Here is a 53,195-nt window from a genome sequence, read left to right as displayed (position 1 = left end):
GGGGGGGGGGCGGCCCGGGGGGGGGGGGGGGGGTCCGCCGCCGTCGGCGGGCCCCCCCCCGCTCCCACAGGGGACCTCCTCATAACAATAAATAATTCGTAGGTTCCCATGGACATTACCCGCCGCGACTTCCTCAACGGCGTCGCCATCACTATTGCCGCCGGCATGACCCCGCTGCAAATCCTCCAGGCCGCGCCCGACGGCCGCTACTACCCGCCCGCCCTCACCGGCCTGCGCGGCAGCCATGTCGGCTCGTTCGAAGTGGCGCACCAGATGGGCTGGGAAAAGAAGGTCTTCGACACCGACAAACTGCCGATCACCGAGAACTATGACCTGGTGGTGGTCGGGGGCGGCCTGAGTGGTCTGTCGGCGGCGTGGTTCTACCGCGAGAAGCACCCCAAGGCGAAGATCCTGATCCTGGAAAACCACGACGACTTCGGCGGCCATGCCAAGCGCAATGAATTCCAGGCCGGTGGCCGCATGATCATCGGCTACGGCGGCAGCGAGGCGTTCCAGTCGCCCAACCACCTCTACAGCAAGCAAGTGAATGGCCTGCTGAAAAAACTCGGGGTGAACATCAAGCGCTTCGAGACCGCCTTCGACCGCCAGTTCTACCCGGGCCTGGGGTTGTCGCGCGGGGTGTTCTTCGACAAGGAGAACTTTGGCGAAGACAAACTGGTGACCGGCGACCCGACGCCGATGGTCGCCGACGACATCGCGCCCGACCAATTGCATGCGCGCTCCATCAGCGACTTCATCAATGACTTCCCGCTGCCACCCGCCGACCGTCAGGCGTTGATCGAGCTGCACACGGCGCCCAAGGATTACCTGCCGGGCAAGACGGCCGAGCAAAAGGCCGACTACCTGGCGGTCACCAGTTACCGCGATTTCCTGCTGAAGAACGTCGGATTATCGGAAGGCGCGGTGAAGTACTTCCAGAGCCGCACCAATGACTTCATGGCCTTGAGCATCGATGCCGTGGCATCGTCCGACGCCTATAACGTGGGATTCCCAGGTTTCGGCGGCATGAACCTGGCACCAATCAGCGAAGAAGCCGCTGCCGAAATGGAAGAGCCCTACATCTACCACTTCCCGGATGGCAACGCGTCACTCGCACGCCTGCTGGTGCGCAGCCTGGTCCCCGGCGTGGCACCCGGGCACACCATGGACGATATCGTGCTGGCAGCGTTTGACTACGCCAAGCTCGATCAACCCAAGGCGCCAGTACGGGTGCGCTTGAACAGCACGGCGGTCAGCGTGCGCAACGTGGGCGACAGCGTGCATATCGGCTACAGCCGTGGCGGACAACTCACACAGGTGCGTGGCAAACGCTGCATCCTGGCCTGCTACAACATGATGATCCCGTACCTGCTCAAGGACCTGCCGGCCCCCCAGGCCCACGCCTTGAGCCAGAACGTGAAATTCCCGCTGGTGTACACCAAGGTGGTGATCCGCAACTGGCAATCGTTCCAGAAACTTGGGGTGCATGAGATTTACGCGGCCACCCAACCGTACAGCCGCATCAAACTGGACTACCCGGTGAGCATGGGCGGCTACGACCACCCGCGCGACCCGACGCAGCCGATTGGCTTGCACATGGTCTACGTGCCCACCAGCCCCAACAGCGGCATGAACGCCCGCGACCAGGCGCGCGCCGGGCGTGGCAAGTTGTATGCGCAGACCTTCGAGCAATTGGAAACGCAATTGCGTGACCAACTGCAACGCATGCTCGGCCCGGGTGGGTTCAACCACAAGACCGATATCCTCGGGATCACGGTGAATCGCTGGTCCCATGGCTATGCATACTTTTCCAACAGCTTGTTCGACAACGCCGGCGAGAGCGAAGCGCTGATGAACCTGGCGCGCAAGCCACTGGGGCACGTGAGCATCGCCAACTCGGATGCGGCGTGGAGTGCGTACGCCCATGCGGCGATTGATGAGGCGTACCGGGCGGTCGGCGAGGTGAGTTGAACGCCAAGTGTGGCGAAGGCTTCCTGTGGTAAGCGGGGCGTGGCCCGCGTTGGGCTGCGCAGCAGCCCCTTCGAGGCAGCGGTGCTCTTTGAGACACACCGAATGTCGGGTATTGGGGCTGCTTTGCAGCCCAACGCGGGGCAAGCCCGCTCGCCACAGGGGGACTGTCTGCTCCTGAGAAATACCTTGTTTCATATGCAACGCCATCACGCCGCTATCAATCATTTTTCCTACGTCATCGAACCGCTTAAGCTATCCGGCGTCTGTTTATTGTCCGTTGCGTTTGGCCGAAGGCATGTCCGAACCGTACTTTCTGATCCAGCACGTGCCAGGAACGGCGCGGGATTTGCTCACGACAGGTTGTCTCTATGCACCGCAGGAATTTGCTCAAAGCGTCCATGGCCATTGCGGCTTACACCGGTTTGTCGGCCAGCGGCCTGCTCGCCGCGCAGGCCTGGGCCGGAAACCGCGCCGCCGATGGCAAGGCCGTGGCGTTTGATTTTGAAACGCTCAAGGCCCAGGCCAAGCAGCTCGCCGGGACCGCGTATAAAGACACCAAACAGGTACTCCCGCCCACCCTGGCGACCATGACCCCGCAGAATTTCAACGCCATCGGGTACGACGGCAACCATTCGCTGTGGAAGGAATTGAACGGCCAACTGGACGTGCAGTTCTTCCACGTCGGCATGGGGTTCAAGACGCCGGTGCGCATGCACAGCGTCGACCCCAAGACCCGTGAAGCCCGCGAAGTGCATTTCCGCCCTTCACTGTTCAACTATGAAAAAACCACCGTCGACACCAAACAGTTGACCGGCGACCTGGGTTTCTCCGGCTTCAAGCTGTTCAAGGCACCGGAACTGGATCGCCATGACGTGCTGTCGTTTCTCGGCGCCAGCTACTTCCGCGCGGTGGATTCCACCGGCCAGTACGGACTTTCCGCACGGGGCCTGGCGATTGATACCTACGCGAAGAAGCGCGAAGAGTTCCCTGACTTCACGCAGTTCTGGTTCGAGACCCCGGACAAGAACGCCACCCGCTTTGTGGTCTACGCCCTGCTCGACTCGCCGAGCGCCACCGGCGCCTATCGCTTCGATATCGACTGCCAGGCCAACCAGGTGGTGATGGCGATCGACGCCAACATCAATGCGCGCACCGCCATCGAACAACTGGGCATCGCGCCGATGACCAGCATGTTCAGTTGCGGCACCCACGAACGCCGCATGTGCGACACCATCCACCCGCAAATCCACGACTCGGATCGCCTGGCGATGTGGCGTGGCAATGGCGAGTGGATTTGCCGCCCGCTGAACAACCCGGCCAAGCTGCAGTTCAACGCATTCGCCGACACCGACCCGAAAGGCTTCGGCCTGGTGCAGACCGACCATGAGTTCGCCAGCTATCAGGACACTGTGGACTGGTACAGCAAGCGCCCAAGCCTGTGGGTAGAACCGACTACCGCCTGGGGCGAAGGCTCGATCGACCTGCTGGAGATCCCCACCACCGGCGAGACCCTGGACAACATCGTGGCCTTCTGGACACCGAAAAAACCGGTGGCGCCTGGCGATTCGCTCAACTATGGCTACAAGCTCTACTGGAGCGCGTTGCCACCGGTGAGCACGCCGCTGGCACAGGTCGACGCGACCCGTTCGGGCATGGGCGGCTTCACTGAAGGTTGGGCACCGGGCGAGCATTACCCAGAGGTGTGGGCGCGTCGGTTTGCCGTGGACTTCAAGGGCGGCGGCCTCGATCGCCTGCCGGCCGGCACCGGGATCGAGCCGGTGGTGACCTGCTCCCACGGCGAAGTGAAAGACTTCAGCGTGCTGGTGCTCGACAACATCAAGGGCTATCGGATCCTGTTCGACTGGTACCCGACCAGCGACAGCGTCGAGCCGGTGGAACTGCGCCTGTTCATCCGCACCCAGGACCGCACCTTGAGTGAAACCTGGCTGTATCAGTACTTCCCGCCGGCACCCGAGGCGCGTAAATACACGTGATGCCACCTGTGGGAGCGAGGTTGCTCGCTCCCACAGGACTCAAATGCCCGCCTCAGAACCGCGACACACTCTTCATTGCCCCAATCAGATACCGCATCGCCACCTGGTCACTCTCGTTCAGGGCGCGATACTGCGCGAGTAATTCAGCCTCGTCCGAACTCAACCTGCAGCCACGCATGAACACCCTGCGGGCCAGAAAAGACACCACTGCACCCGCAACACCATAGGACTTGGCCATGGACTGTTTCTCCTGATATCGATCAAATACTCCTGGCGCCCATCACCTGCATCCCCTTAAGCACAAGGCCTGCGCGGACAAACGGACTGACTCCCTGGGCCAGAAATCAGACTTACCCTAAGCGTAGAAACAATCTGGTCACGTGTGGGATTTTTTTAGAGCATTCACTTAAAAAATCTCTTGAGTAACAATCACCTACGGACTTTTCCCACAGAATCATGCAAAAAAACCCACCGGTTCAGGGTGGGTTTCGAGTGCGGCGCGAGGCGGATCAATCCCTCAAGTCAGACTCATGAATCGGCTGGTCTCGGTGGGTTGCCCGTTGATACTGCGCCGGCCAGGTCGCCTTGCGCCCGCCGAGGTCATCATCGGCATGCAGCGGCCAGTACGGGTCTCGCAGCAGTTCACGGGCCAGGAAGATAATATCGGCCTGGCAGGTGCGCAGGATGTGCTCAGCCTGCGCCGGTTCGGTGATCATGCCCACCGTGCCGGTGGCGATGCCTGACTCTTTGCGTACCCGTTCGGCGAAGCGCGTCTGGTAGCCAGGCCCCGTCGGAATCTCGGCATTGGCGGCGGTGCCACCAGAGGACACGTCGATCAGGTCCACACCCAAATCCTTCAAGCGGCGCGCCAATTCCACGGTTTCATCAGGGTTCCAGCCATCTTCCACCCAGTCGGTGGCCGACACCCGCACAAACAGCGGCAGGTCCTGAGGCCAGGCCGCACGCACGGCTTCGGTGACTTGCAGCACCAGGCGGATACGGTTTTCAAAAGAGCCGCCGTATTGGTCCTGGCGTTGATTGCTGATCGGCGAGAGAAATTGATGCAGCAGGTAACCGTGAGCCGCATGGATTTCCACCACTTCAAACCCGGCCGTGAGCGCGCGCTTGGCGGCGGCGACAAAGTCGGCGATCACCTGTTGGATCTGCCCTTCGTCCAACTGCCGGGGCTGTGTGTGATTGGGGTCAAAGGCAATCGGCGACGGCCCCACCGGCACCCACCCGCCGTCCTCCGGCTTGACGCTGCCATGCTTGCCGATCCATGGCCGATGAGTACTGGCCTTGCGCCCGGCATGGGCCAGCTGGATCCCGGCCACGGCGCCCTGGGCTGCGATAAACCGCGTGATGCGTTGCAGCGGTTCGATCTGTTCGTCGTTCCACAGGCCCAGGTCTTCGGCAGTGATACGGCCATCGGCGGTCACCGCGGTGGCCTCGGTGAAGATCAGCCCGGCGCCGCCGACTGCGCGACTGCCAAGGTGGACCAGGTGCCAATCATTGGCCAGGCCATCGACACTGGAGTATTGGCACATCGGCGACACGGCGATGCGGTTGAGCAGGGTCAATTGGCGCAGGGTATAGGGTTCGAGCAGCTGACTCATGGCGCACCTCTTCTGGGCTTTTTGGGCTCTTTTAACTGAGCAGGCTTGCTCGCGAAAGACTCACCGGCGCCGCGTGTATTCAGGATCAACGCGTTTTAATTGACGTTTTTCGCGAGCAAGCTTGCTCCTACAGCCTAGTCGACAACGTTGGATTGCACAGGGTTCAGAACGAAAGCGGGAGCCGATTGCCGGCTCCCGTCGTGCACAGGCTTACATCTCGACCTGGGTGCCCAGTTCGATCACGCGGTTGACCGGGAGCTTGAAGAACCGCAGGTTGCCGTTGGCATTCTTCAACATGAACGCGAACAGCGCTTCACGCCAACGGGCCATGCCCTTGATGCGCGAGGCGATCACCGTTTCACGGCTGAGGAAGTAGGTGGTGCGCATCGGGCTGAAATCCAGCTCGTCGAGGTGGCACAGCTTCAGCGCTTCAGGCACGTCCGGCTCATCGGTAAAGCCAAAGTGCAGGATCACCCGGAAGAACCCCTCGCCGTAGGCATCCACCTCGAAGCGCCGGGCGGCCGGTACGCGTGGAATATCCTCATAGACCACCGTCAGCAGCACCACTTGCTCGTGCAGCACCTGGTTGTGTAGCAGGTTGTGCAACAGCGCATGGGGCACGGCGTCCGGGCGCGCGGTGAGGAACACCGCCGTACCCTGCACGCGATGCGGCGGTTGCACACGGATGCTGCTGATAAAGATCGGCAACGGCAGGCCGCCTTCGTCGAGGCGCTCGACCAGCAACTGCTTGCCGCGCTTCCACGTGGTCATCAGCACAAAGAGCACGATCCCCGCCAAGACCGGGAAGGCGCCGCCCTGGATGATCTTCGGCACGTTGGCGGCGAAGTACAGCCCGTCGACCAGCAGGCAGCAGACCAATACCGGCACGGCCAGGATCGGCGGCCATTTCCACAGCAGCAGCATCACCGCCGACACCAGGATCGTGGTCATCAGCATGGTACCGGTCACGGCTACACCGTAGGCCGACGCCAGTGCGTTGGAGGACTCGAAGCCCAGCACCAGCAGGATCACGCCGACCATCAGCGACCAATTCACCGCGCCGATGTAGATCTGGCCCTGCTCGGCACTGGACGTGTGTTGGATGTGCATGCGCGGGATATAACCCAACTGGATCGCCTGGCGCGTCAACGAGAACGCACCGGAAATCACCGCCTGCGACGCAATCACCGTGGCCAGGGTCGACAGCACCACCAGCGGGATCAGCGCCCAACTCGGCGCCAGCAAGTAGAACGGGTTGCGCGCAGCTTCCGGATCGCCGAGCAGCATCGCGCCCTGGCCGAAATAATTGAGCACCAACGCCGGCAGCACCAGGATGAACCAGGCGCGGGCGATGGGCTTGCGGCCGAAGTGCCCCATGTCTGCGTACAGCGCCTCGGCACCGGTCAAAGCCAGCACCACCGCACCCAGGATCGCCACGCCAATGCCTGGGTGAGCCTCGAAGAAACGCACGCCCCACATCGGGTTCAAGGCGTTGAGCACTTCAGGGTGCAGGGTGATGCCATACACACCAAGGCCACCCAGCACCAGGAACCAGGTCACCATCACCGGTCCGAACAGCTTGCCGATGCGGTCGGTGCCGTGTTTCTGGATCAGAAACAACGCCACCAACACGACCAGCGCGATGGGCACGACCCATTTATCCAGGCCATCGAACGCCAGTTCCAGACCTTCAATGGCCGACAATACCGAAATCGCCGGGGTGATCATGCTGTCGCCGTAGAACAGCGCAGCCCCGCACAAGCCACAGACCACGAGGAAATTGCGCAGCTTCTTGCGCTCCCCCGCCGCCCGGCGCGCCAGCGCGGTCAGCGCCATGATGCCGCCCTCGCCCTGGTTGTCCGCACGCAGTACAAACAGCATGTACTTGATCGACACCACCCAGATCAGCGACCAGAAGATCAGCGCCAGGATCCCCAGCACCCCGTCATGGTTGACCTGAACCCCATACCCCCCATTGAACACCTCTTTAAGGGTGTAGAGCGGGCTGGTGCCGATATCGCCATAAACCACCCCGACCGCTGCCACCAGCATGCCAATCGGCTTGGCGTTTGAATGCTCGGCACCTGCTGCCTGACTACTCGCGTGACCCATCAACCACTCCTGCCCTTTGACCTGAGGTCTTTTATAAACAACGCGCCTAAGCTGACCCTAGCATGCGCTGTTTTACTTCTCGTAACAGACGTTTTATTGACCCAGGGGTTCTACCCATGTGCAACGGCGCGAAGCATAGCGCAGCACTCGTCGCATTTCCCTGCTCAAGTGATAAGGGTGGCGTTTTCTGCCGTCATTAAAAGAGATCAAGGCATTTTGGGGACTTTTTGCCTGCATTGAGCGCATCACGGCCGACCGTATATTTTGGGCCCGGCTTAGCAATGCTGCCTTTAGCGGTGCAAGCGGGGTTTCCTTGACCGGCTTACCTGATCCATCAATCGTGCCCCTGCGGCGCGCAGTCGATACAAAAACTCAATCATCGACCTGTCTCTTTTAAGGTACATTCCTTATGTACGAAGTGAAACACGTCCTGTCAGTCAACGGCGTAGACATCTACCAAGCTTGGCTGGACACCGTGCAAGACACCCGTTCAAAAGCAAGAATCACCACCAGAGTGGACCGAGCATCACTTGGTCACTTTGGCGTAGCGGAGCCGGTGGGTGATGGGGTCTTTGAGATGAAGCTCGACTTCGGACCTGGGTTTCGCGTGTATTACGCAATCGTGGATCGAAAAATTGTTTTCCTGTTGGGTGGTGGCTCAAAGGCCAGACAGCAGAACGACATCGATCAGGCCAAGGCTCTCTGGAAATCCTACAAGGAGCAGCAAAAATGACCATTCGTACTCGTTCTCATGAAGAGAGTGTTCTTGAAATGCTCCGAGACGACGAAGCATTTGCCCTGGAATATCTGTCCGTCGCACTTGAGGAAATCGATGAAGCGGGGGGTGAGGACGCGTTTCTTGTCGCTATTCGTCGAGTGGCGGAAGCTCGTGGCGGAATGCTCAGCTTGTCGCAGAACACCGGGCTCAATAGAGCTAATCTCTACAGATCCATCGCCGTCGGCGGCGACCCAAAACTTTCCACCCTGCTGAAAGTGCTCCAGGCGTTGGGGGTGGGCATGTCCAAAGTCGTCGCGCACCGCACGGAGCAGGACGTGCGGGCTTGAGAGCGTGGAAGGGCTCTGCGAATTACCCAACGCAGCACTCGTCGCATTTCCCTGCATAAAGCTGGTCAAGTGCGTTGCCCGTCGCTAGAATTGCGCACTTTTTGATCAGAGGCACACCAAGTGCCCGTCCGCAGCCCTGTCGTGCCCGACTGGCGGCGTCATTCAATACCGAGGTTAGACATGTCCACCACCATCGCAAAGGCCAACCCCAAGGTTGGCTTTGTTTCCCTGGGTTGCCCGAAGGCTCTGGTCGACTCCGAACGCATCCTGACCCAACTGCGCATGGAAGGTTATGACGTGGTGTCCACTTATCAGGACGCCGACGTGGTGGTGGTCAACACCTGCGGCTTCATCGACTCGGCCAAGGCGGAGTCGCTGGAAGTGATCGGCGAGGCCATCAAGGAAAACGGCAAGGTCATCGTGACCGGCTGCATGGGCGTGGAAGAAGGCAATATCCGCAACGTGCACCCAAGCGTGTTGGCCGTGACCGGCCCGCAGCAGTACGAGCAGGTGGTCAACGCCGTGCACGAAGTCGTGCCGCCGCGCCAGGACCACAACCCGCTGATCGACCTGGTGCCGCCGCAGGGCATCAAGCTGACCCCGCGCCACTATGCGTACCTGAAGATTTCCGAAGGCTGCAACCACAGCTGCAGCTTCTGCATTATCCCCTCGATGCGCGGCAAGCTGGTCAGCCGCCCGGTCGGTGATGTATTGGACGAGGCCCAGCGTTTGGTCAAATCCGGCGTGAAAGAGCTGCTGGTGATCTCCCAGGACACCAGCGCCTACGGCGTCGACGTGAAATACCGCACTGGCTTCTGGAACGGCGCGCCGGTGAAAACCCGCATGACCGAACTCTGCGAAGCCCTCAGCAGCCTCGGCGTGTGGGTGCGCCTGCACTACGTTTACCCGTACCCGCACGTGGACGAGCTGATCCCGTTGATGGCCGCCGGCAAGATCCTGCCGTACCTGGACATCCCGTTCCAGCATGCCAGCCCGAAAGTCCTGAAAGCCATGAAACGCCCGGCCTTCGAAGACAAGACCCTGGCACGCATCAAGAACTGGCGCGAGATCTGCCCGGAGCTGATCATTCGCTCGACCTTTATAGTCGGCTTCCCCGGCGAAACCGAAGAAGACTTCCAGTACCTGCTGGACTGGCTGACCGAGGCCCAACTGGACCGCGTCGGCTGCTTCCAGTATTCGCCGGTGGAAGGCGCTCCGGCCAACCTGCTGGACCTGGCCGTGGTGCCGGACGACGTCAAGCAGGACCGTTGGGAGCGTTTCATGGCGCACCAGCAGGCCATCAGCTCGGCGCGCCTGCAATTGCGCATCGGCAAGGAAATCGAAGTGCTGATCGACGAAGTCGACGAGCAAGGCGCGGTCGGCCGCTGCTTCTTCGATGCCCCGGAGATCGACGGTAACGTGTTTATCGACGATGCCAGCGGTTTGAAGCCGGGTGACAAGGTCTGGTGCACCGTGACGGACGCCGACGAATACGACCTGTGGGCCGAGAAGCGTGACTGACGTGTAATATTTTGAAAAAGCCCTGCCTCTGGACAAGATGCGGGGCTTTTTTAGGTCTATCGTTTTGCCCATCAGCGCACATCAAGGCAAAGGGGCAGCGGGCATGCGTCAGCATTCGGTTATCCACACACCTAAAATCAGCGATTACGCCGAATTGGCACGCATCTGGGAGGCATCGGTGCGGGCCACCCACGATTTTCTGCCAGACAGTTACATCGAGTTGCTGAAAAACCTGGTGCTGACCCGCTACCTGGACGCGGTGATGCTGATTTGCACCAAGGACTCGCGCCAACGCATCACCGGGTTTGCCGGCGTCGCTGCGGGTAAGGTCGAGATGCTGTTCATCGACCCGCAGCACCGGGGCCAGGGCCTCGGCCGCCAACTGCTGCGCTACGCGGTCGAGCGCATGAATGCCGACGAACTGGACGTGAACGAGCAAAACCCGCAGGCCCTGGGGTTTTACTTCAAGCAGGGGTTCGAGGTGATCGGACGCACGGAGCATGATGGCCTTGGGCAACCGTATCCGTTGCTGCACATGCGCTTGCGCCAGCAGCAACAGGCACGCAGTGGCTGACACAGCGCAGAACACCTGTGGGAGCTGGCTTGCCTGCGATGCAGACAACTCGGTGTATCGGGTGTACCGAGGCGACGCCATCGCAGGCAAGCTCCGACAAAAAGCAGCAGCACTGAAATGGGGCCGGGATTAACCGGCGCCAGGCAGGTACAATAACCGCCCCCTTTTGTTACGGCCCTTGTCATGACTGACCCCATACGCCTCTCCAAACGCCTTATCGAACTGGTCGGTTGCTCCCGTCGGGAGGCTGAGCTGTTTATCGAAGGCGGCTGGGTCTCGGTGGACGGCGAAGTGATCGACGAGCCGCAGTTCAAGGTCACCACGCAGAACGTCGAGCTGGATCCCGAAGCCAAGGCCACTGCGCCGGAGCCGGTGACCATCCTGCTGCACGCGCCTGCCGGCGTGGATGCCGAGACGGCATTGGCGTCGATCAGCGCCGAGACCTTGTCCGAAGAGCATCGCTTCGGCAAACGCCCGCTCAAGGGCCATTTCCTGCGCCTGAGCGCCAGCGCCGACCTGCAAGCCAAGGCCAGCGGGCTGCTGGTCTTCACCCAGGACTGGAAGATCCTGCGCAAGTTGACCGCCGATGCCGCCAAGATCGAGCAGGAATACGTGGTCGAGGTCGAAGGCGACATGGTTGCGCACGGCCTCAACCGCCTGAACCACGGCCTGACCTACAAAGGCAAAGAGCTGCCTGCCGTGAAAGCCAGCTGGCAGAACGAAAACCGCCTGCGCTTTGCCATGAAAAACCCGCAACCGGGCGTGATCGCCCTGTTCTGCGAAGCCGTTGGCCTGAAAGTCGTCGCCATCCGCCGCATCCGCATCGGCGGCGTGTCCATCGGCAAAGTGCCGGTTGGCCAATGGCGTTATATGTCCGGCAAAGAGAAGTTCTAAGCCGCGCACCTTTTCTCGATACCGCCTCACCCGGCGGTGTCCACCGTTGAAAACCAGGATTGCCCACCATGATTCACAATGACGTACTGCGCAGCGTGCGCTACATGCTCGATATCAGCGATAACAAGATGGTCGAGATCATCAAACTCGGCGGCATGGACGTGACCAAGGAAGACCTGCTGACCTACCTCAAGAAAGATGAGGAAGAAGGCTTTGTGTTCTGCCCGGATGAAGTCATGGCCCATTTCCTCGACGGCCTGGTGATTTTCAAGCGCGGCAAGGACGAAAGCCGTCCGCCGCAGCCGATCGAGACCCCGGTGACCAACAACATCATCCTCAAGAAGCTGCGCGTGGCCTTCGAGCTGAAGGAAGACGACATGCACGCCATCCTCAAGGCCGCCGAGTTCCCGGTGTCCAAGCCGGAGCTGAGCGCGCTGTTTCGCAAGTTCGGCCACACCAACTACCGCCCGTGCGGCGACCAGTTGCTGCGCAACTTCCTCAAGGGGCTGACGCTGCGCGTCAGAGCTTAAAAACAGCTACAAGCTTCAAGCGCCAAGAGCTTGCAGCTTGCCACTTGAGGCTTCAAAAATGAGTTACAGCGTCTCGCCCATCGGCTTTGTCCGCTCCTGTTTCAAGGAGAAGTTCGCCATCCCGCGCCAGCCGCAACTGGCGCCTGCCGCACGGGGCGTGCTGGAATTGGTCGCGCCATTCGACCAGGGTGAGGCGGTGCAGGGGCTGGAGCAGGTCAGCCACGTGTGGCTGTTGTTCCTGTTTCACCAGGCACTGGAAGACAAGCCGCGCCTCAAGGTGCGCCCGCCGCGCCTGGGCGGCAACACGTCCATGGGCGTATTTGCCACCCGCGCGACGCATCGGCCCAACGGCATTGGTCAATCGGTGGTCAAGCTGGACAGGGTCGAACCGGGCAGGCTGTGGATTTCCGGGCTCGATTTGCTCGATGGCACGCCGGTATTGGATATCAAGCCGTATGTGCCCTATGCCGACATCATCGACACGGCCACCAACCACATCGCCAGCAGCGCGCCGCCGCTGATTACGGTGCAGTGGCTGAAGACCGCCTTGCATCAGGCACAAGGCCACGCCCAGCGCCTTGACGAGCCGTTGGTGGCGCTGATCGAGCAGTGTCTGGCCCAGGATCCGCGGCCGGCGTATCAAACCCCGGGGCCGGAGCGTGAATATGGCGCGCAGTTCTGGGATGTGGATGTGCGCTGGCACTACCCCGAGGCCGGGATGATTTGCGTGCTGGAAGTGGTTGCGGCCCAGTAAACCGCAGTCATGAAAAAGCCCGCGCTGCCTTCAGGCAACGCGGGCTTTTCTTTTTACTGTAGGAGCTGGCTCCTACACGGATTACTTCTCGACGAAGGCACGTTCGATCAAGTAGTCACCCGGCTCACGCATGCGTGGCGAAACCTTCAGGCCGAAGCTGTTCAGCACTTCGCTGGTCTCATCCAACATGCTCGGGCTGCCGCACAGCATGGCGCGGTCGTCCTCGGGGTTGATCGGAGGCAGGCCGATGTCGCTGAACAGCTTGCCGCTGCGCATCAGGTCGGTCAGGCGGCCTTCGTTCTCGAACGGCTCGCGGGTAACGGTCGGGTAGTAGATCAGCTTGTCACGCAGCGCTTCGCCGAAGAATTCGTTCTGCGGCAGGTGTTCGGTGATGAACTCGCGGTAGGCGACTTCATTGACGTAACGCACGCCGTGGCACAGGATCACTTTTTCGAAACGCTCGTAGGTTTCCGGGTCCTGGATCACGCTCATGAACGGCGCCAGGCCAGTACCGGTGCTGAGCAGGTACAGGTGTTTGCCCGGCTTCAAATCGTCAAGCACCAGGGTGCCTGTCGGTTTTTTGCTGATGATGATCTCGTCGCCTTCCTTCAAGTGCTGCAATTGGGAAGTCAGCGGGCCATCGGGCACCTTGATGCTGAAGAACTCCAGATGCTCTTCCCAGTTCGGGCTGGCAATCGAGTAAGCGCGCATGAGCGGGCGGCCGTTGGGCTGTTGCAGGCCGATCATCACGAACTGACCGTTCTCGAAGCGCAGGCCCGGATCGCGGGTGCACTTGAAGCTGAACAGAGTGTCGTTCCAGTGATGAACACTGAGGACACGCTCGTGGTTCATGTTGCTCATGTACGGGGGACTCCTGGAAATGGGTCTGCGCCAAATGATAGGTGCGCAATTGCACAGCATTCTAATGGCGGCGACAATATCTGTTAACTGGATTATTAAGATAAGGGTTATCGGTTATATCGATATGCGATTTACTCTCCGTCAACTGCAAGTCTTCGTCGCCGTCGCCCAGCAGGAAAGCGTCTCGCGCGCTGCTGGCCTTCTGGCCTTATCGCAATCCGCCGCCAGCACCTCGATCACCGAGCTGGAGCGCCAATCCAGCTGCCAATTATTCGACCGCGCCGGTAAGCGCCTGAGTCTCAACGCCTTGGGTCACCAGCTGTTACCCCAGGCGGTGGCGCTGCTGGACCAGGCCAAGGAGATCGAGGACCTGCTCAACGGCAAGTCCGGCTTCGGCTCGCTGGCGGTGGGCGCCACCCTGACCATCGGCAATTACCTGGCCACGTTGCTGATCGGCAGCTTCATGCAACAGCACCCCGAGAGCCAGGTGAAGCTGCATGTGCAGAACACTGCACATATCGTGCACCAGGTGGCGCACTACGAAATTGACCTGGGTCTAATCGAAGGCGACTGCAGCCACCCGGACATCGAAGTACAAACCTGGGTAGAAGATGAGTTGGTGGTGTTTTGCGCGCCGCAGCATCACCTGGCCAAGCGCGGTGTGGCGAGCATGGACGAGCTGACCCACGAAGCCTGGATCCTGCGCGAACAAGGCTCAGGTACGCGCCTGACGTTCGACCAAGCCATGCGCCATCACCGCAGCGCGCTGAATATCCGCCTGGAGCTGGAACATACCGAGGCGATCAAGCGGGCGGTGGAGTCGGGATTGGGGATTGGCTGCATCTCTCGCCTGGCGCTGCGCGACGCATTCCGCCGCGGCAGCCTGGTGCCGGTGGAAACCCCGGACCTGGACCTGGCCCGGCAGTTCTACTTCATCTGGCATAAACAGAAGTACCAGACCTCGGCGATGCGCGAATTCCTCGAGCTGTGCCGCGCCTTCACCGCAGGGGTTCAGCGCAGCGACGAGATCGTGCTGCCGAGCATTGCCTGAGGGTTAGATCAGGATCACGGCCCACACCAGCGTGATCATGGTCAGCGCTACAAATTGCGCGGCGCTGCCCATGTCCTTGGCGTTTTTCGACAACGGGTGGCGGTCGAGGGAAATACGGTCGATGGCCGCCTCTACGGCCGAGTTGAGCAATTCGACGATCAGAGCCAGCAGGCACACCGCGATCAGCAACGCCCGCTCCACCCGGCTGACGTGCAGGAAAAAGCTCAGCGGGATCAGGATAACGTTGAGCAGCACCAACTGACGGAAGGCCGCCTCGCCAGTGAACGCCGCGCGCAGGCCATCCAGGGAGTAACCCCCAGCATTGAAGATACGTTTGATACCGGTTTGACCCTTGAAAGGCGACATAGACGTAGGCAACTGAACCAAAGAAGTGGGGAAACTAGATCACGCCAAGTCAAAAAAGCGTGAATCGCTGACAGCTTAGTGCTGCGAAATTGACTCAAGTTGTTGCAAGAGCAGCGCCGCCTGGGTGCGTGTACGCACTCCCAACTTGCGGAAGATCGCCGTCACATGGGCCTTGATCGTCGCTTCGGACACGCTCAGCTCGAAGGCAATCTGCTTGTTCAACAAGCCTTCGCAGACCATGGTCAGCACGCGGAACTGCTGGGGTGTGAGGCTGGCCAGGCCATCGCGGGCGGCCTTGGCTTCATCGGACACGTTGATTTCTTCAAACGCCTGTGGCGGCCAGGACACATCGCCATCCAATACGGTGCGTACTGCTTTCTGGATATCTTCCATCGAGCTGGACTTGGGAATGAAACCGCTGGCGCCAAACTCCTTGGAGCGCACCACCACATCGGCTTCTTCCTGGGCCGAAACCATCACCACGGGAATCTGCGGGTATTGCCCGCGCAGCAGCACCAGCCCGGAGAAACCGTAGGCACCCGGCATGTTCAGGTCGAGCAGCACCAGGTCCCAGTCGGATTTTTCGGTGAGGCGGGCTTCCAGTTCGGCAATGCTGGCCACTTCGACCAAGCGTACGTCAGGGCCCAGGCCCAGGGTGACGGCTTGATGCAGCGCACTGCGAAACAGCGGGTGGTCATCGGCTATCAGGATTTCGTATGTGGCCATTGATTAAATGATCCTGTTTTTTATGGCAGCCCTGATGGGTTCAGGGTTCACCAAGACACAAGGCGACAGCCAGGCAGCCGACGCCACAGGGTACGTTCAACGTCAAAAGCACTTGGAACGACGTCGAAAATTCACGGTTGCACCCCAATCGGCGCCCAGCATGCCCAGCGCAGCCTGGGGGGTCAAGCACTACGCCCGCGGGCATTTTAGCGGGGCGCGGGTTTACGGTGCCATCATGCAAACGTCGTCTGGTTATACCGCAGGTATATAAGGTGCCAGACGAGTATGGACGATGTCGGTCGGGTCCAGGGGCAGCTGGAACTTGGCGGCCAGGTAATGGCTGCTGAAGACGTCGAGGTAGGCGTCCAGCACTTCGCTGGCGGCGCCATCGTCGGCCAACTCAAGGCACAAGGCCGCGACTTCGGCGGTGCAGAAATGGTCATCGCGCTTGGAGCGACGCAGTTTGTAGCGCGAGAGCTGCTCGGGCGCCAGGCTCAATACCGGCAAATGCTCCAGGTACGGGCTTTTGCGGAACATCTTGCGCGCTTCGCTCCACGTGCCATCCAGCAGGATGAACAACGGGCGCTTGCCCTCCTCCACCGCCACTGCGCTGACGACGCGCTCGGGCGCGACAAATTCGCCGGGGAATACGATATAGGGTTGCCACTGCGGGTCAGCCAGCAAGGTGAGCAAATCCGGGTCGACTTCAGTGCGCGACCAGGCAAACGCCGTGGTGTCGTCGATCACATCGGCAATCAGCCAGCCGGTGTTGCTGGGCTTCATCGGCTCGACATCATGCATCAACAGGCACATCGCCGACCTGGCCGCGACCTTGGGTCGCCAGGCGCACAGGCAATACTCGGGGATCACGCGGCAGCCGGGGCAGCGTTCGGCCCGCGAGCCACGGTTCAGAAACGGCCTGACGGCCCGCGCAAGGCGCTGGGTACGCAGGCGGGAAACGGCGTGGCTCATTGGGTGGGCCGTAAAGAGGGGTAGATCGACACGGAAAAACTCGTGGAAGACTGAAGTGGCCGCAGTTTACCAGCGATGCGCCTGGCTGTAGTGGCAACGGCTCACCTATAATTGCGCGCCACTGAACGCACAGCGCAGTGGCTGGTCTATGCACCAGTAACCGAATCAGGAGAGTTTCATGCTGCGTTCCATGCTGCGTCTTGCCGCCCCTTCCATCGCCCTTGCGCTGGTATTGCCCGTGGGCGCCCAGGCAGCCTCGCTGCTGGAGGCCCAAATGAACCGGAAGCTGCAAAGCGTCGCGGCCGAAAGCAACAAGGACCTGCCCCGGGAAATCGACGAAAAAACCCTGGAAGTGGCCTACACCGTTGAAGGTATGCAACTGATCGATCACTTGAGCGTGTTGCCCGACCGCGCCGAACAGATGCGTGCCAACCCCAAGGCGGTGTATTTCCAACTGGGCCAGAGCGTGTGCCTGAACAAAGGCTACCGCGAGCTGATGGCCAAGGGCGCGGTAATGCGCTACGAAATCACCGAGAACAAGACCAACCGTCCTGTGGCATCGGTGAAGTTCGTGGAAGCGGACTGCCCGGCACCGGCTGCCGCCAAGAAGAAAAAGTAACCCTTGCCTGCCCCCAGCGCGCTGCTTTTCGGTGGCGCGCACTCCCCCCCCCGCGTCAACTCCCTTTACACGGCTAAACTTGCTGATGAGTGACCAATAAGCGGTTGCCAGCCAAGGGTTTTTCGGCCCATGATCAAGCTATCCCAACCGCCCGTCGACAACGGTTTCCACGCCGTTCTGTAACATTTTCAGGGCAAAAGAGGGTTGCCCTCCTGCGGCTTGCAGTGCAAAGGTTTTTAAATCACAAGGAACATACAGAGCCCATTTGCTACCTGGCGAACACGTGCAATGCATTGGGTATGCAGCGACACATGCAGTGTCGTGGCCCCCGGACGAATCTCTCGTCGATGGCCCGGTCTCTGTGAAGAAGGAGAAGTTGAATGCCTTACGAACCGAATGACCGCCTGCTCCGTCATTTTGAAGAAAACGGGACCGACCTTACACAACAGGTCGAAGCACAACTCCAACTGGTCGCTCCCAACAGCCCGAACATTCCCCTGTATCGCGACATGATCCTGACCGTGCTGCGCATGGCCCAGGATGACCGCAACCGTTGGAACGCCAAGATAACCTTGCAAGCCATCCGCGAGCTGGACCATGCCTTCCGTGTACTGGAACAGTTCAAGGGCCGGCGCAAGGTCACGGTGTTTGGCTCGGCCCGTACCCCGGTGGAAAGCCCGCTGTACGCGCTGGCCCGGGAAGTGGGCGCGGCCCTGGCACGCTCGGACCTGATGGTGATCACGGGCGGCGGCGGCGGCATCATGGCGGCAGCTCATGAAGGTGCCGGCCTGGAACACAGCTTGGGCTTCAATATCACCCTGCCGTTTGAACAGCATGCCAACCCGACCATCGATGGCACCGAGAACCTGCTGTCGTTCCACTTCTTCTTTACCCGCAAGCTGTTCTTCGTCAAGGAAGCCGATGCGTTGGTGTTGTGCCCGGGTGGTTTCGGCACCCTGGATGAAGCCCTGGAAGTACTGACCCTGATCCAGACCGGTAAGAGCCCACTGGTGCCCGTGGTATTGCTGGATGCACCCGGAGGCGGCTTTTGGCAGGGCGCCCTGGACTTCATCCGCAGCCAGCTGGAAGCCAATCGCTATATCCTGCCGACTGACCTCAAGCTGGTGCGGCTGGTCTACAGCGCCGAAGAGGCGGTGGAAGAGATCAATCAGTTTTATGCCAACTTCCACTCCACACGCTGGCTGAAACGCGAGTTTGTGGTGCGCATGAATCACCCGCTCAGTGATCGAGCGTTGGCCCATTTGCAAAGCGAGTTTGCCAGCCTGCGATTGAGTGGGGAGTTCCAGCAACTTGCCTACACGGGCGAGGAGCATGACGAGCCAAGGTTCAGCCATCTGACGCGGTTGGTGTTCAACTTCAATGGCCGCGATCAGGGCCGGTTGCGAGAGTTGGTGGATTACATCAACTTGCCGGAGAACTGGGCACAGGCTCAGGGGAAGGCGCAGCAGCGATTGGCGCCGGAGCCGGCTTGATTTTTTGAAGGAACGACAAAAGGCCCACTATTTTCATAGCGGGCCTTTTGGGGGGATCATTTTGGGCGGGTGGAGGGGATTGGTGCTGCTTCGCAGCCCAACGCGGGGCAAGCCCGCTCGCCACAGAAGCCCGATTGCCATAGACGCCCTTTTGCCACAGACGCCCGTTTGCCATGGGAGACGGAGTATCAGAGCAGGCGAGGCACCAAGGTGTCAGTCGTCCATGGCCTTACCGCTGAGCAAGCGGCTGATCATGTCCATCGAAAACCCGCGATAACTGAGGAAGCGCCCTTGCTTCGCGCGCTCTTTGGCATCGATGGGAAGATGGCCCGAGAATTTGCGACGCCAAGTGTCTTCCAGTTGCGACTGCCAACTGATCCCGCACTCTCGCAGGGCCAGGTCAATATCCGCGCGTTGCAGGCCTCGCTGGCTCAGTTCCTCACGAATGCGCGCCGGGCCGTAGCCCGAGCGGGCTCGGTAGGATACAAAGCTTTCAAGGTAACGGGACTCGGAAAGCAGCCCCTCTTCCGTCAACCGGTCGAGGGCGGTTTCGATCATCTCAGGCTCCGCACCGCGCTGACGCAGCTTACGCGTCAGCTCGACTCGACCATGCTCGCGACGAGCGAGCAGGTCCATCGCAGTGCGCCGAACGGCGACGAGTGTATCCAGTACAACTGTCATCGTTTGCTTCAGATGTCAGTGTCGACTTCTTCTACTTCTTCAACCGGCTCACGGTTGGCGGCAGCTTTCACGTCTGGCGCTGCAGTCAGCAGCTTGTCGCGAATCTGCTTCTCAAGCGTGGCGGCGATATCCGGGTTGTCCGCCAGGAACTTGGCCGAGTTGGCCTTGCCTTGGCCGATCTTGCTGCCGTTATAGGCATACCAGGCACCGGACTTCTCGACGAAGCCGTGCAGCACGCCCAGGTCGATCATCTCGCCGTTCAGGTAGATACCCTTGCCGTAGAGAATCTGGAACTCGGCCTGACGGAAAGGCGGGGCCACTTTGTTCTTCACGACTTTAACGCGGGTTTCGCTACCCACCACCTCGTCACCTTCTTTCACCGCGCCAGTACGACGGATGTCCAGACGGACCGAAGCGTAGAACTTCAACGCGTTACCACCGGTGGTGGTTTCCGGGCTGCCGAACATCACGCCGATCTTCATACGGATCTGGTTGATGAAGATCACCAGGCAGTTGGCGTTCTTGATGTTACCGGTGATTTTACGCAGCGCCTGGGACATCAGACGGGCTTGCAGGCCCACGTGCATGTCGCCCATTTCGCCTTCGATCTCGGCCTTCGGCACCAGGGCAGCCACGGAGTCGACCACGATCACGTCGATGGCGTTGGAGCGCACCAGCATGTCGGTGATTTCCAGGGCTTGCTCACCGGTGTCCGGCTGGGAAACCAGCAGGTCGTCAACGTTGACGCCCAGCTTGCCGGCGTATTCAGGATCCAGGGCGTGCTCGGCGTCGACGAACGCGCAGGTCGCGCCCATTTTTTGCGCCTGGGCAATCACCGACAGGGTCAGGGTGGTTTTACCGGAAGATTCAGGACCGTAGATTTCAACGATACGGCCTTTTGGCAGGCCGCCAATGCCGAGCGCGATGTCCAGACCCAGAGAGCCAGTGGAAATAGCCGGGATCGCCTGACGGTCGTGATCGCCCATACGCATTACGGCACCCTTGCCGAATTGACGTTCGATCTGACCCAGGGCCGCAGCCAAGGCTTTCTTCTTGTTGTCGTCCATTAAAGTCCTCACGTAATCAATAAGGCCTGACGGCCAACACCTGTATAAGTAGACAGTATTGTTCCACAAAGATCAGAGATCGCCTACCCCTGATTGTCTATTTCTGCTGCAGCTCGTCGCATCAAGCCTTCAAGGGCGGCCTTTACCGTCTGTCGGCGGACTTCGTCGCGACTGCCAGGGAAGTGCGCAAGCTCGGCCGTAACCTCGTCACCCACGCCAAACGCGAGCCACACCGTGCCCACCGGTTTGTCCGGCGAACCGCCATCCGGCCCGGCCACTCCACTCACCGCCACGGCGAACCGCGCCAGGCTTTTTTCCTGAGCGCCGCGCACCATCGCTTCGACCACTTCCTGGCTGACCGCACCGACCTTGGGAAATAACGCCTCGGGCACATTCAACTGACGGGTTTTCTGACGGTTGGAATAGGTGACATACCCTGCCTCGAACCACGCCGAACTGCCGGGAATCCGCGTGATCGCCTCGGCGATACCGCCACCGGTGCAGGATTCGGCCGTGGTGACGTGCGCATTGAGTACCTGCAAGCGGCGACCCAGTTCAGCGGCAAGTTGAGTGATTTCCTTCACAGTCGTCTCCAGAAGTGGGTGGGGGTTTGCCTACCCTACAGCAGCAAATCGCGCATGCAAGCGACAGACTGGATCAAGAGATTAGCGGGCGACGGCGCGCACATACGCCTGGCAGGCGCGCAAGGCAATCAGGGCGTTATCACCGTCGTCGGTGATGCCGATAATTCGCTGAGCATGCGCCGGGTCAAGTCGGGCTCGCGCGGCTGCATGAACCACGCCGCCGGCGGTGGCGGTGGCTGGCACTGGACAGCCACTGGAGGCGTCGAGAAGGACTGACAACCGCACATCAGCAGTGGCCAGGCGATCACGCAGAGCTGCCTGATGACGTTGGGCATCGCTCAATTCCCGGGCATGTTGTTGGTCACTGGCACTGAGCTGTTGCTCCAGGGCCAGCCGTTTGTCCTGTTCAGCCTGTTGTTGCTGCAAGATTGCCTGTGCCTGCAGTGCCGACAAGCGTTCAATCTGCACCCCGTACCGCCATGCCTGCACCTGCCAGACAACAGCCACCAGCAGGCAGATACCGATCAGGCGGCACACGCCTAAGACACGCATAACACCGCCTTGGCGCGCGCCCACAGGCGCAAACGGTCCTCCAGCCCATTGAGCCCACCGTTGATACGCCGTGTGATGGTGGTGAACTGGTCGTGATCCGCCAGCTCGTTCAGGCCGTTGCTCTGCCAGAACCAGGCGGCCGATTCGACCGCCCATTGCGGCTGCTCCAACAATGTCGGTTCCCGCAACAGACGATCGTCGCCGAACAGTGCCTGGCTACAGGCCAGGTAGTTGCGACGGCCAGTGATCTGGATCAGCCCCCGCCCCCGGTACAGTTGGCCGTCACCATCCGCTTCGGGCGTGTTGCCCAGGCGCACGGCCAATGCACCGGTATCGTACTTGCTCAAATACGCGTCACTGCCCAGTTCGCGCATGTAGTGCAATTCGCCGGACTCGTGGCCGATCTGGGCGAGAAAGGCGGCAGCGCGCTGCACGCTGTTGATCTGGTACCGGATAAAGGCGGCATTGAAAGCCGCTAAAAAAATGCCCGCTACACGGCGGGCTCCAGGCATGATCTGAATCAATTGAGGCTGAGTTATCACCACCACGTTCACCTTCAAAGGTCCTTACGTAGACAAACCACCGGCCGTGATCGTGCTGCGATAGCCCTTTACCGGGTCCCCCGCATTGATCACCTTGGTTATCGACCACTGGCCTTGCATATACGCCGGCCAGGTTTCATCCAGGCGCAGCAGCCCTTCGGCAGCCACCAACGGGTTACCAGGGCAATCAATCACCATCTCCAGCCCCTCTCGCCCGACGCGACGCAGTTCACCTTCAGCGACCGCACGCGCTTCCTCTTCGTTCTGGCAACGCTGGCGCAGGGTCTTGAAAGGCGCGACCCCGACCTCGACCACGTGCTGTTTGCCACCGGCAACATCCCACCAGGTGACACGGCTGCCCATGTATTTGGAGCGGGTTTTATCGTTGAGCGTGGCCGTTATGAAGGCCTGGTCACCGGGACGGTTATCCTGGGTCACGGACAACTTCACCTCCGGCAATTGTTTAAGGGACACCGATTTGACTTGCCCCGCTTCGGCCAGCACATACAGCTCGTTGAACGGCTTCGTCACCGCGTGGTAGCGACTGGCCAGTCGCGTGATAAACGCCATGTCGCTTTCATTGGATTGGTCGATATGAGCAATCGCAATACCCTCCAGCGACGGCGCCACACGCGGCGAAAAACCATGCCGGCCGACCAATTGCCGAAACAGTGCTCCCAGGGTCGTAGGCCCGTAACTGGCAGAGCGCCGCTGACGGTAGCCGCGCGGGTCGCCCACGCTGAAAGGTGCGGCCGTCGCGACGATCATCAGGCGCATGGGAAACAGGACGGGGGTACGTTGGGTAATCACGAACTCGCCCTTCTCTACCAGTCCCGACTCTGAGTAACCGACGCGCATGCCGATCTTGCCGCTCAAGCTCGGCAGACCTTCAAGGTCTTCGATATTGAGCGTCAGCTCCAGCCGGTCAGACTCGATACCCGCCGCGTCGGTGTGACTCCAGCTCATGATCCGTTGATTAAGTAATGCCGCATTGGCGCCGTAAAACTCCACGATCGGCGTAAATCCCTGAGCCATAAAACCTCCTCAATCCCACGCCAGGACAGGCCGCAACGCAGCCGGCCGTGATTGCATCTCCGGCACGATTACCCACACGCCTGCCGGTAGCACCGGGCCGTACTCGGCAAGATCCGGGTTCAAGCGCCACAGGGTCTCTTCAGCCACATCGTCGCAACGCCCCAACTCACGGTAGAGCAGCAGATTGACCGAATCACCGGCGATACTTCGCACTCTACGCATTGACGAATTCCTCCAGTTCAAGGATCCAAGTCATGACCATGGCGGTGCCGTCATCAATCACATTGCTCTGGTTTTCCTGCACCGAATTGATACGCCACAGGCCCCAGTTGCGGCCGATCCCATCCACCAGAGGAAAAGGCGCCCGCTTGTTTTGCAGCGCGCGCAGTTCATCCAGTCGCTGCATGCCTATGCCGTACATGGCGGCGCCGGTAAACGTGAGTTTTTCCAGCTTCTGTCCGCTTTGCCGCGACTGCGGCTTGCTGGCGATAATCGCCAGGTCGCTCCAGCCGCCGTCGCTGCCACGGGACAACGTGGAGTAGGCAAACCCTCGGGAAAGGCCAAAGATAAAGTCGCCCAGTACCATTTGCTGTCGCATCAATCACCTCCTGGGTCGGTCAGTGCCGCGTTGCGCCGGATCCCCAGCGAGTCGGTGAGCATTGGCACGCATTGAAATTGCAGGGCCTGGATCACTTGATTGGCCACTTGCTGGGCGTCTGCCGGGTTGACACCGGTGATCTGGATACTCGGGGCAATCGAAACTTGAACGTTGTCGGCGCGAGCGCTGTTGAGCTCTTTGCCGACCGCGTTCGGCGGCGGCAGGCGGTCACTCGAACCGAACAGTTTTTCACCCAGCCAGGCGCCTGCCTCACTGCCCAATAAGCCACCCAGGGCCCCGCCGACCAAGGTGCCTGCGCCGGGGAAGACCAGAGTGCCAATTGCCGCGCCGGCAGAAGCGCCCGCCCAGGCACCGCCGGCCGTACTCAGGCCGGTGCCGATGGCTTTGGCGTCACCGTTGCGTACGCCCTGAATCACGTCCAGGGTGGCTTCGGCGGTTCTCAATGGCGCCAGCCGTCGAATGCCGGTGGATCCAAGCGTGGCAAAGGCATCGTTCAGGGCACCCGAAGATAGGTTTAGCCGCGATAACGTTGGTGCTGCAACGCTTGCCCCGGCAAAGGATTGAAAGCTTTGCGTGGTCGCACCCGGTTGAATGCCTGGTGGCGAAGCAACCAAGGCCTGGCGTTTTTTTCCGAACGGGTTCGTTAGGCCTGAACCACGCCAACCCCGATTTTTGATACTTTTGGCGCCCTTAGTGATTAGGTCAAAGGTCAAATCAATCGTTTTTTCAGCAGCTTTGCTTTTCAACGCGTCCCATAACTCGCCTCCAACCGCCTTGGCCGCGCTCGCAAGATCACCATCAGCGGGCTTCTTGGGCTCATCTTTCAATGCGCTCGTGGCAACATCAGCCGCCTTGGGCACCAGAGAGTCGCCATTGATGGACAAGGTGCTGTTAAGCGTCTTCAGCGTCTCGCGCAGTCGCACTTGCTCCTGGATCAAGGCGTTGATGTCCACGCTGAGGGTGACCAACGCGGAGCGCAGTTCGAACGGCAGCTGCGAGGCCGCCTCCAGGCTTACAGGTGCCGCAGCACTTGTGGAAAACGGTGCCAGCACATTGCCTAGATCGGCCTCGCCGAACATCCAGCGAAAGTCCTCCTGGGCGAGCCTGAGCCCATATTTAGTCTCTTGCATCCCGCTCTACTCCTGTTTAACGCCAAGGCGAGTCATCGCGATGTCGTAGCGGCGCAATGCTTTTGCGGCATCCCAATCGAGGATCTCCGCTTCATTTACCGAGTAAACCAGCGGCACCACATCGAGGATCACTTCGATGTCGCGTTGCGAAAGAAGGCCGCCGGTTGATTTAAAAAATGGTCGATGCGCTCCTGCAATTCGGTCCAGTCGGGCACGGTCAGGCCGGCGAGATCGGGGATCATCAAGCCGCTGCAATGCGCGGTGATGAATTCGGCGCGCTCCTTGTTGGTGGCGAGTTTCTTCATCACCTTGGTGGCACGCAGGGCGGGCATTTCCAAGACCAGTTCAGTCAGGGGGCGGCCCGCTGCGTCGAGGGGCAGCAACAGCTGGACGGGCTGGTCGTGGGTCGATTCCGTTTGTTCGCCAAGGAAGAATGACGCCGGACGAGTCGACATCTCGTGTACGTATTGGGCGATGGTCACGTAGTCCGGTCGCTTGAGTTGGTCGAGCTCTTTTTCCGACAGGCCGGTGGCGAGTTTCGCCAGTTCGAAGAACTGGTCATCCTCGTCATCACCGGCCCGGGCCAGCGCGTCTTTTTGCGCGGCGTAGTACAGCGGTTTGAGTTGAACCTGCTGGATCGTCGCGCCGGTATCGGCGGTGATCGGGGACAGCAGGACATGCAGCGGTGGCATCCAGGCCATGGGGCAATTCCTTGTTTAAACGATGTTGAAAGCAGCGCAAATCTAAAGCTGCGCGCGGTCAATGTGGGAGCTGGCTTGCCTGCGATGGCAACAGCTCGGTGCACCAGGCACACCGAGCCGCCTGCATCGCGAGCAAGCCCGGCGCCCACATCGGCTGTGTCCACTTCAGGTCACGGTAGCCCTTACGGCATCAATACAGCGCGGCGCGCGTCGCCGAGGATGTCGACGCCGTTGAGCACGAACTTCTGGGTGCGCACGTCGATGTCGATCACCGAAATACCGTTTTCCAAGCGGTTGTAAGTACGGCAGGACAGCTCCAGGGTGGTGGTGGCCTTGGTATTCATCACCATCGCCGCCTCGCTCAAGGATTTGAGCTTGCCGCCAACGGTGTGGTAGGTGAAATAGGTCTTGCCGTCCTGGTCCTGGCCGGCTTCACGCACATTGAGCAGGATGTCATCGCCCAGGCGCACGCCCAGTGCCAGCATGATTTCCGGGCCGGCGCCCTGCAGGATCAAGGTGGCGGTCAACGGCTTGCCGCTCTTGGCCATTTCCTCGGCAATAAAGCGTCCGCCGGTCATCAGTTCCATTTCGAACTCGATCTTCGGCGGCGTGAACGAGTCCACCGTCGCGGACAACGGCAGGCCTTGAAGGGTGGCCGCAATGGCCTGTCTGACTCGATTGGTAAACATTAGAGAACGTCCTCCAGGAACTGCTCGATGATTTCATCGCGGGCATTGAGTTGATAAATCATGTGTTCGTTCGGCGCGTAGCGGCCGTAGTCGATAACGATGTACCAGGTGCCGTTCTTGTACTTCTCGACACTGTTCAATTCCGGGTGCAGGTACACGCTGCCACCGGGGATTGTTTCGTCGGCGACCAGGGTTTGCAGCCAGTCGTTGATGCGCTTGACCTCCTGGTCCATGAAAGACTTGGTGAGGTTCTTGGCCATGGCTTTCTGGCCGGCCTTGACCAGCTTGCGGCTGATCGCATCTTCAAGGCCCACGTAGCTGATGAACTTGCCGGTGATCGAGCGGTTGCCCAGCAGCGAGAAGCCGCCAAGGATGGTGCGCGCGTAGTAGCTCACGCCGTAGCGGTTGAGCAGGTCGCCCTCGGTGGAGGTGTCGAGGATGTTGTACTCGACCACGCGGGACACGTCCTCGGCAAACGTCACCTGATTGCCCGGGCTTTCCCACTGCTTGACCTTCGCCAACGCGGCGATAGCCAGGGACGAGGGGGCGAGAAACACGTTTTTCTTCGCCGCCTTGGAGTACACCGACGGCATGTTGTGCACCAGCAGGCACCGGTCGAAACCGAGGTCGGCACCGCCCAGTTCGCCGCTGTAGGTCACCTGGTCAGCCACTGCTGCGTCCTTGCCATCCAGCACCACGCGGGCCTTGATGCGCTTGCCGAACGCGGCAAACTCGCCGGCCACGGCCTTGGTGCCGGTGAAGCCCGGGGCACCGATGATGGTCAGGTCTTCCGGCACATTCGCCAGTGCCGCCAGGCCCAACTTGCGACCGGTGATCGGCTCGTCACCGCCAATCACGTTGTTGAGGGTGTCGGCCGGTGTCGCGCCCTCCTCCACGATCACCACGTACACCGGTACCTTCACCACTTTGAGGATCTGGTAGACGGCGTGAAACAGCGTGCCCGACTCAGCACCGGTGGGGTCCAGCAGCGCCTGGGTGGTGAAGCTGTTGATGCGCAACGGCGCGTTCTTGGGGATCGACGCATGCGCATTCGGCGCAGTGCCGACCAGGCCGATCACGTTGTCGCCAAGGCCACCCATGGCCTCGGGGGATTCAGTGGCATTGACGGTGATGCCGTTGTGCTCGAAGTTCAAAACCTCAGCCATGATTAGTCAGCCTTCTTGGTAGTGGCCTTTTTGGCCGGGATGGTTTGCTGCGCAGCAAGGACGCTGGTGAGTTCCAGGCGGCCGGCGGTGCGCAGGGCGGATGCTTCGACGTCCAGCAGTTCCAGTTGCTGGCCGGCGGTGGACCAATGGCCGGCGCCGGTGGGGAAAGGGATGAGGACGGTGTAGGTTTGGCGGTTTGCCATGTGGGGTAATCTCCAGGCGAAAAAAAAACCGCGGAGGGCGGTTTGGGGGGCAGTTGAGGTTTAATCGGTGTGGTCGGCGAGCCAGTCCGGGGGGGCCGGACGCTTTTGCAACGTGGGAAAATCCGCAGACTGTGGCCAGTCACGCAGCAACTGCAGGTAGTTCAGCAACGCCGTGAACGGCTCTGCTTCCAGCGTCGTTGGAATGCCCAATTCCAGCTGATCGCGATGCCGATCGCGCAGACCGGTCGCGGTCACCAACTGCCGATCTCGCCACGCACGCTCTTTAGCGGCCATTTGCTCAATGCTCAGCCCTGGTGGATCAATGGCGACCGGGGCACCCAGCTCATCTGCAGCAATAATTTTTCCGGCAGCGTTTTGAGCGCGAAGCTCAGCGTGGCGCGCATGGGTGATTTCCTGGCAGGCCCTATCAGATGGCTGCATGCCGGGCAGATAAAATCCGCCCGTTTCTGCGCAATAAAAAATGCTCATGGTTATTTCCCGATTCCGATAACGAACATATCGCGGTTGTTGGCTACTGCCGAGACGATGTCTTGCCTGTCCAGGATGACCGTGGTTTTAGTCAGATTTCGATACTGTGCGGAGATACCATCGTCGACACGGGCAAGTGACGAGTGCACCGCGCCGGAAATGGCATAACACGCATCGGGCCAGGCAAGTGGCCAGGTCAGTGTGGTGAACTGGTCAGCCGCCAGGGATGCGCGGCCGTATTGAATCAGCAGGCCGCCGAGCCATGTTGGAAACAGGACGTATCCACTGGCTGCGGTGAAGTTCATTGCAAAGCCGAAGCGCATTTTTTTCGGGGTGACGATTGTGGCGTCATCGACCCCAGCGTCGGCTTGGGGTTGGGTGGCTGTCTTTGCCGTGCCTTGATTGGTTTCGGTTGCCTGTGAAGCGAGTACCGAAACGTCGATGGTTCCTTGATTGACCGGTGCGTTCCAGGCCTTGATGCACCACATGACTGCCAGGTTGCGAGGGCGGGTGACGCCGAAATTATTACCTTCGGCAGCCAACGTGCCCCCACTACCCGCAACGCCTCCATATGCGGCACCTGGGTAGTCAGAAGGGTTGGCGATGTCCAACCCGAACGATGTTCGGGCATTCGATTCAGGCGTGACACTTGCGTTATATAGACCGGTAACAGTGACTGTTGTGATCGTCGAATCTACCGTTTGCAGGCTGCCTTTTTGTGCAGTCCCAATATCTCGCCCTGCGTCGATCCCACGCCCATGATCCCAGCCACGCAGGAATTCCCCACGCGATTCAGGCAGCCGAAAGAAGCCTGCTGCTTCGCTACCGGTATTGAACGTGGTGCCAAGATACCTGGCCAGGTCCGGATAGGCGGCGATGCTTTGCACACTGCCGTCCAGTTCCAGATACCCCGGTGGTACAGCTGCTTTGGGGAAAGGAACAATGGAGCCGACTGGAACAGCAGACTTCAGTGCATCAAGTTCACTGACCAGCGCGGCAATGTCGATATTTCCCTGATTGATGGGGGCGTTCCAGGCTTTGATGCACCACATCACCGCGAGGTTGCGCGGGCGGGTTTCAGACTCCACCCGTGGCGTACCATGCACATCATCGCTGACAATGAATCCACCGGTCAGTGACCAGCTATCGACTGAAACAACTGTGGCGTCCCAGTCCAATGCAATTGCCGGAGTTGTGCCACCAGCGCCGTTGAAACACGGCACCCCACGCAGATCTTTAAATCGAGCGGAGTCATGTTTCGAATAGGCGATCGAACCAGCAGGAGTGAACCCCTGGAATGCATCGAGTGGAGGGGAGCCGATCATTCGCCCAGCATCAACCCCCCGCCCATGATCCCAACCCCGCAAAAACTCCCCACGCGACTCCGGCAGCCGGAAATTCCCCGCCCCTTCATCCCCCTTATTGAACGCCGTACCCAGACACTTCGCCAAATCGGGATATGCCGACGCACTCTTCACGCTACCGTCAATTTCCAGGAACCCAACCGGGACCTTGTCGACTGGAAACGCAACCATAGAACCCACCGGCAGCGCCGACGACTGAGCAATCAGCGTCTCAATCTCAGCCTTGGTATAAGTCCCCTCAGCCAGCTGCCTGCCCAGATAATCCATCACCCAAGCCCGAGTCGCCTTCACCACCGTGTCATCAATCAACAACGTCACAATCGCCGCGTTACTCGTCTCGAAGATCGAGCGAATATAAAACTCTTTGCCCGAGCCCGACGTCGCCAACACCGGCTTATACGACTCCGGATATTTGACGATGGCATACAAGATTCCGGTGTCCGTCCACAGCCCGGCTTCGCGCACATACCAGCCGCCGACATCCGATGGAATGGTGACTTCGGCCATCAGCCAGTTGGCGTTTTTCTCGTCCTGGAACAGCGCATTCAGCGGTCCGCGCCAGACTTCGCGTTTCAGCGCTTTTGCGCTGGCATCGGGGTTGTAGACGGCGCCGTTGCCGTCGCCGACGGAAATCTGCGCCAGTTTGATCGGCACGCCAGCCGCCTTGCAGGCGGTTTCGTAGGCGATCCCCGCATTCGTGAGCAGGGTGTAATAGTCAGCCATTTAGTGCTCCTGTGGATAAAGGGTGGTGGTTTCGACGCTGTACAGACCGGCCGCCATAAAGGCGCGGCCCGCGGCCTCGACGCCAGCCAGCACGCTTGGGTAGATCGTGGTGAGTTCGCCGCACAGCGTGGCGGCGCCAATGACATGGCGACCGAAAGCACTCAGGCCCACCGAGATCGACAGGATGTCGCGCTCGCTTTTGGCATCGGCCAAGCGGCGGTCGAGTCGGGCATCAATGGTTTCGCTGTAGGGCAAATCGGTCCAGGCGCGTACGGCAAAGCTGTAGGGCACACCCGATGGTTTCTGTTCGTACCAGGCGCGCACTTCGGGGCTCAGTTGCAAGCCCTTGGCCGCATTTTCCAGGGCCTGGCGGGTGCCGGCCTGTCGCGCGGTGGGCCAGGCAAGTTTGACGGTCAGGCGCTTCTCCGCCTCGGGGGCCGTGGTGCTCCATTCGTTCACCGCGCGGTCCGCTGCCAGGTAGGGCAAGAACGCCGAAGGCGTGTGATCCGGGTCCATCAACTGTGGGAAAGGCGGCGTGACCCGCTCCAGCAAATAGCCGAACCCCAGGTCCAGAGCTTTCTCAAGCGGTGAGCTGTTGGCGGGCAACAAGCTCGCTTTGGGTTCAGTCATAGCGTGCGCACCTCCACCTCGACGCCCGTGCAGTACGGGGCCTGGAATGCCGTGCTGATAATCGGCTGCAGCGGTTCGAGGATTTGCAGCTGCGCGGCGCCGGCACTGTGGATGGCGTAGTCGATCCAGCTTGGGTCGACGCGCCCTTCCAGGCGATGGCAGGAGTCGGCATAGGTTTGCAGCAGCTGTTGTGCAGCCACTTGGGTCAGGCCCGAATCCGGACCGGCATTGATCTTGGCCACCACGCGAATCTTGTAGTGTTGAATCTGTGCACCTTGGACCGTGACGAGGTCAGTTTCCGGTCGCACATCGGGCCGTGCGAAATGTCGACGCACACCGTCAAGCAAATCGGCAGAAGCACTGCCATCACCCTCCCTGGACAGCACGGTGACCATCACTTCGCCAGGCGCGGTGCGTCGTGCGTTTCCGTCCTTGACCTGGGCCGCATACCCGTCCGGATCAAAGGTGTAGCTGACGGTCACCACGCCAGGGGTGGCGCTTTGCACCTTCACCGCCGGCCGCTCGCCGAGGGTGAACACCTCACGGCGATACTGCATGCGCGAGCCTGCTGCCGGCGCATGGGGCGCCAGGTAATAGCGCAGGCGGGCATCATCATCGCTTTCCAGGGTCGGCGGCACGGGCGGGAACGCGGCGGGATCGCCTGGATCGAGCACCTGGCGCTCAAGGCCCATGTCCGCCAGGCGTGCATCCAGGTTACTGCCGGTCGCCCACCACGCCAGCATCTGCTTGATGCGGGCGTTGTACTTGCGTTCATGGGTTTGCAAGCGCACGCAAAACGCTTCCAGGGCCAGGGTCAGCAGTTCGCTTTCATTGTCGAGGCTGACCTTGAGCTTGGCCGCGCTTTGCGGTGCTCGGGTGGCGACATAGTCGACGACAAACGCCTTGAACTCGGCGAGCAACGGCTCGAACGCGTCGACCGTGATAATCGCCGGTTCCGCCAATTGGTTCTGGCCTGGGATCAACATGCTCATGTCACGACCTCAAAAGTCTGTTGGCGGTTTTTCCAGCTGCCGGCAAAACGCAGCAGCAGGCCGGCGCCCTGGCGAGTGGCGACGATGACCTGGGGTTGGAAGTCGGCGATGCCGTTCTGAGGGTTGAAAAAGGCTTGGGCGGCATGGCTTTGGGCGAGGAGCAAGAGGTCATCGCCGAGGTTCTGGCCGAGCAGTTGCGGGACCATCGAGCCGTACAACGGGCGCTTCTGGCGTGTCCCCACGGGGGTGGTCAGCGCTCGGGTGGCGCGCTGTACAAATTGCAGCCAGTCATCCACGGCTGCCCCGGTGTTCCTGTCGATTCCGATCATGGCAAATCCTTATGCGCTGCTGATCACGCGACCCTGGTGATCCACCACCGGGCCGCTCAAATGCACACCGGCGGCATCCAGCAATAAGCCGGTGGCGCCGAGTTGCAGGGTGATGCTCTGGGCATTCATGCTCAGGCTCGCGGCGCCGATCTTGAGGTCGACCTGCTCGCGGGAGCCGCTGAATGTGGTGGGGCCGTTGACCCAATTGAAAATGTGGCTGGCGTCGTCATAGTCGCTTTGGGTGCCGTCCTGATAACGACGGCGCGTCAGCGACGCCACAGCGGACACGGGCGGAAACAGACCACTGTTGAGGCCGAACAAAGCCACAGACTGCGTCCCCCCTTCCCCGCCGCCGTAGTTGAGCAGCAGGCACTGCTCGCCCACTGAAGGGACGCGGGTTTCGGTTTGCGCCCCAGCGCTCGGATTGAAAAACTGGATCGCCGGGCTGAGTAGGTCCCCGTGGCTGACCTTGCAGGTACCACTGGCGGCATCAACCTCCTGGCACACGCCAATCCGGCAGAAACTTTCTGCGCGTCGATACAGGTCTTCCAGCTGGGCTTCCATTTCCGCCAGGCGTTCAACGATCGGCCCCAGTTGCATGCGTAGTAATGCATCGAACATGGACTACTCCTGCAGGGGTCGATATTGATCTGGATCGTCGATGTCCGAGACTTCCCAGGTGCGGGCAAACAGCGGTTTGCCTGTGGGATCCTCGAGCAGTAACGGGCCGAGATAGAGGGTTTGGGTGAAGGAAACGATCCAGGTGTCGTAGTCCGTTTCGGTCCCGGTCAATCCGGAAGGCGCCGCGACGATAGCCGTCGGCAGGTCACACTGGTCGGGCGGCAGGCCCCAGCGGTTATCCAGGGCCAGGTCCATCAATTGGCTGGCCAGGTCGCAGGCTTCAAAGGCTGTCGCCCCGCTGGCGACCGTGGCCCTGAGTGAGACCGACAAGGCATGCGCCTTGCGCCCTTCAAGGGAGCGAACGGCGGGGCCGTTGCGTTCGACGCTGATCAGCACGCCGGTTTTATCCGCGACGCCGGTAAAGTCCTGATAATTGCCTACAGGCAAGTCTGGGAAGGCGCTCTTCAGCGCCGCCCCAATCGCCACGGGCAACTGGGAAGGTTTTTCGATAAGGCTCATGTGGTTGCATCCTTGCAGCGGTTACTGCTGGTCCGGGCGCGAGGTCGGGGTCTCGTCGACCCCGATGCGCTTGGCTGCCCAGCGTTCATAAAGGCCAATGGCGACATCCGCGCCGGCCATGGCGGTCAGGCAACCAATGGCGCCGGCAGTCCAGATCGACATGCCGGCGGCGTAGCACAGCATCAGTGCCGAGACTCCGCAGACCATGCATGCACCGGACCGCAAGGCCAGGCGCCGTACCAGTGACCAACCGCGCGCGCCCTCCTTGTCGGCGCGCCACATTTCACCGGACACCCCGCCGATCAGGGCCAGTACGATCACCAGCCAGATAGGCATTTCCGCTAACGCTTGCTGCTCGTTTGTCATGTCACGCCTCCTGGCTGAGCACTACCGGCGCAGGGCCGGCTCTTGGGTAAATCCATTTATGGGTAGGCATTCCAAAAAGCCCGGTTGCCCAGGCTTTTCAGTAATGCGGTCCAACATCGATCTTTCGGCGCTACTGGCGCGGTACGGATCTTTCCTCAATGTTTTTCCGACCACGATCCCTGTCTGCCGGATAACTGCTTCTGGTGCTTTACGCTGCACACCCGGGTCAGTTGCCAACCCTCTGAACCGTTATCAGGCCGGTTCATCGCTGCCTTTTTTCTTCAAGCGATACAACTAAAGAGCGTCGGCATCCTTGCCGGTGTTGCCTGGCCTCCCTGCCATCGCTCTGATGGCGTCCTTGCCGATGTTGCGTGCCTTCCTTGTCTTCCTTGGCAGCATCCTTGCCGCCTCCACCAGGCCTTGTTGGCTGGCTTGAGATGGAGAATATGCATGTATGCATATACAGTCAATGCACAAATGCATTTATTTTTAGCCGAGAAATGCATGAATGCATTTCAGGCCTTGCAGCGCCAGGGTTTGCCGATTTTCTGCAGGCGAAAAAAAACCCGCTAATGAGCGGGCTTTGTCTTACGCAAGAAGCTTAACGGGCGTACATGCCCCACCAGAACACATGACCGAGGATGCTGATCTGCTCATCCTGGATATCCTGGAAGCTGTAGTCTTCATCCGGGTGTTCATCGCGATTAAAACTGCGCAGACGAATCCCGGAAGGCAGGCGGTAGAGCTGTTTCACCCGCAGTTGGCCATTGTGATTGATGGCATACAAGTCACCATCGACGATGTCACCAATGCCACTCTTGCCCGCATTCACCCCCACCGTGGCGCCATCACGCAGTACCGGCAGCATACTGTTGCCGCGCACCGTCACACACTTGGCCTGGTCGAACTGCACACCGTTGTGTCGCAGACTGCGTTTTCCAAAACGCAGGCTGGCCTTTTCGCTTTCCTCGATGACGAATCTTCCTGATCCAGCAGCCAATTCAACCTCGCGCAGAAAGGGGATCGACACCTCGTCGTCATTCACGGGGGTGTCGTCGTCCCACAGGCTTATGTCCTTGAGTTCCGAATGCATCGGGTCGCGCCCGTCCTCGCGCAAAGCGCCCACCGCCGCGCGCCCGCGCAACTGGTCGGTGCTCACGCGAAAGTACTCGGCGATGCGGGAGATGTGTTTATCCGACGGATCAACGATCTTGCCGCTGAGGATCCGGGACAGTGTGGATTGAGGCACGCCGGTACGCCGGTGAAGCTCCGTAGGGGAGATCCGGTCGCGATCCAGCAGTTCTCTTAAGACGATAGAAACGTTGCGTTTTTGCATAACGCGGATAGTGACGGGAGTTTTTAGGGTTGGCAAATGCTAATTTGCATAATTTATGCAATCAGAAAATCCAGCCCACGCCTTGCATCGGCCCTGGAGCCTACGCAGTCGGCGACTTCAACTCCGGGCAAGCCTTCGGCGATTCCTCCGCAGGCGCGCCTATGTCGATCTCAAGTATCGATAAAGCGTCTGGCGACTGATATCAAAATCACGCGCCAATTTGGATTTGCTTTCACCGGCGCCGGCTCGGTCAATTAAATTGACAACCTGATTGTCAGACAGTTTTTTCTTGCGACCACTGTAGACTCCGCGACGCTTTGCACTGGCGATACCGGCGGCCTGTTTTTCCCTCATCGCCGTGCGCTCGAACTCTGCAACCAACTCCATTACCGCAATAATGGTCTCCACCACTTCAAGACAGTCATGCCGAAAGATCAGGCTTTCGTTGGAAAACTCCAGCGTTACCTGCTTATCAATCAGTCGCCGAATGATGACGCACAGCTGCTCGGTACTGGAAGTGAGCGTTGCCATGCTGTCCACTACCACAGTATCTCCGCACTGAAGGTAGCGAATCAGCCCTTCAAGACCTGCACGATTCGCGGCATTGTCTTCAGGCTCATCGTAAAACACTGCGTCAAATACATCGTGGCTGTTTGTCTCTACGCTGCCGTCAGATTGTTGCAGAGAGTGCCGGAAATACTTGATGCGATGTAATCTCATGATGCCTCCTTGGCAGTACTTGTACACAGTCCTTTAATACTTGTACAAACTGTAACTAAATCCTTTAGCTTTAAAACTTTACACAAAGAGCTGTATAGCTAACCCACCTAAAATACACAGTTGCAAAGACTTTAACTTACCTTATTATTTTGAGACCTGGAATAAGCCTAACAACTTTTCAACACACCGTCGATTTCGTTGCGCGTGAATTCGCCAGGGAATTTTAATGCCAACCGCTTTATTGCCCAGCGTATTGACTTGACCGGCTTGACAAGGCTGGTTACTCCCCGATGCAAGCAGAGGATGAATGGATGAAGATCTTGGAAGGAGCCATCGAAATTGATCGACCGAATACCGATCAGGAAAAGATCGAGACGGTAACCCGGAGCATTACCCAGCACGGAAACCACCTGCGCCAGCGTTACCCTATCCTGCAGTATCAAAATGCATTGGGGGCAAGCGTGATGGTGTTTTCCCTGGCAGGGATGGTCATCACGGGAGGTCTCTACATAAAGGGTTTTATCCCCGGATGGGCGTGCATTTTGATCAATGCGCTACTGACGTCATTTATTCATGAAATCGAACATGATTTGATTCATCGCCTCTATTTCAGAAAGCAACCCTTCGCTCACAACGCCATGATGTTTTTGTGCTGGCTGGCCCGGCCGGGCATGCCCAGTCCATGGCTAAGGCGCACACTGCACTTTCATCACCATAAAGAGTCCGGCACTGAGTCGGATGTCGAAGCATGGATTACGACCAGTGGCAGCCCGTGGGGAATACTGCGTTTATTGAAACTGGTCGATGGGTTTTTATTTGGTTTTCTAAATGCGGTGTTCGCGCCGGGATGGCGGCAAAAGGTAAAATTGTTAGGCAAGATTATTCGACTCAACACGCCGTTTGGGCTGTTGTATTGGGGTTGCTGGTACGTATTCCTGGGCTATCACCTCTACGCCGGGGTGGGGTCACTTATGGGTGAAGCGATTCACAGTTCTGCGTCGACCCTGGCGTTTATGGATATCGTCAACAGCATCGTCGTAATCCTTATTGCGCCCAACCTGCTACGGCAGTTCTGTTTGTTCTTTATAAGTTCAAACATGCACTATTATGGCGATGTAGCCCCGCGTAATCCGTTACAACAAACCCAGGTAATGAACCCGTGGTGGTTGTGGCCGTTTCAACTGTTCTGCTTCAACTTCGGCAGCACGCACAGCATTCACCACTTCGTGGTGAGAGACCCGTTCTATCTTCGCCAGATGACAGCGCCTTATGCTCATAAAGTCATGGCGCAGGCAGGCGTCAGGTTCAATGACTTCGGCACATACAAACGGGCCAACCGTTTTTCCAAAGAGCACTCTCAAACTCGCTCGCGAGGGTGAGTTCGTCGCGTTGCGCACGTTTCAAAGGCATCACTGCACCTACAAGGAGTCCGGAGTATGAAAGCGCAAGGGATATGTGCAAGGCAGTTTGAAGCAGTCAAGCAGGCCTTCGAGGAAATGTTTGATGATCCGCAGGAGCGTGGCGCAGGGCTGTGCGTACAGGTTGGTGCAGAAGTGGTGATCGACCTGTGGGCCGGCATGGCGGACCAGGCGGGCGTGAAGCCTTGGGCGCGCGATACGCTGGCCAATACCTTTTGCGTTATCAAACCCTATGTCGCAGTGGCCGTTCTGATGTTGGTCGAGCGCGGCAAGTTGGAGCTGGAGGCACCTGTGGCCCGTTACTGGCCTGAGTTCGCCCAGAACGGCAAAGCCCAAGTCACCTTGCGTCAAGTGATGAACCACACTGCGGGACTGCCGGCGCTGCGAGCCCCCGACCATAACGCCATGATGTACGACTGGGAGCATATGGTGCAGGTATTGGCGGCCGAACCGCTTTGGTGGGAGCCGGGAACAGACTTGGGCTACGGCACTACCACTTTTGGCTGGATTCTCGGTGAGTTGATTCGTCGGGTGGACGGACGAGATCCCTGCGTCTTTATCCACGAGGAGATGCTGGCCCCCCATGACCTCGATGTTCACCTTGGCGTGGACGAACAACACTTTCATCGTATCGCGCGTTTCGACAGTGCCTCGGGGCGGGTCGGTGATCCTTACTCACAAGCGTTGCGCACGGTGCTGAAAAACCAACCTGCGCATATCGCGACATTGGCCTTCACCAATCCCGGCATGGTACCCAGGCGAACCAGTGACCCGCGCTGGTGGGCCTATCAGCAACCGGCTGTGTGCGCGCACGCTACGGCGCGGGGTTTATCCGGCTTCTACAGTGCATTGATGGCGGGCAACTATATCGGTCACGAACTGCTCAGTGAATTCACGCAAGAGCACAGTCATGGCATGGATCGGGTATGGATGCGCCCCATGCGTTATGGATTAGGCTGCATGCTGGAGCAACAACGCGACCCGACGGCTTCTCACGCCATGGGCCCGGGCACCTTTGGCCATATCGGGCTGGGCGGACCGATAAGTTTCGCCGATCCCGAAAAGCAAGTGAGCTTTGGTTTTGTCACCACTACCTCGGGCAGCCATTCGATGATTGATCCTCGGCCCAGGCGGTTGTCGTCTCTGGTGTATGCGGCGATTTGATGTGGCCGCTGCGCAGTCCTGCGGGAGCAAGCTCCCTCGCCACAGTGACGGTGTTCTTTATTAAGTGATGGGTATAGGGGGCCGCAGCGCCTTTGCGTTTTCCCTAGCCGTTTGCATCCTGCGAAGGGCCGACCTCGCGTGTTAACCTTGCGCCCATCGCAAAAAATGCTGGGCCAAGCGCCCCCTTTGCCCCATCACTTTCAACGAATTTGCCTACTACCCAATGAGTAAAAACACGTCCGATCTGTCCTCCCACACCCCAATGATGCAGCAGTATGGGCTGGAGCAGTGCGTAGGCCGCCAGCAGCTTGGCTTACAGCGATCCGCTGTCTAAAACTCTACCGTCATTTGGCCAGGGTTTTGGCCAATGAATGCGCAGTAGGTCAAGGTAGTATTAGACATCAAATTGCTCCCTCTTCCGGCGTCCTGCCGATCGAACACAGCTCCCAGAGAACTCTTAGTGCTACGCTGCTCACTCCAAGTGAGTACCAGCCATGCCTAATTCAGATTTACTACCTACCCTTTTTTCCAAGCTCAACGAAAACCAAGTCGCCCTAGGAGCCGCCATCATGGAACTCGCGCAATGGGTCGAGCGACACGGCGGCGTCGAAGCAACAGCAAACGTCCGTGGCGCACTAGAAATACTTGATTACAATGACGAATTCATCAAGCTAACTCTTGCTGTCCTGATGACTCCTGAGTGATAGGCAGACAGCTCAGCTGAAGAGCCACATAACGCCAATCACCGCAATTACCCAGCAGAGAGTCAACAAGAACGATAGCCCCGCCAGTCTTTTATCCACAAGGTCCTTCCCGTTTGGATGGATGTTGATGGCTCTCACTGTAGGCCGACCAACTCAGCGTAGCCGACTCTGTGCGCCATCATAAGCCCGGGATCCTCAGAGCGCGATCAGACCTTGATCGCCCCGCCGACCGATTACAATCTCCTATAGTCGTAGTGAAATATCCGAAAGTCGCTGGTAATCTCCCAGCCACGTTCGTCAGCCATTAAGGGATGGAGGCGAAAATAGAAGCCCTGGAGCCGCGAACCTCCGGGGCTTTGCTTTTCTACTTGGCCGCTACGTAAATAATAAGCGCAATGGCAACCATCCAGGCGATGACCAGCAGCACTCCCAGCCCTACAAAATCCTGACCCATAGCCTTTCCTTGTGCGCGATTCATTCCATTCGGTCTAGCTTAACGCAATATAGCCCTGACGTACGCCTGGCATGCCCGCAGCGCGATCAGTCCTTGGTCGCCGGCGTCGGTGATGGCGATAATTCGTTGAGCATGCGCTGGGTCAAGTTGGGCTCGACGGGCTGCATGAACCACGCCGACGGCGCTGGTGGTGGAAGGCACGTTGCAGCCACTGGCTGAATCCGTGGCGTCGATAAGGACTGACAGCCGCACATCAGCAGTGGCAAGGCGATCACGCAGCCTTGAAATATTTTTCTGTGCATCACTAAATTCCTTGAAATGCGCTTCGTCTATAGATTGAAGACGGCCTTCTAGGCCCAGGCGCTTGTCCTGCTCAGTGCGGGCCTGGACGGCCGCGGCATTGCTGATCGCGGCCAGGTCATTCTTGTGCAGGCCGGCCTGCTCGGCGAGCTGCTTTCCCATGCGCCAGTCCTGAACCTGCCAGGTCACGCCCGCGGCGCTGGCCATCAGCACCAGCATCAGCAGCACCAGCCCGGCCAGCTTCTGCACAGGCGTCATGCCAGCACCTTCAACGCTTTGTCGTACAGCGCCTGGCGGTCGGCCTGACCATTGAGCCCACCATTGATGCGGCGAGTGATCTTAGCCAGGTCGCCGGCATCGGCCAGGGTGTTCAAGCCATTCACCGACCAGAACCATGCGGCCGACAGGGCCGCGTACTGGGGCCGCTCCAGCAGTTCCGGCTGATTGATCAGATCCACACCCAGAGCTTCCCCACACGCCGCATAGTTCGTCTTGCCGGTTACTTGGATCAAGCCGCGGCCACGATATTTCCAGCCATCACCCGGCGCGGTATTGCCCATGCGGTCGCCGTAGACGATGTTCGCGATCTGTTCGGGCTTACGGGCTGCTGCCGTTGCCCGCACCAGGTCGAACCGGCTTGGCCAAGTCTTCATCAGACCCTCAGCGCTGTAGTTCAGGTTTTCCACCAGGCGCGTCAGCTGGCCAGACTCATGGCCGATCTGGGCAATGAAAGCGGCAATGCGCAGGCGAGTGACAATTCCGTATTTGCCCATGGCCGTGTTCAGCACAGGAACAAAAACGCCGGCTTGGCGGCCGGCGTTCGGGAGGATCTGCAGCAACTGCTGCTCAGTAATGGGCATGACTTTCTCCAGGCGACAAAAATACCCGCACTTGGCGGGCTGGATAGCTGACTTTTGCAGTCGATGGGCTGGGTGCTTCACAGCGCCGGCACTGTTATGATCCCGGCACGCCCTCCTTGCCCACACGTCCATAGGAGGGAATAGAAACCCCGAAGCCCGCGAATCTTCGGGGTTTTGCTTTTAAATTTGCACTGGTAGGATCGGAGCACGTTCTTTCGCATTAAAGGGTGCGAGGCAAAATAGAAACCCCGGCGATTGCGAACCGCCGGGGTTTTGCTTTTCTATTCCCGCTGGTAGCATTGCGGCAAGTTTTGGATGTTCCCCATCTGAGAAATAGAAGCCCTGGTGATTACAGCTCGCCGGGGCTTCGTCTTTTCAATCTCCAGACGAAGAAAACCCCGAACTTGTCGGGGTCTTGGTGTAGCTCCAGTGGCCGCCTATGCGCACGCCCATCCAGAAGATTGCGCTGCGCCATCGCGCTGTTCCGTCACCCGTGGTCAGTGCCCGGTAATAGATGTCGTCGCAGTCGCGGCGGCTGAACTGGCCGGTGGTGTACAGCAGGTCATGCAGGATCGCGGCACGCATGCCGTAACCGACGAGCAGACCATAGATGGCCAGGGCAATGACGGCTGTCACGATCAGCGAGGCGCGGATCCACGGATAGGAATCGACCAGCGTACCGCCAGTCAGCGCCGTGACGGCGCACCACCGGCAAATCTCCCGAAGTATGCGTATCGATGCCAGATCGCTGACGAAGCCACCCGGAACCGCGATCAGGCCATGCACCGGATCGACGAACATCATCGACTGGCGCATCTCAACCTCCCACCGGCTGATGAAGCGGATGTCGGGCCGGATGTCGAACTTTCCGGCGGCGGTCATGCGGGCCACCCCCCTTCCAGCATCTCGGCAGTGATCGATCCGTCAGCTACCGCGCCCAGCAGTTCAGCCTCCCGATTGAAGCAGGCCTGTACAAAAGCCCGGACCTGCGAGGCAATGCCCAGGATCTGCTCGCCCGTTAGATCAACGAAGCCCGTCGCTGCCTTCCATTTGATCCGGTACTCAGGATCGAGGGATGCAGCAAAGGCCGCACCCGTCAGCAACGACTGGCTGTCGCGCTCGGTATTGACCTGGACACCCTCCACGGTGACACCGCCTGTTTCTACTTGGAAGCGGCGTGCGGCAATCAGTTCTGGCCAGTCAGGCAGCTGCACCGGCTCTGGAATAGGAACCGCTGCCAGCTTCTCCCAGCCGCTACCGGTCCAGCGCGCAACCTGGGTGCCGGTGAGCTTCATCGGTTTGGTTGGGGTGCTGCGCAAAGGCAGTGCGCCGTTTTCGTCAGCGACCTGTTCGCCCAAGTAAAGGCCCTGCTCATCCCACAGATAGAAAATCATGATGCCTCCAGGGCTTTAATGTAGGACTTCGGTCCAGCAGGCAGGACAACCTCTCTCAATTTGAACTGAGTAGCGGTGTCGTAAACGTAGGTCGGGGTGGATCGAGAGACTTTTCCGCCATCGCCCACGGCAAGCGCCAGCCCGGCAAGGTTGTTGGCTACTGCACGCACGCTGGTTGTACCGAAACCCGCCGTCATAACGCGCCAGGTTTTCCCGCCATCTTCGCTTTTCGTGATAATGCCGCCATCGCCCACAGCAATAAACGTCTTGGCCTTGTCGCTGGATAAGCCGCGGATGTCGTTGGTGCCAAAGTTCGGAGCGGCCACTGCGCTCCAAGTAAGCCCCGCATCCTCACTACGGGAGATCTTGCCACTGCCGCCCGCGACCACGAAGGTTTCAGCGCCATTGCTTGAAATAGCCCAGGTAGCAGTCCCAGGGATGGGGGTTCCTGATACCTGCCAGGTTGCGCCGCGGTCCTCGCTGCGAAACGCAGTGCCTTGGTTGGACACCGCTAAAATGACCGCATCAGGCCCCATTGTTACAGCGGTGTGTGCGCTTGCTGAGGCGAGACCGGTAGTGATAGAGGACCAGCTGGCTCCGGCGTTGGTACTACGAAATGCCTTACCCGTATCCCCCACCGCGATAAATGTCGAGTTGCCACAGTAGGCCAACCCGTAGATTCCAGAAGTGCCAAAGCCACTCGCCACCGAGTTCCATGTAAGACCATTGTCGGTGCTAACAGACAGCTTCCCGGAATCTCCAACAGCCACCCAGGTTCCCGAACCATTGTTTGCGAGAGCGTTGATCGCGGTAGTTGTGAATTTCGAATCGACAGCAGCCCATGAAACGCCTTGGTTCGTCGAGCGGTACATCGCACCAGCAGAACCCGCAGCAACCCATACTCCATTCTTGTCGGTACCTACACACCGAAGGTTTACCGATGATGGGATGGTCGTTGATATTAGCGGCCACGCTGCGCCCATCACGCCTCCCAACAGCCCCAACACTGCGAAGAGCGCCGGGTACGCGGACTGCAGGTAGATCGATCCGTCCTCAATCAGGTATCGCGAACCAGGGTTTCGAGCGGTCACCAGCACGTCGCCCACGCTCTGACCCACGAAGGCGAACTCCACACCATTATTGGCGGGGTTGATGATCAGCGATTTACCAGCTCCGTTCAGGGCGGGCAAGCCTGCAGCCGACCCAGCAGCAGCGGCCGCTGCCTGGGCAGACGTTCTCGCAGACTCGGCAGCAACCCTGGCCGAGTTTGCGAGCTCGACCTGATTTGCAGCGAGCGTGACGCTGTTGGCAGCAGCTTCAGCACTGCCTGCGGCAGCGCTGACGCTAGAATTCAGGCCGGCAATGGCCTCATTTATTCCGGCCGCCAACGCGTTGGCCTGAAGCACGAACGGCGGTAGCGCTGCAATGAAAGGGTCCGCCAGCGCATTGAATGCGACGGGACCATCGGAGCGCGACGGTGCCTGCGGTAGCGGAGTGATCGGCGGAATGACAGCCATCAGGTCAAGCCCTCAATTTCAAGTTGGCAATCGGAAACAGTCGGCCCGGAGTACACCAGGTCGAAAGAGGTAAAAAAGCCGTAGAGAATGGATGCCTCGTAGGTTTCCTCGCCAACCCAGACGACAGGCTTGGCGCGAATTTCCGTGAGCAGACGCTTAATTTTGGTGACTCGATCCGTGTCTATCGCGACGGGGAATTTCGCTGTGTCGGAAAAGGCGCCCTCGGTGACAGACCAGCCGCCGAAGGGATCGCGCTCTTTTTTGCTGTAGTCATCAATCCCGACGCCGGTGCCATACAGCGCTTTGCCTATGTCAGCGGTTTTACCGATAACCAGCTCACCAATGCCGGCCGTCCCACTGCTAGAGACGGTCACCGTGATGCTGGCCGTTCCGTATGCTGGCAAGTCCAGCGCAACGATGCTGTTTCGAAGCTCTATCTCCTCGAAAAACCAGTCATACCAGTTGTCGACTGACCCATCGATCAAGCTGTAGGTGCGGCTGGCCACGACCCCTTCTATTGGGTCGGTCATCACCACTGTTACCGATTCTCCCCGCACATTGATCAGCGCCAGCGAGTTGATGACAGCCCCAGGCTGGATCGTCACAGAGACCAAGCCGGGGTTCGTGGTGAGCGTGCCAACGATCTCGTCAAACATTTTCCAACGGTTGGTCGCACCGATATCCAGCCACTTCGCCGGGTTGGTGGTGGTGACGATCTCCGCGCCCGGTTTGACGCCAGCCGGAACAGCGGCCAGCGCCTCATAGTTGCGGTGATCGAGCACTACCTTGTCGCCGATGGAATACGTGGCCATCACCGACCACGCCGGGTAATCCGTTTCTGGCACGTTCGACGAGATCAGCTTTGCAGGCGTGACCTCAACCGGCCTGATAAACCTCATGGGGTCATGCTCCTGCAGCGATTGTTGGAAGTCCGACGCGGTCCCACTTCTTGAGCAGCTTGCTGTCCGCGTCGGAGTTGAGTTTCATCGGACCAACAATCTGCTTGACCACGTCGATCAATGTATCGACCTTTCGCTCAAGCGCGCCGGAGTCGCCGCCGCCCTTAAGCATTGCTGCCGTCTGATTTGCGTTATAGATCCGGCTCGGGCCAGTGACTTCAAGCTCCGGACCGTTTTCCCCTACCAGGCGGAGGCCGCCATCGTGGAATCCACCAGCAGCAAACGCCGGCGTCTTATGACTGTCCAGGTAAGCCTTGGCAGCCGCCTTGGAGGCAGCGATCTGCGCCTGACTTACCGTCCCGGCGTACTTCGATGCATCCAGGGCCAGCGCCTCCTTGGCAATGGTTGCGGCAGCCTGCTCGTAGGTAACCTCCCCACTTTGAAGCTTGGCGCCCCAGTACGAAGCACCAGCAGCCTCAGACCCGCGACCAAGCACGGACTGATACAGAGTCTCCACCAGCGTTGCGTTGTTGCCCGAAGTGTTGGCCTTGCCGGCTCCGGACGCCTGGCCTTGAAGCGCAGCAACCACTGCGGCGTTCATCGCGTTGATGGCCGCCGTCACGCCCATGATCGAGGTATCGACGCCGTTGAGCGCATCCATCTGCGCCTGGGCGAATTCCAACGCCTGATCGTACTGGGCCATCTGAGCGTCATACGCCGCCTTGGCCAGGTCGATCTGGGTTTTCAGGCCAGCCAGCGAAGCCTCGGCACTAGTAAGCTGCTTGCCGTTTATGGCATTCAGCTCGGCCACTACGTTGGCAGTACGACCCTGGTCCCGTGCGAAGTCCTCCATGGAGCCGTACAGGTCAGTGTTGTTGTTGCTGACGGTGTCGAGCGCATCCTCCAAGCCGGTGAAGCCAGAGAGCGACTTACCGGAACGAGCGGTGGCCAATGCGCTTTGCAGCGTCGCTTGCGCCTGCGCACGCAGCATCTTCACGGCGTCATCCGAATCGCCGCGCAACGCCTTGAGGGCCGTACTCAAACTGGTGCTGACAGAATTCAGGCCGTTGACGTTTTCCGTCACGGTGCTGACCATGTCACTGAGCGAGGTGTTGGTGGCGTTGTACGCCTCGGTCGCCTTCTTCTGCTGGGCGGAGATTGCCCGCTGCACCGCGCTTTGGGCGTTGGTGACCGCGTTCGTCAACTGCTGTTCGAGGATCGTGTAAGCCTGCGATGCACTTTCCGCCAAACCGGTGAGCGTGACGTACATCTTGCGGCCGCTTTCGGTCGTCAGGTCCAGAGCATCAACCACGCTGCGGAACGCAGCGCGCGACCCAGGCAATGCAACATCCATCGCCTTAAACTGCTTGGTCACTGTCGCCAGCGTGTAGTTGGTCTTCTCTACGTCCGTGTAGAAGCTATCGAAGAACTTGCTGTTGGCAGCGTTGAACGCCTCCGCACCGCCCGCCATAGCCACCAGCTGCTCAGCCATGAAGCCGGTGCTGACCGACACGTCGTATAGCTTGCGGCCCAGCATCTCGAACGAGTCATTGACGCTGTAGAGATTGTTGACGAAGGTGGTCAGCGCTTCGAAGTTGTAATCCTGCAACCCCGAGTTTGTCGCAGCGTTGATTGCAGCAACAGCCGAATCGCCAAGACTGCCAAACCAAGCATCCAGCTCAGCCTGAATCGCTTCAGAGGTCTTTCCCTCGGTACTGATGCGGGTTGCAGCCATGTTCAGGCCGTCAAGAACAGAATCGCTCAGCTCAACCCCAAGAGCCGAGAACAGGCCCATGGAATTGAGGATCTTGTCATTGAAGGCTGCACCAAGCGCGTCCTGCGTCTCAGCATCCAGCGGGTTGTGCAGATAGCGGGTTTTGCTCGACCCCGAGATCAGGCCGCCTTTTTTCTTCTGCTTGACGTACTGCTGGGCGTCGAACACCCCGCCATCAACACCCAGCTCAATGCCAACGTCCTTGGTCTTGTACCCGCTTCCGAACAGCTTGCTACCCACCTTGCTCCAAACAGCCTGGAACAGGGTAGAACCGCTGAGGATGGCAGCCATCTTGCCGCCGACTACCTTCCCTAGAATGTTGTCAGTGACCTCGAAGTACTTAGCGCCCACGGTCTGAGGCAGCATTGCAGCCTTGCCCAGTGCTGTGCCGCCGGCGCTGTCCCACATCTCTCCCGCATCAGGGCGCACCCCGGCGCTGTACAGCTTGCCGGACTGGTACATGCCCATGACGATTGCCAGTGGCCACATAGCCGCCGCGCTCGACATGGCCGAGGAGATCGCCGCACCGATGCCGTTGGATGCCGCCGCGGTCGTTGCACCTGCGATACCGATGTTAGTACCAATTGATGCTGCGCCTTCAGCAACAGCACCCGAGAGTGCACCGCCCAGCGCTGAGGTGGCGCCAGTAGTTGCGGCCGTGCTTGCCGCCGCGGTCCCTGTGATCGACGACACGATGCTGCTAAAGCCGCTGGAAAGCGTACTGCCCAAACTGGAAAGCATGTTGCCGTAGTAGCCAATACCGCCCGAGAGCGCGCCGCTGATGCCGCCGGACGCGTATCCAGAAGCAATCGACGAACCTACCCCAGTAAGATTGCTCCACGCCGAGTACAGGTTTTTGCCCAGGCTGACCATACCGCCCCAACCGTTGGAGTCGGAGCCGCCGCCAAACATAGACGATAGTCCGCCCCCCCCACCGGATCCTCCGGCGCTCCCCAGCAACTTACTCCAGACCGAGCCCAGTCCCTGACCATTGTCGGTACCAGTCAGCCAGTTGCTGATCGAGGCCAGCAGCGGCTTGGTGGTGAGCATGTGAGCGATCTCGCCCAGCGTCTGCTTGAAACCTTTCTTCAGGTTGTCCCACAGGCTTTCCGCGCCGCTGCCGATATTGCCCCAGGCCGTGGCGAAGGCTTCATCGATACGATCGATTGCGCCCTCGGTCATCTGGCCCCACAAGGTGGCCTTGCTGCGGTTTACCTCGTACTCGTTGCCGAGCTTGACCAGGGCAGCCTGGTAGCTGGCAGCATTTTCCGGATACAGCGCCATTGCGGCGTTTAGCGCTTTTTGGTCCTCGGTGTAATCCTTGAGCAGCTTTGCCTCTGGATACAGCCGATCCATGATCCCACCGGCGTTCGCGGCCCGCTGCGCAATCTTCAAGGCGTCCTGCTGAGCCTCTGTCGCGGCCAGTAACTGCTTGTATTCCTCGCTCCCCACCTCAATGTTTTTGTTGGCAAGCGCAACCGTCATTGCTTTTTGGACGTTATAAGCCGCCAACGCATCGGCGCCCATCAACGTTGCTTGTGCCTGGGCGATGATATCGGAGGTTTCTTTGCCGAGGTCGTAGGCGGATTTGCTGACGTTCAGCTTGTCCTGAGCATCCTGCTGGGCAGTGAGCTTGGCGATGACTTCGTCGCGCGCAGCCGATCCGGTCTTCAGCAGTGCCTCGTCGACCTTTTCTTGCAGGCTGAATTCCCGCGACTTGTCGGTACCGTCCAGATACGCAGCAGCCAAGCCGGTCGCCGACTTAATGGCGATATCGGCCTGGGCCTGAAGATCGGTCAAGGCCTTGGCTTGGTTCTTGATCGCAGTCGCAGCATCATTGGCAGACTTATCTACGCGCTTATTCGCATCAGTCGTTGCATTCAGCTGATCGATGGCTGCTTGTGCGCGCTGGCCAGGAGTAGCCTTGGGCGCCACAGGTGCCGCCGGCGCGATACCGCCGTTGGTGAGCAGTCCATAACCCGATAGATTTGCTTGCGGCGCGGAAGCCCCCATAGCGACACGAGTAGCCGACGCAACTGCAAAGTTAGCCGCCTGCTCAACTGCTGTGATTTGACGGCGGGCGCTGTCTTCTGCGGCGGTGGCAGTATCTCCATACGCCTTGCTTTGAGTGGCCGCCGCTTGAGTGGCTGCGTCTTCGGCAGTGTAGAGAGCCACCAGCTGCAATTTAAGGCTGGCTTGCTGAACCTTGTCTCCTTCCTTAATCGCTTCCTGGTACTTTTTCAGCGTGTCAGTTTGATCGCCGATAAGTTTGGCTTGGGCGACCTGTAGTGCACTAGCGCCCATTTTTGCAGAGCTGTACTCTGCCTCGGCGGCGGCGTTCGCTCCAATCAGGTCTCGAGCCTCGGTCAGCTTGGCGATGTACTTGTCCCAATCTCCCGCGCTTGCACTGCTTGACTTGGACGCGGCGGCCTGGGCAGCTGCGAGCTTCTCGGTTTCGGTAGTTGCGGAGTTGGTAACGCCGTTCGATTGGGCGAGCAGCTTCCCATACTTATCTGCTTTTTCGCCGCTGGCCGAGTATGCAGCAGCGGTCTGTTCAAGCATTGACTTGAACGACGGCATGATCTGGTTATTTTTAGAAACCCATTCGGTCACGCTGTCCAGCGACCTAGTTCCAGCCTTAACCTCTGCAACCATCTTGCTGAATGCTTCGGCGCTTTCTACACCTTTCATGCCGAGCGAGGTAAATGCCTGACTACCGCGGGTAGCGTATTCGGTGAGCGAGCTGGCAGCAGAGTCTAGTGCGCTTTCTTGGGCCTCTACCCATTTAGAGGACTGAAAGCGCTGCTGCTCAGCAGACAGACCTTTAAATTTCTGGATCGAGTCCTCGAGAGTTCCGTTCTGATCAATCAGTGCCGAGGTCGCTTCGTTCGCGCCGTCGCGCATTGTGAGGAATGCCACCCCGGCGCCGACCGCCAGAGCAGCAATGCCCACCGGGCCGCCCAGCAAGGCGAGGAGGCCAGACCCGGCGCGCGCGGCAAGCGATGAAACGGCGGCGTATTCTTCCTTGGCTACCGACGCAGCCGTGGTAGCCGCAGCATCCTTTGCCATCGCCGCCGACTCGGCTGTGAGGGCTGCACCCAACTGAGCCGAGGCGGCAAAAGCAGCCTTTTTAGCTGCTGCCAGTTCAATATCTGTAGCAGCCAAAGCAGCGGTGTAGCGAGCCTCTTCTTGCGTTCCCTTGGACAAGGCAACTGTATATGCCAACTGGTCACGGGCTGCCTGAATCACTCGCAGCTTCGCAATGGCACTGGCTTCCGTGGATCGAGCGCCAACCACAACCGCTGATGTCTCGGTCGCCTGTACCGCTGCGAGTGCTGCAGAGGCGGCAGTCGCTTCAACCTTTGCTGCTGCCGCGTCGCGAGTGGCTTTCGCCTCGGCGACCATGGCCGTAACGCTATTCCAGGCGGCCACGCTATTTTTCAGCATGTACCCGGTGACACCTGCGGCGACCAGGCCTGCGCCAGCCGCCGCTACGATATCGATGTTTTTGGCGACCAAGTCGAGGACTTTTGCCAGCTCACCGGTGGCGCTGGTGGACTCGTTCGCCTTGCCGATGTACGCGCCGATGGCGTTGTTAATGTTGTTGAGCGCATCCATTACAGAAGTGCTCATTTGGGCCGCAGCTTTTTGAGCTGAGTCGCGAACTTGCTCAAGTCCGCGATTCAAGTCGCCAAGGCCCAACTTCCCCTCAGCACCAAGCTTGCGAATTTCCTTCGAAGTTTTTCCTGTTGCGGTGGCGACGGCCTCTGCCACGGTGGGCATCGCGGTCATGATCGACACCCAGCTGTCGGCATCGATCTTGCCAGTCTGCAACGACTTGGAATAAGCATCGAGAGCAGTGCCAGCTTTGTCCGCGCTCGCGGCGTTAGTCACAAGCAGATAGCTGAAACTGTCTGTGATGTTCAGCGTTTGCTGGGTGTTGTAGCCCAAGCCTTTCATCACGTCGGCCGTGCGGATGTAAAGCTCCTGGGCCTCGTGCAGTGGACGATACGTTTCCTGGGCCGTGGTGAGAATGTGCTTCTGCACCATCTCATATTCAGCGGACGAACTCGTCGCGGCGCGCATCCGGTCAGCCATTTGGCCATAGGCGTCTGCCTGCTTGATCAGGCCGCCGATGAGCCCGGCACCGGCGATGCCGGCCATTGCTCCGCGAATCAGGCTGGTGGTCGCCTGGGCCTTTTTGCCAAGACGATCAAAGGACGAATCGGCGCTGCCGAGGCTGCGATCAATCTGAGACGCCGCCTTCGCCACGGCCGACTCACCAGCAGCAAGCTCCTGGCGTAGCTGTGCCGTGGTTGCCTCGATGCGGATCAATAGGCCTTGTACGTCGGCGTCAGCCATTGCTTTCTCCAGGCGAAAAAAAACCCACCTAGGTGGGCTTGGAAAGAAACTAATAAATACTTAGGTCATTTAATCGCCATTTATCTTGTGGCGACAAATACTCCATTTCAGCGGAGTATGTACTCCTCACCAGTACTCCAAATCCGTTATTTGAATCAAAGTACGCAGCGATTAAGAACTTGCACCCTGGGATCGATTCAGACTTAACTTTTGTAATCAGTGGAAATACAGCCGAATCCGGCGCCTTCAGTCTTCGCTTCACGAAGTTCTGCGACATGACGTAAGCCATCGTGCGGTTTGAGCACTCAGCCTGCGTCTTCTTAATCTGAGATATCTTTTCTCGCTCAGCAGTCTTCGCCTCACCTAGATATTCAAAAAAATACCAACCCCAAGATGAACATATAACGATCACCAAACATCCTAGCGCGATTCGCATGTTCATCTCGCCGTTCTTCTCGGCCGCTTGCGTGAAACAAAAAAAAGCGGTCACACCTACTAAAAAGACACTGAGCACCGCAAGCAAAAACGCCATTTTTTCACCCTCATCAAAAGGGTGACTGTATCACCGCGCTGGCGCCCAGAGCATTTCAGATAGAGAACCTCAATCTTTCTTTCTGCCCATGGCCGCCACGCGGAACCCAATCCTGGCCTCCTTGGCCACCGCCTTCTTATTCGGCTTGCCCTTGTCGTCACCGCCGCCATTGCTGTCAATCAGGAACTGGCGCTTGGACTCCCAGGCCATCAGGGTTTCGACCATCGGGGTGTCCCATGCCACGCTCGGTGGCCAGCCCAGCCAGCCGGTGGCGATGTTGAAGATGAAGTCAACAGGGTCTACCTCGGGCCCGGCTTTTACTCGTTTCCCGCCGCCTCCTCTTTTTGCTTCGCGATCTCTTCGTCTGTCTTGCCGGCCGGATTCAGTAGCGCCTGGAGGAATGGCAGCACCTGGGCCGAAACGGTACTGAAGCCAGCTTCGAAGATCTCCTCTTCCAGCGCCTCCATGTCTTTTCGCTTGCCGGAGTCAACGCCGGTACCGGCGGCAACAATCAGTGCAACGGTGCTGATATTCCCGTGAGCGATGGCCTGCATTGCCGCGATCACGCCGCCGAAGTGACGGTTGATGTCGCGGAAGGCGCGCAGCGTAGGCTTCAGGGTGAATGTGACTTCGTCAGTGGTGATGACGACGGTGCCGTGGTTGGTCTTGGACATGCGTTGTTCTCTTTATCGAATACGTGGGGATCAGCGCCGCAGGGTTGCGGCGCTGGATGAAGTCGACCGATTAAGGCTCGACGACCTCGTACACCTCGGAGTTGATGCCCAGGGTCACGGTGCGCTTCAGCACGCCCTCGACAGTGATACCGGTCTTCTTGTTGCTCATGACCTTCGCGGCCATGTAGTCGGTCTCGCCATCGACGTACACCACCTTGATCGGGTAGTCGAAGCGGGAGCGGTCGAGGAATGCAGCCACCAGCGCCAGCTGCCCCTCGTCACCGGCATCAAAGCCGATGGACAGCTCGACCGATCCGGCGTCAGCCAGGCCTTTGAGGTGGCGTGCGCGCCCTTCGGCCAAGCCGGCGAAAGACACGTCGTTGATGGTGTCGCCGTAGTCGCCGATGCTCTCGACCTCGCCGACTTCGACGTAAACCAAAGCAGCCAGCAGCGCGATAGCGGCTGCGTGGTCCTTTGGCAGATCAGCAGTGAGGCGCGGACCGATATAAATTCGCGTGCCAGCGCCGGTATTGATAGACATAGGGAGTCCTCCTGGGGACAGGTGATGTAGCCGCAGCGCGGCGTTGGTTCAGCGGTTTAGTGTTGGGTGATGATTCGGAGGGTGACGGACCCCTGGTAGGTGATGCAGTCGGGCTCCGGCGTTGATTGCTTGCGGATGACGCGAATCGAAACGACCCGCCCCGAGTTAGGCGGAAGCTGAAGCGGCCTTTCGTGAGTCGCCGCGTCGATCTCGGACATAATTCGCTTCACCTCCTCTTGCCCCTCGAAGTCAGACCAGACCGTCAGATAGAGCAGTCTTATGTCGCGTCTACCGGCCAGCGGGTCGTCGTTGCTGGAGATTTCCGAACCGATGGTGACGTATGGAAGCGGCGTGTTCATTGGCACGTGGTCGTAGGTTTTGCAGGAAACGACCTCTTCCTTGAGCCTGTCGAGCAACGCAACCTG

General features: G+C 59.4%; 58 protein-coding genes (1 of these 58 cut by a window edge). 15 read left to right on the top strand and 43 right to left on the bottom strand.

Features of this window, described 5'->3' with window-relative positions:
- Positions 1 to 108: 108 nt before the first annotated feature.
- Together QMX97_RS06620 and QMX97_RS06615 are read left to right on the top strand one after the other, a co-directional pair.
- Positions 109 to 1,971 carry an FAD/NAD(P)-binding protein gene (locus QMX97_RS06620; RefSeq protein WP_282396540.1) on the top strand — a complete coding sequence of 621 codons (1,863 nt, stop codon included), beginning with the start codon at positions 109 to 111 and terminating at the stop codon, positions 1,969 to 1,971.
- 368 nt (positions 1,972 to 2,339) lie between these two features.
- The gene (locus QMX97_RS06615) at positions 2,340 to 3,965 is read left to right on the top strand and encodes a glucan biosynthesis protein D (protein ID WP_106804988.1); all 1,626 of its coding nucleotides are present in this window, start codon (positions 2,340 to 2,342) and stop codon (positions 3,963 to 3,965) included.
- A 52-nt stretch (positions 3,966 to 4,017) separates the two neighbouring features.
- On the opposite strand, the gene QMX97_RS06610 is transcribed toward QMX97_RS06615, so the two are convergent.
- From QMX97_RS06610 to QMX97_RS06600, 3 genes are all read right to left on the bottom strand, one after another.
- A complete protein-coding gene (locus QMX97_RS06610) occupies positions 4,018 to 4,203 on the bottom strand; it encodes a hypothetical protein (protein ID WP_106804989.1) in 186 nt (61 codons plus the stop codon).
- Positions 4,204 to 4,474: 271 nt separating this feature from the next.
- Positions 4,475 to 5,581, bottom strand: coding sequence for an NADH:flavin oxidoreductase/NADH oxidase (locus QMX97_RS06605; protein ID WP_120447760.1), 1,107 nt, complete (start codon positions 5,579 to 5,581; stop codon positions 4,475 to 4,477).
- A gap of 210 nt (positions 5,582 to 5,791) precedes the next feature.
- Positions 5,792 to 7,693 (bottom strand): potassium transporter Kup, encoded by a 1,902-nt coding sequence (locus QMX97_RS06600; RefSeq protein ID WP_065903251.1) that lies wholly within the window; start codon positions 7,691 to 7,693, stop codon positions 5,792 to 5,794.
- A gap of 409 nt (positions 7,694 to 8,102) precedes the next feature.
- On the opposite strand from QMX97_RS06600, the gene QMX97_RS06595 reads away from it, so the two are divergent.
- From QMX97_RS06595 to tsaA, 7 genes are all read left to right on the top strand, one after another.
- Entirely contained in the window at positions 8,103 to 8,426 is a 324-nt protein-coding gene (locus QMX97_RS06595; RefSeq protein WP_120447759.1) for a type II toxin-antitoxin system RelE/ParE family toxin, read from the top strand.
- On the top strand, positions 8,423 to 8,758 hold the full coding sequence (locus QMX97_RS06590) for an addiction module antidote protein (RefSeq protein WP_106804992.1): 336 nt from the start codon (positions 8,423 to 8,425) through the stop codon (positions 8,756 to 8,758). Before QMX97_RS06595 ends, QMX97_RS06590 begins: the two co-directional genes overlap by 4 nt.
- A 192-nt stretch (positions 8,759 to 8,950) precedes the next feature.
- Positions 8,951 to 10,279 carry a 30S ribosomal protein S12 methylthiotransferase RimO gene (rimO, locus tag QMX97_RS06585; RefSeq protein ID WP_169855583.1) on the top strand — a complete coding sequence of 443 codons (1,329 nt, stop codon included), beginning with the start codon at positions 8,951 to 8,953 and terminating at the stop codon, positions 10,277 to 10,279.
- A gap of 103 nt (positions 10,280 to 10,382) precedes the next feature.
- On the top strand, positions 10,383 to 10,853 hold the full coding sequence (locus QMX97_RS06580) for a GNAT family N-acetyltransferase (protein WP_201143635.1): 471 nt from the start codon (positions 10,383 to 10,385) through the stop codon (positions 10,851 to 10,853).
- A gap of 183 nt (positions 10,854 to 11,036) precedes the next feature.
- Entirely contained in the window at positions 11,037 to 11,747 is a 711-nt protein-coding gene (locus tag QMX97_RS06575; RefSeq protein WP_065903263.1) for an rRNA pseudouridine synthase, read from the top strand.
- Positions 11,748 to 11,815: 68 nt separating this feature from the next.
- Complete coding sequence (locus QMX97_RS06570) at positions 11,816 to 12,277, top strand: DUF1456 family protein (RefSeq protein WP_043048901.1); 462 nt, start codon at positions 11,816 to 11,818, stop codon at positions 12,275 to 12,277.
- Between the two features lie 58 nt (positions 12,278 to 12,335).
- Entirely contained in the window at positions 12,336 to 13,031 is a 696-nt protein-coding gene (gene tsaA / locus QMX97_RS06565) for a tRNA (N6-threonylcarbamoyladenosine(37)-N6)-methyltransferase TrmO (protein ID WP_201143634.1), read from the top strand.
- 81 nt (positions 13,032 to 13,112) lie between these two features.
- On the opposite strand, the gene fpr is transcribed toward tsaA, so the two are convergent.
- A complete protein-coding gene (gene fpr / locus QMX97_RS06560; RefSeq protein ID WP_003189055.1) occupies positions 13,113 to 13,892 on the bottom strand; it encodes a ferredoxin-NADP reductase in 780 nt (259 codons plus the stop codon).
- A gap of 124 nt (positions 13,893 to 14,016) precedes the next feature.
- Between fpr and QMX97_RS06555 the strand changes: the two genes are divergently transcribed.
- Positions 14,017 to 14,943, top strand: a complete 927-nt coding sequence (locus QMX97_RS06555; RefSeq protein ID WP_010212678.1) for a LysR family transcriptional regulator — start codon at positions 14,017 to 14,019, stop codon at positions 14,941 to 14,943.
- A 3-nt stretch (positions 14,944 to 14,946) separates the two neighbouring features.
- Here QMX97_RS06555 and QMX97_RS06550 read toward each other — a convergent pair whose 3' ends face one another.
- From QMX97_RS06550 to QMX97_RS06540, 3 genes are all read right to left on the bottom strand, one after another.
- Positions 14,947 to 15,309: a diacylglycerol kinase gene (locus tag QMX97_RS06550; RefSeq protein WP_017137081.1), complete on the bottom strand. Its 363-nt coding sequence runs from the start codon at positions 15,307 to 15,309 to the stop codon at positions 14,947 to 14,949.
- A gap of 75 nt (positions 15,310 to 15,384) precedes the next feature.
- The gene (gene erdR, locus QMX97_RS06545) at positions 15,385 to 16,035 is read right to left on the bottom strand and encodes a response regulator transcription factor ErdR (protein WP_065903269.1); all 651 of its coding nucleotides are present in this window, start codon (positions 16,033 to 16,035) and stop codon (positions 15,385 to 15,387) included.
- 252 nt (positions 16,036 to 16,287) lie between these two features.
- Positions 16,288 to 17,007: a tRNA-uridine aminocarboxypropyltransferase gene (locus QMX97_RS06540; RefSeq protein ID WP_201143633.1), complete on the bottom strand. Its 720-nt coding sequence runs from the start codon at positions 17,005 to 17,007 to the stop codon at positions 16,288 to 16,290.
- A gap of 178 nt (positions 17,008 to 17,185) precedes the next feature.
- On the opposite strand from QMX97_RS06540, the gene QMX97_RS06535 reads away from it, so the two are divergent.
- The gene (locus tag QMX97_RS06535) at positions 17,186 to 17,626 is read left to right on the top strand and encodes a PA3611 family quorum-sensing-regulated virulence factor (protein ID WP_065903274.1); all 441 of its coding nucleotides are present in this window, start codon (positions 17,186 to 17,188) and stop codon (positions 17,624 to 17,626) included.
- A 380-nt stretch (positions 17,627 to 18,006) separates the two neighbouring features.
- Positions 18,007 to 19,119 (top strand): TIGR00730 family Rossman fold protein, encoded by a 1,113-nt coding sequence (locus tag QMX97_RS06530; protein ID WP_120447754.1) that lies wholly within the window; start codon positions 18,007 to 18,009, stop codon positions 19,117 to 19,119.
- A 213-nt stretch (positions 19,120 to 19,332) separates the two neighbouring features.
- On the opposite strand, the gene recX is transcribed toward QMX97_RS06530, so the two are convergent.
- The 24 genes from recX to QMX97_RS06410 all read right to left on the bottom strand — a co-directional run bounded on the left by recX (position 19,333) and on the right by QMX97_RS06410 (position 36,177).
- A complete protein-coding gene (recX, locus tag QMX97_RS06525; protein ID WP_065903279.1) occupies positions 19,333 to 19,800 on the bottom strand; it encodes a recombination regulator RecX in 468 nt (155 codons plus the stop codon).
- Between the two features lie 8 nt (positions 19,801 to 19,808).
- Positions 19,809 to 20,867, bottom strand: coding sequence for a recombinase RecA (gene recA / locus QMX97_RS06520; RefSeq protein ID WP_010170065.1), 1,059 nt, complete (start codon positions 20,865 to 20,867; stop codon positions 19,809 to 19,811).
- 83 nt (positions 20,868 to 20,950) lie between these two features.
- Positions 20,951 to 21,451, bottom strand: a complete 501-nt coding sequence (locus tag QMX97_RS06515; RefSeq protein ID WP_065903282.1) for a CinA family protein — start codon at positions 21,449 to 21,451, stop codon at positions 20,951 to 20,953.
- 81 nt (positions 21,452 to 21,532) lie between these two features.
- Entirely contained in the window at positions 21,533 to 22,003 is a 471-nt protein-coding gene (locus QMX97_RS06510; RefSeq protein ID WP_282396539.1) for a lysis system i-spanin subunit Rz, read from the bottom strand.
- Positions 21,991 to 22,548, bottom strand: coding sequence for a glycoside hydrolase family 19 protein (locus tag QMX97_RS06505; RefSeq protein ID WP_282396538.1), 558 nt, complete (start codon positions 22,546 to 22,548; stop codon positions 21,991 to 21,993). Before QMX97_RS06505 ends, QMX97_RS06510 begins: the two co-directional genes overlap by 13 nt.
- 21 nt (positions 22,549 to 22,569) lie before the next feature.
- The gene (locus QMX97_RS06500; protein WP_282396537.1) at positions 22,570 to 23,580 is read right to left on the bottom strand and encodes a contractile injection system protein, VgrG/Pvc8 family; all 1,011 of its coding nucleotides are present in this window, start codon (positions 23,578 to 23,580) and stop codon (positions 22,570 to 22,572) included.
- Positions 23,581 to 23,589: 9 nt separating this feature from the next.
- Entirely contained in the window at positions 23,590 to 23,802 is a 213-nt protein-coding gene (locus tag QMX97_RS06495) for a tail protein X (RefSeq protein WP_065903295.1), read from the bottom strand.
- Positions 23,795 to 24,178: a phage tail protein gene (locus QMX97_RS06490; RefSeq protein WP_282396536.1), complete on the bottom strand. Its 384-nt coding sequence runs from the start codon at positions 24,176 to 24,178 to the stop codon at positions 23,795 to 23,797. Before QMX97_RS06490 ends, QMX97_RS06495 begins: the two co-directional genes overlap by 8 nt.
- Complete coding sequence (locus tag QMX97_RS06485; protein ID WP_282396535.1) at positions 24,178 to 25,329, bottom strand: hypothetical protein; 1,152 nt, start codon at positions 25,327 to 25,329, stop codon at positions 24,178 to 24,180. The genes QMX97_RS06490 and QMX97_RS06485 overlap by 1 nt, the downstream gene beginning before the upstream one ends.
- Before the next feature lie 6 nt (positions 25,330 to 25,335).
- On the bottom strand, positions 25,336 to 25,461 hold the full coding sequence (locus QMX97_RS06480; protein ID WP_034102430.1) for a hypothetical protein: 126 nt from the start codon (positions 25,459 to 25,461) through the stop codon (positions 25,336 to 25,338).
- Positions 25,458 to 26,030, bottom strand: coding sequence for a phage tail assembly protein (locus tag QMX97_RS06475; protein ID WP_282396534.1), 573 nt, complete (start codon positions 26,028 to 26,030; stop codon positions 25,458 to 25,460). Before QMX97_RS06475 ends, QMX97_RS06480 begins: the two co-directional genes overlap by 4 nt.
- 182 nt (positions 26,031 to 26,212) lie before the next feature.
- Positions 26,213 to 26,719 carry a phage major tail tube protein gene (locus QMX97_RS06470; protein WP_282396533.1) on the bottom strand — a complete coding sequence of 169 codons (507 nt, stop codon included), beginning with the start codon at positions 26,717 to 26,719 and terminating at the stop codon, positions 26,213 to 26,215.
- The gene (locus QMX97_RS06465) at positions 26,719 to 27,885 is read right to left on the bottom strand and encodes a phage tail protein (RefSeq protein ID WP_065903306.1); all 1,167 of its coding nucleotides are present in this window, start codon (positions 27,883 to 27,885) and stop codon (positions 26,719 to 26,721) included. The genes QMX97_RS06470 and QMX97_RS06465 overlap by 1 nt, the downstream gene beginning before the upstream one ends.
- Before the next feature lie 2 nt (positions 27,886 to 27,887).
- On the bottom strand, positions 27,888 to 28,088 hold the full coding sequence (locus QMX97_RS06460) for a hypothetical protein (RefSeq protein WP_201143626.1): 201 nt from the start codon (positions 28,086 to 28,088) through the stop codon (positions 27,888 to 27,890).
- Positions 28,089 to 28,148: 60 nt separating this feature from the next.
- Positions 28,149 to 28,577 carry a phage tail assembly chaperone gene (locus QMX97_RS06455; protein ID WP_213554008.1) on the bottom strand — a complete coding sequence of 143 codons (429 nt, stop codon included), beginning with the start codon at positions 28,575 to 28,577 and terminating at the stop codon, positions 28,149 to 28,151.
- Between the two features lie 2 nt (positions 28,578 to 28,579).
- A complete protein-coding gene (locus QMX97_RS06450) occupies positions 28,580 to 30,664 on the bottom strand; it encodes a phage tail protein (protein ID WP_282396532.1) in 2,085 nt (694 codons plus the stop codon).
- Entirely contained in the window at positions 30,665 to 31,294 is a 630-nt protein-coding gene (locus QMX97_RS06445; RefSeq protein WP_282396531.1) for a phage tail protein I, read from the bottom strand.
- Positions 31,291 to 32,286: a baseplate J/gp47 family protein gene (locus tag QMX97_RS06440; RefSeq protein ID WP_106805007.1), complete on the bottom strand. Its 996-nt coding sequence runs from the start codon at positions 32,284 to 32,286 to the stop codon at positions 31,291 to 31,293. The genes QMX97_RS06445 and QMX97_RS06440 overlap by 4 nt, the downstream gene beginning before the upstream one ends.
- Entirely contained in the window at positions 32,283 to 32,615 is a 333-nt protein-coding gene (locus tag QMX97_RS06435) for a phage baseplate protein (protein ID WP_065903317.1), read from the bottom strand. Before QMX97_RS06435 ends, QMX97_RS06440 begins: the two co-directional genes overlap by 4 nt.
- Positions 32,616 to 32,624: 9 nt before the next feature.
- On the bottom strand, positions 32,625 to 33,236 hold the full coding sequence (locus QMX97_RS06430; protein WP_282396530.1) for a phage baseplate assembly protein V: 612 nt from the start codon (positions 33,234 to 33,236) through the stop codon (positions 32,625 to 32,627).
- Positions 33,237 to 33,239: 3 nt separating this feature from the next.
- Positions 33,240 to 33,755: a hypothetical protein gene (locus QMX97_RS06425; protein WP_282396529.1), complete on the bottom strand. Its 516-nt coding sequence runs from the start codon at positions 33,753 to 33,755 to the stop codon at positions 33,240 to 33,242.
- A gap of 21 nt (positions 33,756 to 33,776) precedes the next feature.
- Complete coding sequence (locus tag QMX97_RS06420) at positions 33,777 to 34,121, bottom strand: phage holin family protein (RefSeq protein WP_021492472.1); 345 nt, start codon at positions 34,119 to 34,121, stop codon at positions 33,777 to 33,779.
- Positions 34,122 to 34,722: 601 nt separating this feature from the next.
- Positions 34,723 to 35,466 carry an XRE family transcriptional regulator gene (locus QMX97_RS06415; RefSeq protein WP_177343939.1) on the bottom strand — a complete coding sequence of 248 codons (744 nt, stop codon included), beginning with the start codon at positions 35,464 to 35,466 and terminating at the stop codon, positions 34,723 to 34,725.
- A gap of 150 nt (positions 35,467 to 35,616) precedes the next feature.
- The gene (locus QMX97_RS06410; RefSeq protein WP_282396528.1) at positions 35,617 to 36,177 is read right to left on the bottom strand and encodes a recombinase family protein; all 561 of its coding nucleotides are present in this window, start codon (positions 36,175 to 36,177) and stop codon (positions 35,617 to 35,619) included.
- Positions 36,178 to 36,488: 311 nt separating this feature from the next.
- On the opposite strand from QMX97_RS06410, the gene QMX97_RS06405 reads away from it, so the two are divergent.
- The 3 genes from QMX97_RS06405 to QMX97_RS06395 all read left to right on the top strand — a co-directional run bounded on the left by QMX97_RS06405 (position 36,489) and on the right by QMX97_RS06395 (position 39,463).
- On the top strand, positions 36,489 to 37,556 hold the full coding sequence (locus QMX97_RS06405) for a fatty acid desaturase (protein WP_282396527.1): 1,068 nt from the start codon (positions 36,489 to 36,491) through the stop codon (positions 37,554 to 37,556).
- A 57-nt stretch (positions 37,557 to 37,613) separates the two neighbouring features.
- Positions 37,614 to 38,759, top strand: coding sequence for a serine hydrolase domain-containing protein (locus QMX97_RS06400; RefSeq protein WP_282396526.1), 1,146 nt, complete (start codon positions 37,614 to 37,616; stop codon positions 38,757 to 38,759).
- Between the two features lie 494 nt (positions 38,760 to 39,253).
- A complete protein-coding gene (locus QMX97_RS06395; RefSeq protein WP_060766243.1) occupies positions 39,254 to 39,463 on the top strand; it encodes a hypothetical protein in 210 nt (69 codons plus the stop codon).
- Positions 39,464 to 39,956: 493 nt separating this feature from the next.
- Here the strand turns inward: QMX97_RS06395 and QMX97_RS06390 are convergent, their stop codons facing one another.
- The 12 genes from QMX97_RS06390 to QMX97_RS06335 form a co-directional block, all read right to left on the bottom strand.
- A complete protein-coding gene (locus tag QMX97_RS06390; RefSeq protein ID WP_282396525.1) occupies positions 39,957 to 40,475 on the bottom strand; it encodes a lysis system i-spanin subunit Rz in 519 nt (172 codons plus the stop codon).
- Positions 40,472 to 41,077 (bottom strand): glycoside hydrolase family 19 protein, encoded by a 606-nt coding sequence (locus tag QMX97_RS06385; RefSeq protein ID WP_282396524.1) that lies wholly within the window; start codon positions 41,075 to 41,077, stop codon positions 40,472 to 40,474. Before QMX97_RS06385 ends, QMX97_RS06390 begins: the two co-directional genes overlap by 4 nt.
- A 375-nt stretch (positions 41,078 to 41,452) precedes the next feature.
- Entirely contained in the window at positions 41,453 to 41,959 is a 507-nt protein-coding gene (locus QMX97_RS06380; RefSeq protein WP_282396523.1) for a DUF1353 domain-containing protein, read from the bottom strand.
- Complete coding sequence (locus QMX97_RS06375; RefSeq protein WP_282396522.1) at positions 41,956 to 42,471, bottom strand: DUF4376 domain-containing protein; 516 nt, start codon at positions 42,469 to 42,471, stop codon at positions 41,956 to 41,958. The genes QMX97_RS06380 and QMX97_RS06375 overlap by 4 nt, the downstream gene beginning before the upstream one ends.
- Positions 42,468 to 43,988 (bottom strand): hypothetical protein, encoded by a 1,521-nt coding sequence (locus QMX97_RS06370; protein ID WP_282396521.1) that lies wholly within the window; start codon positions 43,986 to 43,988, stop codon positions 42,468 to 42,470. Before QMX97_RS06370 ends, QMX97_RS06375 begins: the two co-directional genes overlap by 4 nt.
- Complete coding sequence (locus QMX97_RS06365) at positions 43,988 to 44,887, bottom strand: hypothetical protein (protein ID WP_282396520.1); 900 nt, start codon at positions 44,885 to 44,887, stop codon at positions 43,988 to 43,990. The genes QMX97_RS06370 and QMX97_RS06365 overlap by 1 nt, the downstream gene beginning before the upstream one ends.
- 4 nt (positions 44,888 to 44,891) lie before the next feature.
- The gene (locus QMX97_RS06360) at positions 44,892 to 51,023 is read right to left on the bottom strand and encodes a tape measure protein (RefSeq protein WP_282396519.1); all 6,132 of its coding nucleotides are present in this window, start codon (positions 51,021 to 51,023) and stop codon (positions 44,892 to 44,894) included.
- 49 nt (positions 51,024 to 51,072) lie between these two features.
- Entirely contained in the window at positions 51,073 to 51,555 is a 483-nt protein-coding gene (locus QMX97_RS06355; protein ID WP_169912386.1) for a hypothetical protein, read from the bottom strand.
- Between the two features lie 69 nt (positions 51,556 to 51,624).
- On the bottom strand, positions 51,625 to 51,780 hold the full coding sequence (locus tag QMX97_RS06350) for a hypothetical protein (protein ID WP_282396518.1): 156 nt from the start codon (positions 51,778 to 51,780) through the stop codon (positions 51,625 to 51,627).
- 92 nt (positions 51,781 to 51,872) lie between these two features.
- On the bottom strand, positions 51,873 to 52,229 hold the full coding sequence (locus QMX97_RS06345) for a hypothetical protein (RefSeq protein WP_282396517.1): 357 nt from the start codon (positions 52,227 to 52,229) through the stop codon (positions 51,873 to 51,875).
- 70 nt (positions 52,230 to 52,299) lie between these two features.
- Positions 52,300 to 52,770: a hypothetical protein gene (locus QMX97_RS06340; RefSeq protein WP_282396516.1), complete on the bottom strand. Its 471-nt coding sequence runs from the start codon at positions 52,768 to 52,770 to the stop codon at positions 52,300 to 52,302.
- Positions 52,771 to 52,826: 56 nt separating this feature from the next.
- Positions 52,827 to 53,195: the 3' portion of a DUF3168 domain-containing protein gene (locus QMX97_RS06335; RefSeq protein ID WP_169912390.1), read on the bottom strand. It continues 24 nt past the right edge of the window; 369 of the gene's 393 nt are visible here — the last part of the coding sequence; its start codon lies beyond the right edge, outside the window — the gene reads right to left on this strand; the stop codon is at positions 52,827 to 52,829.

Source organism: Pseudomonas sp. PS01298 (assembly GCF_029959745.1).
Lineage (GTDB): Bacteria > Pseudomonadota > Gammaproteobacteria > Pseudomonadales > Pseudomonadaceae > Aquipseudomonas > Aquipseudomonas aylmerensis.
This window is presented reverse-complemented; position numbering and strand designations above follow the sequence as displayed.

Coding starts and splice junctions, on each gene's coding strand:
- QMX97_RS06620 (WP_282396540.1), top strand. CDS start 109: ATGGACATTACCCGCCGCGACTTCCTCAACGGCGTCGCCATCACTATT.
- QMX97_RS06615 (WP_106804988.1), top strand. CDS start 2,340: ATGCACCGCAGGAATTTGCTCAAAGCGTCCATGGCCATTGCGGCTTAC.
- QMX97_RS06610 (WP_106804989.1), bottom strand. CDS start 4,203: ATGGCCAAGTCCTATGGTGTTGCGGGTGCAGTGGTGTCTTTTCTGGCC.
- QMX97_RS06605 (WP_120447760.1), bottom strand. CDS start 5,581: ATGAGTCAGCTGCTCGAACCCTATACCCTGCGCCAATTGACCCTGCTC.
- QMX97_RS06600 (WP_065903251.1), bottom strand. CDS start 7,693: ATGGGTCACGCGAGTAGTCAGGCAGCAGGTGCCGAGCATTCAAACGCC.
- QMX97_RS06595 (WP_120447759.1), top strand. CDS start 8,103: ATGTACGAAGTGAAACACGTCCTGTCAGTCAACGGCGTAGACATCTAC.
- QMX97_RS06590 (WP_106804992.1), top strand. CDS start 8,423: ATGACCATTCGTACTCGTTCTCATGAAGAGAGTGTTCTTGAAATGCTC.
- QMX97_RS06580 (WP_201143635.1), top strand. CDS start 10,383: ATGCGTCAGCATTCGGTTATCCACACACCTAAAATCAGCGATTACGCC.
- QMX97_RS06575 (WP_065903263.1), top strand. CDS start 11,037: ATGACTGACCCCATACGCCTCTCCAAACGCCTTATCGAACTGGTCGGT.
- QMX97_RS06570 (WP_043048901.1), top strand. CDS start 11,816: ATGATTCACAATGACGTACTGCGCAGCGTGCGCTACATGCTCGATATC.
- tsaA (WP_201143634.1), top strand. CDS start 12,336: ATGAGTTACAGCGTCTCGCCCATCGGCTTTGTCCGCTCCTGTTTCAAG.
- fpr (WP_003189055.1), bottom strand. CDS start 13,892: ATGAGCAACATGAACCACGAGCGTGTCCTCAGTGTTCATCACTGGAAC.
- QMX97_RS06555 (WP_010212678.1), top strand. CDS start 14,017: ATGCGATTTACTCTCCGTCAACTGCAAGTCTTCGTCGCCGTCGCCCAG.
- QMX97_RS06550 (WP_017137081.1), bottom strand. CDS start 15,309: ATGTCGCCTTTCAAGGGTCAAACCGGTATCAAACGTATCTTCAATGCT.
- erdR (WP_065903269.1), bottom strand. CDS start 16,035: ATGGCCACATACGAAATCCTGATAGCCGATGACCACCCGCTGTTTCGC.
- QMX97_RS06540 (WP_201143633.1), bottom strand. CDS start 17,007: ATGAGCCACGCCGTTTCCCGCCTGCGTACCCAGCGCCTTGCGCGGGCC.
- QMX97_RS06535 (WP_065903274.1), top strand. CDS start 17,186: ATGCTGCGTTCCATGCTGCGTCTTGCCGCCCCTTCCATCGCCCTTGCG.
- QMX97_RS06530 (WP_120447754.1), top strand. CDS start 18,007: ATGCCTTACGAACCGAATGACCGCCTGCTCCGTCATTTTGAAGAAAAC.
- recX (WP_065903279.1), bottom strand. CDS start 19,800: ATGACAGTTGTACTGGATACACTCGTCGCCGTTCGGCGCACTGCGATG.
- recA (WP_010170065.1), bottom strand. CDS start 20,867: ATGGACGACAACAAGAAGAAAGCCTTGGCTGCGGCCCTGGGTCAGATC.
- QMX97_RS06510 (WP_282396539.1), bottom strand. CDS start 22,003: ATGCGTGTCTTAGGCGTGTGCCGCCTGATCGGTATCTGCCTGCTGGTG.
- QMX97_RS06500 (WP_282396537.1), bottom strand. CDS start 23,580: ATGGCTCAGGGATTTACGCCGATCGTGGAGTTTTACGGCGCCAATGCG.
- QMX97_RS06495 (WP_065903295.1), bottom strand. CDS start 23,802: ATGCGTAGAGTGCGAAGTATCGCCGGTGATTCGGTCAATCTGCTGCTC.
- QMX97_RS06490 (WP_282396536.1), bottom strand. CDS start 24,178: ATGCGACAGCAAATGGTACTGGGCGACTTTATCTTTGGCCTTTCCCGA.
- QMX97_RS06485 (WP_282396535.1), bottom strand. CDS start 25,329: ATGCAAGAGACTAAATATGGGCTCAGGCTCGCCCAGGAGGACTTTCGC.
- QMX97_RS06475 (WP_282396534.1), bottom strand. CDS start 26,030: ATGGCCTGGATGCCACCGCTGCATGTCCTGCTGTCCCCGATCACCGCC.
- QMX97_RS06470 (WP_282396533.1), bottom strand. CDS start 26,719: ATGTTTACCAATCGAGTCAGACAGGCCATTGCGGCCACCCTTCAAGGC.
- QMX97_RS06465 (WP_065903306.1), bottom strand. CDS start 27,885: ATGGCTGAGGTTTTGAACTTCGAGCACAACGGCATCACCGTCAATGCC.
- QMX97_RS06460 (WP_201143626.1), bottom strand. CDS start 28,088: ATGGCAAACCGCCAAACCTACACCGTCCTCATCCCTTTCCCCACCGGC.
- QMX97_RS06455 (WP_213554008.1), bottom strand. CDS start 28,577: ATGAGCATTTTTTATTGCGCAGAAACGGGCGGATTTTATCTGCCCGGC.
- QMX97_RS06450 (WP_282396532.1), bottom strand. CDS start 30,664: ATGGCTGACTATTACACCCTGCTCACGAATGCGGGGATCGCCTACGAA.
- QMX97_RS06445 (WP_282396531.1), bottom strand. CDS start 31,294: ATGACTGAACCCAAAGCGAGCTTGTTGCCCGCCAACAGCTCACCGCTT.
- QMX97_RS06440 (WP_106805007.1), bottom strand. CDS start 32,286: ATGAGCATGTTGATCCCAGGCCAGAACCAATTGGCGGAACCGGCGATT.
- QMX97_RS06435 (WP_065903317.1), bottom strand. CDS start 32,615: ATGATCGGAATCGACAGGAACACCGGGGCAGCCGTGGATGACTGGCTG.
- QMX97_RS06430 (WP_282396530.1), bottom strand. CDS start 33,236: ATGTTCGATGCATTACTACGCATGCAACTGGGGCCGATCGTTGAACGC.
- QMX97_RS06425 (WP_282396529.1), bottom strand. CDS start 33,755: ATGAGCCTTATCGAAAAACCTTCCCAGTTGCCCGTGGCGATTGGGGCG.
- QMX97_RS06420 (WP_021492472.1), bottom strand. CDS start 34,121: ATGACAAACGAGCAGCAAGCGTTAGCGGAAATGCCTATCTGGCTGGTG.
- QMX97_RS06410 (WP_282396528.1), bottom strand. CDS start 36,177: ATGAGATTACATCGCATCAAGTATTTCCGGCACTCTCTGCAACAATCT.
- QMX97_RS06405 (WP_282396527.1), top strand. CDS start 36,489: ATGAAGATCTTGGAAGGAGCCATCGAAATTGATCGACCGAATACCGAT.
- QMX97_RS06400 (WP_282396526.1), top strand. CDS start 37,614: ATGAAAGCGCAAGGGATATGTGCAAGGCAGTTTGAAGCAGTCAAGCAG.
- QMX97_RS06395 (WP_060766243.1), top strand. CDS start 39,254: ATGCCTAATTCAGATTTACTACCTACCCTTTTTTCCAAGCTCAACGAA.
- QMX97_RS06390 (WP_282396525.1), bottom strand. CDS start 40,475: ATGACGCCTGTGCAGAAGCTGGCCGGGCTGGTGCTGCTGATGCTGGTG.
- QMX97_RS06385 (WP_282396524.1), bottom strand. CDS start 41,077: ATGCCCATTACTGAGCAGCAGTTGCTGCAGATCCTCCCGAACGCCGGC.
- QMX97_RS06380 (WP_282396523.1), bottom strand. CDS start 41,959: ATGACCGCCGCCGGAAAGTTCGACATCCGGCCCGACATCCGCTTCATC.
- QMX97_RS06375 (WP_282396522.1), bottom strand. CDS start 42,471: ATGATTTTCTATCTGTGGGATGAGCAGGGCCTTTACTTGGGCGAACAG.
- QMX97_RS06370 (WP_282396521.1), bottom strand. CDS start 43,988: ATGGCTGTCATTCCGCCGATCACTCCGCTACCGCAGGCACCGTCGCGC.
- QMX97_RS06365 (WP_282396520.1), bottom strand. CDS start 44,887: ATGAGGTTTATCAGGCCGGTTGAGGTCACGCCTGCAAAGCTGATCTCG.
- QMX97_RS06360 (WP_282396519.1), bottom strand. CDS start 51,023: ATGGCTGACGCCGACGTACAAGGCCTATTGATCCGCATCGAGGCAACC.
- QMX97_RS06355 (WP_169912386.1), bottom strand. CDS start 51,555: ATGGCGTTTTTGCTTGCGGTGCTCAGTGTCTTTTTAGTAGGTGTGACC.
- QMX97_RS06350 (WP_282396518.1), bottom strand. CDS start 51,780: ATGGTCGAAACCCTGATGGCCTGGGAGTCCAAGCGCCAGTTCCTGATT.
- QMX97_RS06345 (WP_282396517.1), bottom strand. CDS start 52,229: ATGTCCAAGACCAACCACGGCACCGTCGTCATCACCACTGACGAAGTC.
- QMX97_RS06340 (WP_282396516.1), bottom strand. CDS start 52,770: ATGTCTATCAATACCGGCGCTGGCACGCGAATTTATATCGGTCCGCGC.